Below are 57,671 nucleotides of genomic sequence, written 5' to 3' on the forward strand. Positions count from 1 at the left end.
GGAGAGAGCCGCCTCGATCCTGCCCACGCTTGTGAAGTTCGAGCTTGAGCTCGTTCAACTGTTCGGGCTAGGGACGAGGTCGATGTGCGGCGGCCCGGGCTCCTACACGTGCTTGGCAACACTGCGCCCCATCGGCCTGCCGCACATCGCTCTCCACCCAAACTCTAGACCTTCGCGCAGACACAAGCGCCTGCTGGGTGACTACCGCAGGCAGTTCCGGGAACATCTGGCGGTCCTGGCCGAGCCGGACACCGCGGACAGGATGCGCGAGTTCATGGACCGGCCCTGGGCATTGCAGCGACCGATCAGCGCGGGAGAGGATGATTGATCGGCCTGCGCTGGTCGTCCTGGCTGGCGTCAACGGTGCGGGCAAGAGTTCGCTGGGCGGTGCCGCCTTGAGGGAAGCCGGGCTTGCCTGGTACAACCCGGACACTTACTCCCGCGGCCTGCAGGAACGGCTGGGCTAGGCCAGGGAAGCGGCCGACGCCGAGGCCTGGAAGGAAGGCCTGGCGATGCTGGAGGAGGCCATCGCCCAAGGCCGATCCCACGCCTTCGAGACGACGCTGGGCGGGCGCACGATCACGCAACGGCTGATCGATGCGACCGCCACGCACGAGGTCATGGTCTGGTACTGCGGTCTTCGCTCGCCCGAGTTGCACATCGAGCGGGTGGCCCTGCGGGTGGCCGCCGGCGGGCATCACATCCGATCGGACAAGATTCGCCAGCGCTACCTGAGCGCACCGCTGAATCTCATCAGGCTGATGCCGCACCTGGCGGCCTTGCGGGTCTACGACAACAGCGCATCGGTGCCGCTCGGCATGCGGATCTCCCCTCCCAGGCTGGTGCTGCACACGAAGCATGGCCGGATCGTGTGGCCAGTCGGCCGGGAGGACCTCGCTTCGGTCCCTGAATGGGCACAGCCGATCGTCGGTGCTGCGCTGGCCCAGGCCACTGGCGCCGCTTAGCATCGGGGCAATGGCAGTGGCCAGAGTTGCCGGTGCTGTGCGCGGCCGGGCACGCAGGGGCCTTGATCAGGCGGTGAAGTCGAAGCTCATCTCCGGCGCCGCCTGGCCGACGAAGTGGCCTTCCACGTAGTCGATGCCCGCACCGAAGAGCAGCGACATGGTGGCCGGATCCTGGATGTGCTCGGCGATGGTGACCATGCCATCGCGCTGGGCGCGGGCGGTGATCTGGCGGATCTTGTCCTGGGCTTCGGTGGCGCGCGTCTGGTCCTGGCAGAAGCTGCGGTCCAGCTTGAGGAAGGCCGGAGTGAAGTGGGCCAGCAGCTGGAACGAATCCAGGCCGGTGCCGAACTGTTCCAGGCCGACCTTGCAGCCCAGCCCGGTGGCGGCGGTCAGCAAATCCTGGGCGCCGCGCAAGTGGGTGAACACCTTGGCCTCGGTGGTTTCCAGCCACAGCCGCTGGCCCGGCACGCCGTGGGCGGCCAGCTCGCGCGCGATCAGCTCGATCAGGCGCGGATCGCCGAACGAGGCCTGGCTGACCTTGACCAGCAGCCGCACCGGGCGGCCGGCGCGTTCGCGCTCGCCCAGCACCGCGATCGCACGGGCCACGACCCAGCGGTCGATCTCGCCCAGCAGTCCGGCTTGCTCGGCGATGGCCAGGAAGCTCACCGGCTTGATCCTTTCCCCGCCGGTGGTTTCCAGGCGCAAAAAGACCTCGTAGAAATCGCCCGGCTCGCCCAGCAGCGGGATGATCGGCTGGTAGTGCAGCACGAAGCCTTGCTCGGCCAGCGCATGGCGCACCAGGCCCAGGATCCGCTGCTCGCGTTCCTGTTCGGCGCGATCCACCGCGGCCGGGTCGAAGATCTGCACACCGTTGCCGCCCAGGTTGGCGGCCGACTGCAGGTTCTCGCTGGCGCGCGCCAGGACCTGGCCGACACTGGCGATCTTCTCGCCGATCTGCACCCCGCCGATGCTCAGGGTGACGGTCACCGCACGGTTGCCGATCTCGAACACATGCGAGGCGAAGCCCGCACGCAGCGCCTCGGCCAGCTCGGTGGTATGGGTGTGCGCGCCTTTGCACAGCACCGCAAAGCCGTGCTCGGTGAAGCGCGCGGCCACCATGTCCGGCTCCAGGGTGGCGGTGAAGTGCGCGGCCATCGCCGCGATCAGCGCGTCGGCCGAATCCAGGCCGATGTCCGGCAGCAGGCGCGCGTAGTGGTCTGGTTCGACCAGCAGCAGGCCGTACTGCACATCGCTCTGGGCAACCTCGGCCACGGCGTCTTCCAGTGCGTGCAGGAAGGCCGGGCGGTTGAGCAGGCCGGTCACCATGTCGCGCTGGCGCAGGTCCTGGACTTCGCGTGCCAGCTCGGTGTTGAGCTCGCGGCGGCGGAACACGACCTGCACGCACGGCTCGCCTTCGTAGCTGGCCGTGACAAATTCCATCACCGCCGGGAAACCCTCGCCGGCCTGGGTGCGGGCCTGGCATTCGTAGCGCGGCGGCGGGGCTTCGCCCTTGCCGATGCGCTTGAGCAGCTGCTTGAAGTCCTCCACGTCCTTGGGTGCGATCAGATCCAGCAGTGACAGGCCTTCGATGTCCTCGAAGGACTCGAAGCCGAACATCTCAAGGTAGGCATCGTTGGCGCGGATATGCATGCCTTCATGCACGTAGGCGATGGGATCGCGCGAGGAGGCGATCAGCGCATCGCAGCGGCGCTCGGTCTCGCGCAGCTGGGCCTCCAGGCGGCGCAGGCCGCGGCGCGATTCCAGATCTTCCCATTCGTTGCGCAATACGCTGAGCAGATGGTCCGGGCGGGTGCGCAGCGCCAGGGCGCGCGCGCCGTGGACCAGCTCATCGATCACCGAGGCATCGCCCGGTGCATCGATCATGATCACCACCGGGATGTCCTTGCCGCTGGCCAGGACCTGGGCCAGCACGTCGTGCACCGGAATGCCGCGCGCGCCCCTGGCCGCCAGGACCAGATCCACCGGCTGGCTGGCCAGCTGCCGGGCCAGTTCGTCCAGGTCCAGCGGGCGCAGGGCGCGCACCGCGATGCCTTCGTTGCGGAAGGTGCTGACCACCGCTTCGGCCGCATCGCCGCTGTCGTCGACGATGATCAGTCGCACGGGGGTGTCTTTACCGATCTGCATTGCCTGGGTTCTGCCGGGGGACGCCGTTTAATACAGCAGCCGAGCCGGAGCGTCCATCCTGGGCTGGATGCATGGCCGACAGCAATCCCCTGCCGATCCTGCGAGAGAACGGCCCTAGGAGTCTGTCGGGCTTTGGCGGTCGAGGCGAAAATTCGGCTGCGCGAGGACAGATTTTTGGCGATTCGCCGCCCCATAGTGGTGCTATGGGGCAAGAAGCGACGGAAATATGGACCGCACAGCCGGTTTTGCAGCCCGGCCGGCCAAAGTCCGACAGGCTCCTAGAGCGCGCGCTTGCCGGTATCGCCTGGAATCTCGCGCACCAGGCGCGGTACCAGATAGCCGGACAGCCGCGCGGCCAGCTGCGCGTGCAGGGCCAGCGCGGTGGCGTCGTCCACCTCGAAGTGGGCCACGCCCTGGACCCGGTCCAGCTGGTGCAGGTAGTAGGGCAGCACCCCGGCGGCCAGGCCGCGTGTGGACAGGTCGGCCAGTGCCTGGACGCTGTCATTGACCCCGCGCAGCAGCACGGCCTGGTTGAGCAGCAAGGCGCCGGCGCCGCGCAGCGCAGCCAGCGCAGCATCGACCCGGGCATCGAACTCGTTGGCATGGTTGGCATGCACGACCACGGTCACCGGCCAGGGCAGGGCCGACAGCCACTGCAGCAGCGCCGCATCGACGCGTTCGGGCAGGACCAGTGGCAGGCGGCTGTGGATGCGCAGGCGTTTGAGGTGCGGCACGGTGACCAGCGCGTCGGTCAGTTCGGCCAGCTTGGGCGTGGACAGCGACAAGGGATCGCCGCCGGAGAGGATCACTTCGTCGATGGTGTCGTCCGCGCCGATCCGGGCGATGGCCTGGGCCCAGTGATCGCGCGCGGCGGTTTCCTCGCCATAGGGGAAATGCCGGCGGAAGCAGTAGCGGCAATGGATCGCGCAGCTGCCGGTGGCCACCAGCAGTGCCCGGCCGTCGTATTTCTGGATCACGCCGGTGGCCGAACGCGCCGCGGCATCGCCGACCGCGTCCCGGCCGAAACCGGGCAGCACGCGCAGCTCCGCATCCAGCGGCAGCACCTGGCGCAGCAGCGGATCGTGCGCATCGCCGTGGCGCATGCGCGCGATGAACCCGCGCGGGACCCGCAACGGGAACTGCGCGGCGGCCTGGCTGGAGACCTGCAGCGCCACCGATTCCAGGCCCAGTAGCTGCAGCAGTTCGGCCGGTTCGCGCACGGCCTGGCGCAGCGCCTGCTGCCAGCCGCTGGGCTGCAGCGCAGCGGGGGGGCTGGGCGGATCGGCCGGGGCCGGCTGTCTGGAGGCGTGTGCTGCAGGTATCATGGCGGCTTCAGAAAACAAGCGCCCGCCGGTCGCGGCGGGCTTTCCCATTGTATCCGGCCGGTCGCCACAGGCGGCGGGTTTGCCTTACCCGAGGAGTTTTGCCCATGGCCAGTTACGGCATGAACGACGTCAAGAACGGGATGAAGATCCTGGTCAACAACGAGCCTGCGATCATCACCGACACCGAGTACGTCAAGCCAGGCAAAGGGCAGGCCTTCACCCGGGTGAAGTACCGCTTCATCAAGTCCGGCCGGGTGGTCGAGCTGACCATGAAGGCCACCGACTCGCTGGAAGCGGCCGACGTGGTCGATACCGACATGCAGTTCCTGTACACCGATGGCGAGTACTGGCACTTCATGCAGCAGGAGACCTTCGAGCAGGTCCAGGCCGACAGGACCGGCGTCGGCGACGCCGCCAAGTGGCTCAAGGGCGAGGAAGCCTGCGTGGTGACCCTGTGGAACGGCACCCCGATCGCGGTGCAGGCGCCGAACTTCGTCGAGCTCAAGATCACCGAGACCGACCCGGGCGTGCGCGGCGATACCTCCGGCGGCGGCGGCAAGCCGGCCACCCTGGAAACAGGCGCGGTGGTGCGCGTGCCGCTGTTCGTCGGCCAGGACGAAGTGATCAAGGTCGACACCCGCACCGGCGAATACGTCAGCCGCGTGAAGTGACGTAACGGCGCGTGCGCACAGCGCACGCCTTTGCCGTTACGTCATCCCCGCGCAGGCGGGGATCCAGGGACGTTGCACTTGCAGTCGCCCTTGCCGTTACGTCATCCCCGCACGCGAAGTCAAACGCAGAGTCCCTGGATCCCCGCCTGCGCGGGGATGACGTCCCGGGAATGACGACGATCTGGAAATCCTTCGCGTCCCGGTTGAACGGCTTTGCCGGGCGCGCCACACAACCAAGCGAGACAGCATGAGCCCAGCCACCATCACCCCCGAATCCTGTGACCTGTTGATCGAGGCCGGTTTCGTGGTTCCGGTGGAGCCGCATGCGGTGGTGTGGGAAGACCACGCGGTGGCGATCAGCGGCAGTGAGATCCTCGCGATCCTGCCCACGGCCCAGGCCCGCACGCGCTTTGTGCCCAAGCAGCTCGTGCAGCGGCCCGGATCGGCGTTGATCCCCGGGCTGGTCAACGCCCACACCCACAACCCGATGACCCTGCTGCGCGGCATTGCCGACGACCTGCCGCTCAAGGTCTGGCTGCAGCAGCACATCTGGCCGGTGGAAGGGGCGGTGATGGGGCCGCAGTTCGTCGCCGACGGCGTCACCCTGGCGATCGCCGAGATGCTGCGCGGCGGCACCACCTGCGTCAACGAGAACTACTTCTTCCCCGATGTGCAGGCGGCCACCTACAAGCACCACGGGTTCCGCGCGCGGATCGGCCTGCCGGTGATCGACTTTCCCACCGCCTGGGCCAGCAGCGATGACGAATACTTCGACCGCGCCGGCGAGGTCCACGACCAGTGGCGCGGCGATCCGCTGATCGCCACCGCGTTCGCGCCGCACGCGCCGTACACGGTCAGCGACGCCAGTTTCGAACGGGTGCGGATGTTGTCCGACCAGCTGGACGTGCCGGTCCACCTGCACCTGCACGAGACCGCGCAGGAAGTGCAGCAGTCGCTGGACCAGTATGGCCAGCGCCCGATCGCGCGCCTGCAGCGCCTGGGCCTGATCAATGACCGGTTGATCGCCGTGCACATGACCCAGCTGACCGAGGCGGAGATCCACCTGTGCGCCGAACGCGGCGTCTCGGTGGTCCATTGCCCGGAATCCAACCTCAAGCTCGCCTCCGGCTTCTGCCCGGCGTGCGCATTGGCCAGGGCTGGGGTGAACCTGGCCATCGGCACCGATGGCTGCGCCTCCAACAACGACCTGGACATGTTCAGCGAGACCCGCACCGCGGCGATCCTGTCCAAGGCCGTGGCCAACGATGCGGTCGCGCTGGATGCGTTCGCGGCGCTGCGTGCGGCCACCCTGGGCGGGGCCAGGGCGATCGGTTTCGATGCCCAGGTCGGCACCCTGGAGGTGGGCAAGCAGGCCGACATCGCCTGCGTGGACCTGTCGGCACTGGAAACCCAGCCGCTGCATCACGTGGTCTCGCAGCTGGTCTATGCCACCGGCCGCCACCAGGTCACCGATGTGTGGATCGCCGGGCGCCAGCGCCTGGTCGAGCGCCAGCCGGCCGGCATCGACATGGCCGCGGTGGTCGCCAACGCGCGCCAGTGGCGCCAGCGCATCGTCGGCCTGCATCCGGCCTGACCGGCTCACCCCACGAAAGCGGCACGACGGGCCATCATATCGACGGTTTCCCGCACCTGATGCCCTGTTACGGAGTTCCCCATGTCCACTGCACCCGACCGCGCCGCGTCGCCCAACTTCGATCAGGCCGAGCTGGACAAGTTCGGCGCGCTGGCCCATCGCTGGTGGGATCCCAACGGTCCGCAGAAGGCGCTGCATGCGCTCAACCCGGTACGCCTGCAGTACGTGGCCGCGCGCCTGCCGCTGGCCGGCAAGCGCGTGCTGGACGTGGGCTGCGGCGGCGGCCTGCTGAGCGAGGCACTGGCCGCGGCCGGCGCCCAGGTCACCGCCATCGATCTGGCGCCCGAACTGCTGAACGTGGCCCGCCTGCACATGCTCGAATCCGGCGTGGAGGTGGATTATCGCCAGATCGCGGTGGAGGCGCTGGCCGAGCAGGCGCCGGAAAGCTTCGATGCGATCACCTGCATGGAGATGCTCGAGCATGTGCCCGACCCGGGCGCGATCATCCAGGCCTGCGCGCGCCTGCTCAAGCCCGGCGGCCAGCTGTTCCTGTCCACGCTCAACCGCACCCCGGCCGCATTCGCCCTGGCGGTGGTGGGCGCCGAATACCTTGCCAGGCTGCTGCCCAAGGGCACCCACAGGTACGCCGACTTCATCAAGCCCTCCGAACTGGCGGCCTGGACGCGCCAGTGCGGCCTGCAACTGACCGATGTCAGCGGCCTGGTCTACGAGCCATGGCGCGGCGCGGCGCGGCTGAGCCGGCGCACCGAGGTCAATTACCTGGCCTGCGCGGTGAAGCCTTGAAGAGCCGGGACTCGGGACCCGGGACCCGGGACCCGGGAAAGGCGGTCGCGTCTGTTGCGGATGAAGCGATCGCGGGTCCTCTCGGCATGCAGGGGACGGTGCGTGATGATCCGACTTTCGAGCCCCGAGTCCCGAGTCCCGAGTCCCGGCCTGATCCGGGTCCCGGCTTTCCGACCGTCGCCCTGTTCGACCTGGACGGCACCTTGCTGGACAGCGCGCCGGACATGGTCGCCACCGTCAATCGCATGCTGGCCGCACGCGGGCGCGCGCCGCTGACGCTGGAGGCGGTGCGCCCGCACGTGTCCAAGGGTGCGCGTGCGATGTCCGGGGCGGCGTTTCCCGAGCTGTCCATCGCCGAGCGCGAGGCGCTGGTGCCCGAGTTCCTGCGCGTCTACGCCGGCGAGCTGGGCAGGCACGGCGCACCGTTCGATGGCATCGAGCAGATGCTGCGTGCGCTGGAAGCCGCCGGCGGCCGCTGGGGCATCGTCACCAACAAACCCGAGTCCCTGGCCCGCGACCTGATGCCGCTGCTGGGCTGGCAGGCGCGCTGCGCGGTGCTGATCGGCGGCGACACCCTGGCCCAGCGCAAGCCGCATCCGCTGCCGCTGCAGGAAGCCGCGCGCCGGCTCGGCGTGGCCATCGACGATTGCGTGTACGTGGGCGACGACGAACGCGACATCCAGTCCGCGCGTGCGGCCGGGATGGCTTCGATCGCCGCGCTGTGGGGCTACCGCCTGGACCACGACGATCCGCTCACCTGGCAGGCCGATGTGATGCTCGAGCGGGCGCTCGATCTGCTCGACCCAGGCAACTGGCCGCGGCGAGGTCAGGCGCGGTGAGCGAGTCCACCGCGCTGGACAACTTCCTGGAGAAGTGGCGCAGCCGCTGGCCGGAATGGCAGCTGGTGCAGGGCTTCGTCCCCGAGCCGCAGCGCCGCATCGCCGTGGCCTGGTTCGCGCTGCTGCAGGAACTGGCCGATGCAATGAACATCGCCGGCGATCCCCTGCCGGCCGATGCCAAGCTGGCCTGGTGGGGCGAGGAACTGCGCGACTGGGCGCGGCACCGTTCGCGCCATCCGCTGGGCCGGGTGCTCGAGCCGGGCCAGGCGCCATGGACGGCGCTGGCCGATGCCTTGCCGGCGCTGTCGCTGATGCGTGGCCTGCCGCAGGATACCGACGCCGCGCTGCCGCTGGTGGCACCCTTGGCCAACGCCATCGCCCAGGTCGAAGCCGGGCTGTTTCCCGGCGCGCGCCGCCGCAGCGCCCTGCCGGAACTGTCCGCGCAGCTGCTGTTCACCCGCTGGATGGAGGTCCCGCCGCACGCCGACGCGCCGCGCTGGCGCGAGGCCTTGCTGGCCCATTGGCCGGCCAGGGTGGGTGGCCCGCGCCCCCGCCGGGTGCTGGCCACCCTGATGCGCCTGCGCCTGCAGCACCTGCACGCCGACGGCCAGGGCAGCACGCCGAGCAAACCGTTGAAACTGGTATGGACCACCTGGCGCGCGGCCGCCGGCGGCAGCTGATCGGCAACGGCGTTGGCAGGTGTCCATTCGCGTGCAGGGGCGGACTGCCGGCGGCGCGCCCGCCCTCGGCCAGAGAAAGCATGCCGATTGTCGAGTAGCGCTACAGCGCCGGCGTAGCGCATGGCGGGCGCCACGGCGGCACGTGCGGACCCTCGGCGCGGCGCCAGGCGGGGTGGTCCGCGCAATCGCCGCAATCGGGTGCAATCGGATGCAACCGGCGGCGGGCGTGGCGCATCGAAACGTTCGCCGGTCCTTGATCTGGATCAATGGCAGCCGGCGGCTTGGCCTCTACCCTGCGTATCGTCTCAAGCCGCGGGGAGCAGCGCGCATGCAAGGTGCCGGAGAAACCTACAACGACAAGGTGGTGCGCCAGTTCGCGCTGATGACCGTGGTCTGGGGCATCGTCGGCATGCTGGTCGGGGTGCTGATCGCCGCCCAGCTGTACTGGCCGGCACTGAACTTCGACCTGCCATGGCTCAGCTACGGCCGGCTGCGCCCGCTGCACACCAACGCGGTGATCTTCGCCTTCGGCGGCAGCGCGCTGTTCGCCACCAGCCTGCACGTGGTCCAGCGCACCAGCCATGTGCGGCTGATCTCCGACCGGCTGGCGGCATTCGTGTTCTGGGGCTGGCAGGCGGTCATCGTCGCCGCCGCGGTGACCCTGCCGCTGGGCCTGACCCAGGGCAAGGAATACGCCGAACTGGAGTGGCCGATCGACATCCTGCTCGCGGTGGTCTGGGTCGCCTACGCGGTGCTGTTCTTCGGCACGATCGCCAGGCGCAAGGTCAAGCACATCTACGTGGCCAACTGGTTCTACGGCGCCTACATCATCACCGTGACCCTGCTGCACATCGTCAACAACATCGCGATCCCGGTGGGGCCGTTCAAGTCCTACCCGGTCTACAGCGGCGCGGTCGATGCGATGGTGCAGTGGTGGTACGGGCACAACGCGGTCGGCTTCTTCCTGACCGCCGGCTTCCTCGGGATGATGTACTACTTCGTGCCCAAGCAGGCACAGCGGCCGATCTACTCCTACCGCCTGTCGATCGTGCACTTCTGGGCGCTGATCGCGGTGTACATGTGGGCCGGCCCGCACCACCTGCACTACACCGCGCTGCCGGACTGGGCGCAGTCGCTGGGGATGGTGTTCTCGCTGATCCTGCTGGCACCGTCCTGGGGCGGGGCGATCAACGGCATCATGACCCTGTCGGGGGTCTGGCACAAACTGCGCACCGACCCGATCCTGAAGTTCCTGATCGTCTCGCTCTCGTTCTACATGATGAGCACCTTCGAGGGGCCGATGATGTCGATCAAGACGGTCAACTCGCTCAGCCACTACACCGACTGGACCGTGGGCCACGTGCACGCCGGGGCGCTGGGCTGGGTGGCGATGATCTCGATCGGCTCGATCTACGCGTTGCTGCCGCGCCTGCTGGGCCGCGAACAGATGTTTTCGATCAAGGCCATCGACACCCATTTCTGGCTGCACACCGCCGGGGTGGTGTTCTACATCGCCTCGATGTGGATCGCCGGGATGATGCAGGGCCTGATGTGGCGCGCGACCAACGCCGACGGCACGCTGACCTACAGCTTCGTCGAGGCACTCAACGCGACCTACCCGTACTACCTGATCCGCCTGGGCGGTGGCCTGCTGGTGCTCAGCGGCATGGGCCTGATGGCCTGGAACGTGTGGCGCACCTACCTTGCCGGCAGCCTGGCGGCGCAGCCGGTGCTGGTTCCCGCCGCTTCCGAAGCACGCGCCTGAGGAGCGGACATGAGCCAATCCAACAACTCCCACGAGAAGATCGAGCGCAACGTCGGGCTGATGGCGGTGCTGATCGCCGTGGCGGTCTCCTTCGGCGGACTGGCCGAAATCGTGCCGCTGATGTTCCAGGCCGAGGCGATAGAGCCGCTGCCCGGGGTCGAACCCTACCCGGCGCTGCAGCTGGCCGGGCGCGATGTGTACGTGCGCGAGGGCTGCTACAACTGCCATTCGCAGATGGTGCGTACGCTGCGCTTCGAGAGCGAGCGCTACGGCCATTACTCGCTGGCCGGCGAATCGGTATACGACCGCCCGTTCCAGTGGGGCAGCAAGCGCACCGGGCCGGACCTGGCCCGGGTCGGCGGGCGCTATTCCGACGACTGGCATCGGGTCCACCTCGACAATCCGCGCGACGTGGTGCCCGAGTCGAACATGCCCGGCTTCCCCTGGCTGGCCGGCACCCCGCTCGACGGCGCCACGGTGGCCAGGAGGATGCGCGGGCTGCAGGCACTGGGCGATCCGTACAGCGACGCGCAGATCCAGCAGGCGCCGGCCGACGTGCAGGGCAAGACCGAGCTGGATGCGGTGGTGGCCTACCTGCAGGGCCTGGGCAAGCACGCGCCGAAGGGGGGTTGAGCATGGTTTCCGGCATCGTCACTGCGATCCTGCTGGCGCTGTTCGTCGGCGGCTGGATCTGGGCGTGGAATCCGCGCCACAAGGCCGACTTCGACGCGACCGCGCGCCTGCCGCTGGATGATGAAAACGACACGGGGGAGCATCGGCCATGAGCACCGGCTGGACATGGTTCATCGTCGCACTGGTGGTGAGCAACCTGATCGGGTGCGCGGCCCTGCTGTGGTGGACATCGCGGCGGCGCCCGGGGGATCCGGCGCCGGAGGAGACCAGCCACGTCTGGGACGGCGACCTGACCGAATACAACAAGCCGCTGCCGCGCTGGTGGATCAACCTGTTCTACCTGACCCTTGTCTTTGGCGTGGGCTACCTGTTCTGGTTCGGAGGTCTGGGCGGCATCGCCGGCTACGGCAAGTGGTCCTCGGCGTCCGAGCACGCGGCGGACAAGGCGTTGGCCGCGCGGAAACTGGAGGCGACCTTCCGTCCCTATGCCGGCCAGCCGATCGACCGGCTGGCCCAGGACCCGAAGGCGCTGACCCTGGGCCGGCAGATCTTCGCCAACACCTGCGCCACCTGCCACGGCTCGACCGGGCAGGGCGCGATCGGCTACCCGAACCTGACCGATAACATCTGGCACTGGGGCGGCGATCCGGACACGATCCTGACCACGGTGCTCGACGGCCGCCAGGGCGTGATGCCCGAGTGGGGCCCGGCGCTGACCAGCATGGGCGGCCCGGACGCGGTCGAGTACGTCGTTGCCTACGTGCGCACCCTGCGCGACCCGTCGCTGCTGTACAACAACTACCCGGCCGCCCGCGGCAAGGATCTCTACGACGGCCTGTGCGTGGCCTGCCACGGCGCCGCCGGCAAGGGCAACCAGGCGCTCGGCGCGCCCGACCTGACCGACGATTACTGGCTGTACGGCAACAGCAAGGAAAGCCTGGTGCAGACCATCAGCAAGGGCCGCCAGGGCACGATGCCGGCGCACCGCGAACTGCTCGGTGAAACCCGCGCGCGGCTGGCCGCCGGCTACGTGTGGTCGCTGTCGCATCCGCCGGCCGCCAGGGCCGCGCAGGCTCCATGAACGTCACCGGCCAACCGCTGGACGACGCCGGTCCGCGTGTCCGCCGGATCGGCGCGATCCTGTGGCCGAGCTTCTTCAGCGCCGGCGTGTGCACCATGGTGTTCTTCGCCTTCATCGACCCGCTGGCACTGCGCGAGATCACTTTTCCGCAGTGGCCGATCACCCGCCAGCTCGGCTACACGCTGGGTTTTTTCATGTTCTGGCTGGCGACTGCCGCCTCGAGCCTGTTCACCTGGATCCTGCTGCGCGCGGGCGGCCGTGATCAGCGCCCGCCGCCGCAATGAACACACGTCCCCAAGACGACGCCGGCGCCGGCGGCTCGTTCTACGTCAGCGAACGCAAGGTCTACCCGCGCGAGGTGTCCGGCCCGCTGACAAGGCTGCGCACCGCGGCAGTGTTCTGGCTGCTGGGGATGTTCTACCTGTTCCCGTGGCTGCGCTGGGACGGGCATCAGGCGGTGCTGTTCGACCTGCCGGCGCGCAAGTTCCACGTGTTCGGCCTGACCTTCTGGCCGCAGGACTTCCTGTTCCTGGCGCTGCTGCTGATCATCGCCGCGCTGGCGCTGTTCTTCTTCACCGCGCTGGCCGGGCGCCTGTGGTGCGGCTACGCCTGCCCGCAGACGGTGTGGACCGAGGTGTTCCTGTGGATCGAGCGCTGGACCGAGGGCGACCGCAACCGGCGGATGAAGCTCGACGCCGGCCCGTGGACCGGCGAGAAGCTGCTGCGCAAGGGCGCCAAGCACGCGCTGTGGGCGCTGTTCGCGCTGTGGACCGGCTTCACCTTCGTCGGCTTCTTCACCCCGATCACCGAACTGGCGGCGCGCGCGCCGTTGTTGGGCAGCGCGCCGGGCTGGGGCGGCTGGGAAACCTTCTGGGTGCTGTTCTACGCGCTGGCCACCTGGGGCAACGCCGGTTTCCTGCGCGAGCAGGTGTGCAAGTACATGTGCCCGTACGCGCGCTTCCAGAGCGCGATGTTCGACCGCAACACGCTGCTGATCGCCTACGACCCGATGCGCGGCGAACCGCGCGGACCGCGCAAGCACATCCCCAGCGTGCTGCAGCGCGAGCGCGGCCTGCTGGACCCGGACACCGCCAACGACTACGTGCTGCGGGCGCACTACAACCCCAGCGCCGCCGACGCGCGCCTGCAGGCGCGCGGCACCATCACCTTCGCTGGCGCCGGCGCCACCTTTGCGCCACTGCCGAAGTTTGCGCCGGAGCAGCTGGGCGACTGCATCGACTGCACCATCTGCGTGCAGGTCTGCCCGACCGGCATCGACATCCGCAACGGCCTGCAGTACGAGTGCATCGCCTGCGGCGCCTGCATCGACGCCTGCAACGGGGTGATGCGCAAGCTGGGCTACCCGGACGGCCTGATCCGCTATTCGACCCAGAACGCGATCGACGGCAAGCGCACCCGCATCCTGCGCCCGCGCGTGCTGATCTACGGCGCGCTGCTGGTCGCGCTGCTGGCCGGCTGGGGCTGGGGCGTGACCCACCGCAGCACGCTGATCGTCGAAGTGCTGCGCGACCGCAATGCCCTGTTCCGCGAAAGCGCTGATGGCTCAATCGAGAACGACTACACGCTCAAGCTGGTGAACAAGACCGAACACGCCCGGCAGTACATCGTGGCCCTGCGAGAGGACCAGGCGGACGGTCATGACGACGACCATGGCGACGACGAGGGCCTACGCCTGCGCACGCCGTCCGCGATCACGGTGGCCGGCGGCGCCGTTGCATCCATACCGCTCACCGTGGTCGGCCCGCACGACGCGCACGGCCGGCGCGAAGTGCACTTCGACATCGCCGCTGCCGACGGCAGCGCGAAAATGAGCGTCGAAAGCAGCTTCTTCGGACCGGCCCGATGAGCCGCTCCGATTCGACGAACCGCGCCAGGCCCTTCTGGCGCGAACCGATGGTCTGGCTGGTGCTGGGCATCCCGCTGGTTTCGATCGTGGTCGGCGTCGGCCTGGTGGTGGTCGCCACCCGCAGCGGCGGCAACGACGCGGTGGGAGACCAGGTGCAACGCGTCTCGCAGATCCAGACCACCGACCTCGGGCCCGACCAGGCTGCACGCCAGCGCGGGCTGCTCGCGGTGCTGCGGGTCGTGGACGGCGCGGTCGAAGTGTTGCCGGCCAGCGCCGGCTTCGACCGTGCCGCGCCGCTGCGCGCGACCTTCGAACACCCGCTGCACGCCCGGGCCGACCTGCAACTGCAACTGCAACCCAGCGCGCTGGGCTGGCGCGCCCCGGCGCGGATCGACAACGGCCACCACTGGCGCGTGCAACTGGCGCCGGCCGACGGCAGCTGGCGGCTGCGCGGCCGCCTGCCGCGCCAGCAGCAGGCGGTGCGCTTGGCGCCGGCGCTGTCCAGCGGCGACTAGGCATCACGATGGGCAAGCTGGAACAGCCCGGTGCCGCGATCGCCTGCCACCATTGCGGCGAGCCGGTGCCGCAACCGCCGGTGTGGCGGCAGGTCGATGGCCAGGCGCAGCCCTTCTGCTGCCACGGCTGCGCCGCCGCCGCCGACTGGATCGGCGACAACGACCTGGGCGGCTACTACCGCCTGCGCAGCGCCGCCGCCGGCCGGGTCGGCGACGATGCCCCGGATCTGGCTGACTGGGATCGCACCGAGTTGCTCGACGAACACAGCCGCGCGGTGGACGGTGGCCGCCAGATCGTGGTGCTCACCGACGCGATGCGCTGCGCCGCCTGCGCCTGGCTGATCGACCGCGCGCTGCGCCGCGAGCCGGGCGTGATCGACTGCACTGCCAACGCGGTGACCGGGCGCATCCGCATCGCCTGGGACCCGGCCCGCACCGCGCTGTCGCCGTTGCTGCAGCGGCTGGCGATGCTCGGCTACCGGCCCTACCTGGCTGCAAGCGAGCAAGCCGAACGCGCGCGCCGCGGCGAGCGCCGGCGCTGGCTGCTGCGCCTGGGCGTAGCCGGACTCGGCGCGCTGCAGGCGATGATGTTCGCCGAGGCGCTGTACCTGGACACCGCCAACGCGATGCCGGTGCCGACCCGCGACTTCTTCCGCTGGCTGACCTTCCTGGTCTCCACGCCGGTGGTGTTCTACGCGGGCTGGCCGTTCCTGGCCGGCGCCTGGCACGAACTGCGCCGTCGCCGCGTCGGCATGGACGTGCTGATCGCCGGCTCGACCCTGCTCGCCTATTTCGCCAGCCTGGTCGAGACGCTCCGCGGCGGCGCGCACGTCTGGTACGACGCTGCGGTGATGTTCGTGTTCCTGCTGCTGGTCGCGCGCATGCTCGAGCAACGCGCGCGCAACATCGCCAGCGCCCAGGTCGATGCGCTGGCGCGGGCGCGGCCGGTGTTCGCCACCCGCGAGCGCGGCGACGGCAGCCGCGAATCGGTGCCGGTCTCGGCGCTGCGCGAAGGCGACCTGGTGCGCGTGGCCGCCGGCGACAACGCACCGGCCGACGGCGTGCTGCTCGACGACCAAGCCAGCTTCGAGGAAGCGCTGCTCACCGGCGAATCGCAGCCAATGGCCAAGGCGCCGGGCGATCCGGTCTACGCCGGTACCCAGTGCCGCGAACGCCCGGCGCGGCTGCGCGTGACCGGGGTCGGGCAGGCCACCCGGTTGTCGCAACTGGTCGCGCTGGTCGAGCGCGCGCAGTCGCACCGCCCGCCGGTGGCGCGCCTGGCCGACCGCATTGGCGCGCACTTCGTCGCCGGCCTGCTGCTGGTGGCGTTGGCGACCTGGCTGTTCTGGCGGCAATACATGCCCGAGCGCGCGTTCGAGGTGACCCTGGCGGTGCTGGTGATCAGCTGCCCGTGCGCGCTGTCGCTGTCGGTGCCGGCGGCGCTGGCCTGCGTGCACGGCGCGCTGGCCAGGATCGGCGTGCTCGCCACCCGTCCCGAGGCGCTGGATGCGCTGGCCCGCGCCAGCGATGTGGTCTTCGACAAGACCGGCACGCTCAGCGACGGCAAGCCGGCGCTGGAGGAGGTGGAGACCTTCGATGGTTTCGACGCGTCCCACGCGCTGGCGATCGCCGCGGCGCTGGAGCGCGACAGCGGCCATCCGCTGCGCATCGCGTTCGCGCCGTTCGACCAGGGTCTGCCCGCCACGGCGGTGGCCACGCACGCCGGACGCGGGGTGCAGGGCGTGGTGGAAGGGCGCAGCTGGCGGCTGGGCCGCGCCGACTTCGCCGCCGGCGGTGACGGCGATGACGAGCGGCTGTGGCTCGGCGACGGCCAGCGCGCGGTGGCCTGCTTGCAGCTGCGCGAGAACCCGCGCGCCGACGCGGCGCCGGCGCTGGCCGCATTGCGCCGGCAGGGCCTGCGCCTGCACCTGTCCAGCGGCGACGCGCAGGGCCCAGTGCGCCGCCTGGCCGCGGCGCTGGCGATCCCCGCGCCGCACGCGCGGCAGACGCCGGAAGACAAGCTGGCGATGGTGCGCCGGATGCAGGGCCAAGGCCGGATCGTGGCGATGGTCGGCGACGGCCTCAACGACGCGCCGGTGCTGGCCGGGGCCGACGTCTCGATCGCGCTGGGCGAAGGCGCGCCGTTGGCGCAGGCCGCCGCCGACCTGGTGACCACCGGCGCCGGGCTGTGGCGGATTCCCGCGGCGATCGAGCTGGCCCGGCGCACGCGCCTGGTCATTCGCCAGAACCTGGGCTGGGCGCTGGCCTACAATCTGCTGGCGTTGCCGCTGGCCGTCAGCGGACGGGCCACGCCGTGGCTGGCCGCGCTGGGCATGGCGGCCTCCTCGCTGCTGGTCACCGCCAACGCGCTGCGGCTGACCCGCGCCCGCACCCGCCCCGGAGACGCCGCACAATGAACATCCTGCTGTTGCTGGTGCCGATCAGCCTGGTGCTGCTGGGGGTGGCCATTGCCGCGTTCGTGTGGGCGGTCAGGCGCGGCCAGTTCGACGACCTGGACACCCCGGCGCTGGACATCCTCGAAGACGACGAGATGCCTTCCGATCAGCCCCGCGAACCGAGTGCGCGCGATGCCGGTTGACGGGCTGGTGCTGCTGGCGGCGCTGGCCGCCGGCACCCTGGGCAGCGCGCACTGCGCGGCGATGTGCGGCGGCATCGCCACCGGCTTCTCCGCGGTCGGGGCCGCGCGCGGCTGGCTGCCGGCGTTGCAGGTGAACCTGGGCCGGGTCGGCGGCTACGTCGCCGCCGGTGCACTGGTCGGCGGCCTCGGCGGCGGATTGCTGCAGGTGCTGCGCATCGAATGGCTGACCCTGGGCCTGCGCATGGCCGCCGGCCTGGTGCTGGTGCTGGTCGCGTTGCGCCTGTTCGATCGCAGCGGGCGCTTCGATGTCCTCGCCAGGCCCGGCGCGAAGCTGTGGTCGAAGCTGCAACCGCTGCAGCGCGCGCTGCTGCCGGCCGACCGCGGCTGGCGGCGCCTGGCGCTGGGCATGCTGTGGGGCTGGCTGCCGTGCGGGCTGAGCCTGAGCCTGCTGACCGCCGCCTGGCTGCAGGGCAACGCGCGCGACGCGGCGCTGACCATGGCCGCCTTTGGCCTGGGCACCCTGCCGATGATGCTGCCGCTGACCTGGTCCGGCGCGCGCCTGTCCGGCTGGCTGCAACGCCCCGGCTGGCGGCGCGCCGGCGCCGGCATGGTGCTGCTGGCCGGCCTGTTGACCCTGTCCGCGCCGTGGCTGATGCGGGTGCCGGTCCTGCACGGCGCGCTGTCGGCCCTGGGCTGCGGCAGCCTGCCGGGGTGATCGGGGCAGGGTCGTGGCCGGGCGGGCGCCGGGCGCGGTTCGAGCTGAAAATGGCGCGTGATCGGCCGTCGGCGGTCACTGCTGTCAGGCAGTCCTTCGAGGCCAGGGCCGTTACTTCTGGTCGACCACCAGAAAATTTCCAGGGCCCCGCGCCGAAGCATCCGGCAGCGCCTGCTGGGCTTCATCCTTGAGCTGCACGCCGGAGAGCTGGCGCCGCCGCGCCTGGTCCATCAGCCAGGCCAGCTTGTACATGGCCGCGTCATAGGACAGGCCGGCGGCGCGGATGTTGGAAATGCAGTTGCGGGCCGCATCGGTCAGGCCCACGCGCGGTGCCCAGGTCAGGTACGCGCCGAGGCTGTCGGGCGAGCTCAGGCCCGGGCGCTCGCCGATCAGGACCACGCACATCCGCGCGCCCAGCAGTTCGGCGATCTCATCGCCCACCGCCACGCGGCCCTGTTGGACCAGGCAGACCGGTGCCAGCGACCAGCCTTGCCCCTGTGCGTAAGCCTGCAGGCGCTGCAGCATCGGGCCGGCGTGCTGGTGCACGGCCAGTGCGGACAGGCCATCGGCCACCACGATGCACAGGTCGTGCTGGTGGCCGCGGGTGGCGGCATGGCCACGCAGCTCGATCGAGGACGCCTCATCCAGGCGACGCCCCAGATCGGGGCGCTGCAGGTAGACATGGCGGTCCTGCGCCGCGCTGTGCAGTACCCGTGCTTCCAGCCCCAGCGCCTCAAGCTTCTTTTTCAGCGGCTCCACGTCCAATGCCAGGTGCACCGCATCGCGGGCCTGTGCATGGGCGAACTGGAAATCCAGGTGCGCGGCCGTGGGCAGGCTGGTGCCGGCGCGACCCAACGCGATCCTTGCAGGTGTCAGGCCGCGCAGCTGCGTCCACGGATCCAGGCGGGCAGGGCGGTGGTCGTCGTGTTCGCTCATGACAACTGCGCCAGCGCCTTCCTGAAAGGTGCCGGCACGTCCTGGCCCAGCAGGAAGCGTCCATCGCGCTGCTTGAGGATGTCCATGCGCTCCAGCCACGCCTCGAATTCCGGCGCCGGGCGCAGGCCCAGCACCTGGCGCGCGTACAGCGCGTCGTGGAAGGAGGTGGTCTGGTAGTTGAGCATCACGTCATCACTGCCGGGGATGCCCATGATGAAGTTGACCCCGGCCACGCCCAGCAGGGTCAGCAGCACGTCCATGTCGTCCTGGTCGGCTTGGGCATGGTTGGTGTAGCAGATGTCGCAGCCCATCGGCACCCCGAGCAACTTGCCGCAGAAGTGGTCCTCCAGCCCGGCGCGGATGATCTGCTTGCCGTCGTACAGGTATTCCGGGCCGATGAAGCCGACCACCGTGTTCACCAGCAGCGGCTTGAACGCACGCGCCACCGCGTAGGCGCGCGCCTCGCAGGTCTGCTGGTCCACGCCATGGTGCGCATCGGCCGACAGCGCGCTGCCTTGCCCGGTCTCGAAGTACATGACGTTGTCGCCGACACTGCCGCGTCCCAGGGCCAGGCCGGCCTGGCGGCCTTCGCGCAGCAGCGCCAGGTTGACGCCGAAGCTGGCGTTGGCGCCTTCCGTGCCGGCGATGGACTGGAACACCAGGTCCACCGGCGCGCCGCGGTTGATCGCCTCGATGGTGGTGGTGAGGTGGGCCAGCACGCAGGACTGGGTCGGGATGTCGTAGCCGCCGATGACGCCGTCGAGCATCTTCAGCAGTTCGATGATGGCGCCGGTGCTGTCGCTGGCCGGGTTGATGCCGATCACCGCATCGCCATTGCCGTACAGCAGGCCGTCGAGCACGCTGGCGGCGATGCCGGCCGGATCGTCGGTGGGATGGTTGGGCTGCAGGCGCGTGGACAGCCGCCCGCGCAGGCCCAGCGTGTTGCGAAAGCGCGTGACCACCCGCGCCTTCTGCGCCACCAGCACCAGGTCCTGCACGCGCATCAGCTTGGACACCGCCGCCACCATCTCCGGGGTCAGTCCCGGTGCCAGGGCGGCCAGGCTGGCTTCGGTCGCCGCCTCGCCCAGCAGCCAGTTGCGGAAGTCGCCCACGCTCAGGTGCGCCACCGGTGCGAAGGCCTGCGCATCGTGGCTGTCCACGATCAGCCGGGTGACTTCGTCGTCTTCGTAGGCGATGACCGACTCGCTCAGGAAATGCCGCAGCGGCAGCTCGGCCAGCGCCATCTGCGCGGCCACCCGTTGCCGGTCGCTGTCGGCGGCCACGCCCGCCAGGCGATCCCCGGAACGGGCCGGGGTCGCCTTGGCCAGCAGGTCCCTGAGGTCGGTGAAGTGCCAGCGCTGGCCGCCGGCGGTGTGCTGGAAGCCACTCATCGTCGCGTCCGTCCCGCTGCCAGGCTCATGGGTGATCGATTGCCGCATCCGGTTGCGGGCCGCCGCCACGCAGGCTCAGCCAGCACATCCCCATGCCCAACACCATCAGCGCCACGAACGCCAGCGCCACCTGCGGGTTGAACCACAGCATCGCCAGCAGGCACACCAGCGCCAGGACCAGCGCGATCGCCGGCACCAGCGGATAACCGGGCGCGCGGAAGGTGCGTGCCAGGTCCGGCTCGCTGCGGCGCAACTTGAACAGGCTCAGCATGCTCATGATGTACATCACCACCGCGCCGAACACCGACATGGTGATCATCGCCGCGGTCAGGCTCATGCCCTGCACGCTGATCAGGCCATCGCTGTAGATCGCCGCCACGCCGATCACGCCACCGGCCAGGATTGCCCGGTGCGGGGTCTGGAAGCGCGAGAGCCTGGCCAGCCCGTGCGGCAGGAAGCCTGCCCGGGCCAGGGCGAAGAACTGCCGCGAGTAGCCCAGGATGATGCCGTGGAAGCTGGCCACCAGGCCGAACAGGCCGATCCATACCAGCATGTGCAGCCAGGTCGAACTGCTCCCGACCACCGCCTTCATCGCCTGCGGCAGCGGGTCGTTGATGTTGCTCAGCGCCTTCCAGTCGCCCACGCCGCCGGCAAAGATCATCGTGCCAAAGGCCAGCGCCACCAGGGTCAGGATGCCGGCGATATAGGCTTTGGGGATGGTGCGCCTGGGGTCCTTGGCTTCCTCGGCCGCCATCGCCGCCCCTTCGATGGCCAGGAAGAACCAGATCGCGAACGGGATCGCCGCGAAGATCCCGCCGATCGCCGCGGGGCTGAAGACATCGGCGCCGGCCCAGCCGCCGGCGGCAAACCTGGCCAAGCTGAAACCCGGCGCGACCACGCCCATGAACACCAGCAGCTCGGCCACCGCCAGCAGGGTGACCACCAGTTCAAAGGTGGCCGCGATGGTCACCCCGAGGATGTTCAAGGTCATGAACACGATGTACGCACCGACCGCGGCGGCCTTCGGGTCCAGGCCCGGGAACTGCACGTTGAGGTAGGCGCCGATGGCCATCGCGATCGAGGGCGGGGCGAACACGAACTCGATCAGGGTGGCGATGCCGGCGATCATCCCGCCGGTGGCGCCGAACGCGCGCCAGCTGTAGGCGAACGGCCCGCCCGCGTGCGGGATCGCCGTGGTCAGTTCGGTAAAGCTGAAGATGAAGCAGGTGTACATCGCCGCGATCACCAGTGTGGTGACCAGGAAGCCGAGCGTGCCGGCCACGCCCCAGCCGTAACTCCAGCCAAAGTACTCACCGGAAATCACCAGGCCCACGGCGATGCCCCACAGGTGCAGGGTGCCCAGGGTGGGTTTGAGTTTTTCGTTGGACATCACGCGCATCTCCGATCGCTGAAGGGGGGAGGAGATGGAGCGCGGCCTGCACGGCCGGCTCCGCAACGCTGCTGATTGCGACTGCAGGCCGATGGCACTGCGCGGTGGCAGCTGGGCATCGACGCAAATTGCCAGGGGCGGCGTCCTGCCGCAGTACGGGCGATGACGATGCGGTCAGCTGCATCGCCGTCGCCTTGAGGTTATACACAACAAAACGCCCCTGGCACAGGCGTCGGGCGCCGGATGTGGGCGGCGCGGTATGTGGCCCAACGCGGCACCCTCGGCGGTCGCGCGCCTGGCCGGCTCGGGTCAAGGGCGGGCCTTACCGGGCGCGGTCCAGCACCAGCAGCGGATCGATGCGCGTATCGAACCAGCTCATTCCCCAATGCAGATGCGGCCCGCTCGCGCGCCCGGTGGCACCGACTGCGCCGATCACCTGGCCCTGGGCGATGTGCTCGCCGACCTTCACCGCGATCTGCGACAGGTGCAGGAAATTGGAGCTGACCCCATGGCCATGGTCCAGCAGCACCGTGCCGCCGGTGAGGTACAGGTCCGGCGCGGCGAAGGTGACGATCCCGGCCGCCGGCGCCTTGACCGGTGTGCCGGTGGGCGCGGCGATGTCCATGCCCGAGTGCCCGGCCGGTGAGGGCTGGCCGTTGTAGACGCGCGCATTGCCAAAGCGGCCGCTGATGCGGCCCTGCACCGGCCAGAGGAAGGGTGCCACGAAATCGGTGCGGTCATCATCGCGATCGCGCGCCGCGCTCACCTGTGCCTGTTCGCGCTCGATCCGCGCGGCGATCTGCGGCGGCGGGTTGACGCTCGCCGGCGGCACGCCATTGACCCGCTCGGTCGGCCAGTCGCGCGGCGCCACCGCGATGGACACGGTCTGCATGGTCGCGCCCGGCGCGGTGACCTGCACCTGCAGCGGGCCGGTCTGGTTGCGGCCGACGCCGAACACAACCGTGCCGTAGGCCGTCACGCGCAGCGTGCGTCCGGCATAGCGCACCTGGCTGCCCGGCGCGACCTTGCCCAGCACCAGCGCGCCCTGCGACACCGAAGCCGGAAACAGCGCCTGTGTGGCCGCCTGCGCGTGCGCGGCCGGGATGGACCCGGCCGGACTCGCGCTGCCGGCCGCGGTCAGCAGCAGGGCCAGCAAGACCGGCCTCACCGATCCGATTCCAGCCGCGGGCCCTTTGGCATGCCGACCAGCTGCTCGCCGTTCCACCCCATGCGGCCGTTGACCCAGGTCGCGATCCGGCCGTTCTCCAAACGCAGGCCACCGGCGGTCTGGCGAGCTTCGTTGACCAGACGCGCGTTGACGATCACGGTGGCGGGCATTTACAGGCGCCTGGACGGGTAGATGAATGGGGGTCGTCTGGAACCGGGTCGTAGCCGCCCGGATGGAACGGATGGCAGCGGCCGACCCGGCGGGCCGCCATCCAGCCGCCGCGCAGCACGCCGAAGCGGCCGATGGCGTCCATCGCGTACACCGAGCAACTGGGCTCGAACCTGCAGCGCGGACCCAGCAGCGGGCTGATCAAGCGCTTGTAGCCGCGCAATAAGGCAATGAGTCCGCGCTGGAGCATGGCCCGATGATAAGCGATGGCTCGGCAACGTGGTTGCCCCCCCTGCGTGGGTGAGCTATAAAGGCCCGCTTTTCCCGGCCCGGGAATCATCAAGGACGCTGTTCGTGGCAGCCAAGAAACCCGTAGAACCGGCCGTCAAGGCCGTCAAGTCGCCCGCTGCTGGCAAGCACGCAGCGGCTGCCAAGGCGCCGGCCAAGAAGGCACCGGCGAAGAAAGCCGTGCCTGTCGCCAGCAGCAAGCCGGCGGCGACCAAGACCGCGCCGGCGAAGAAGGCCACGAACGCCCCCACGGCCGCCAAAGCCGCGACTGCGAAGAAACCGGCGCCCGCGCCGGCCAGGCAGGCCGCAGCGGCAAAGCCCGCACCCAAGCCCGCTCCGAAGCCGGTTGCCAAGACCGCTCCGGCCAAATCCGCTCCCGCCAAGGTTGCCGGCCCCAGTCAAGCTTCGGTGGCCAAGACCGCCGCCTCGCCCGCAGCCAAGGCCGTTCCTGCAAAGAATCCTGTGCCCGCCAAGACTCCCCCGAAAACCGAAAAACGCCCCATCCCGGCCAAGCCCGCAGCTTCGCGCGTCACCGGCAAGATCGCCGTGGCCGTGACTGCGCGCGCGCCCGAAACCTCGTCCAAGCCCAAGGTCCGCAAGGTCGAATACACCATCGACGAAGCCACCGGCCGCCCGGTGATCCCCCCAGGCTACAAGCCCCAGCCCGACGAGGAGTACATGAGCCCGTTGCAGCAGGAGTACTTCCGCCAGCGCCTGCTCGACTGGCGCGCCGACCTGGTGGAGGAATCCAAGCAGACCATCGAGAACCTCAAGGACGAAGTGCGCGACGTGGGCGATGAAGCCGAACGCGCGACCCGCGAGACCGAGAACTCGCTGGAACTGCGCACCCGCGACCGTTACCGCAAGCTGATCGGCAAGATCGACAGCACCCTCAAGCGTCTGGAAGCCGGCGACTATGGCTACTGCGTGGATACCGGCGAAGAAATCGGCCTGGAGCGCCTGGAAGCACGCCTGACTGCCGAACGTACCCTGGATGCCCAGGAACGTTGGGAGCATCTGCAGAAGCAGCAGGGCGACTGAAGTTTCATATGAAACTATGTGGGTTCATGAGGATGTGACCTCCCATGAAATCAATGAGTTGTAGCCTCACCAAGTCCCAAGCCTAATCAGGAAATCCCTCGCTTCGGAGGGTGTTTCCCGGGGTTGATTTTGCCTTCCCGCCACTAAGATCGAACGTCGTTGAGGACGTCCGAGGTGTGGTGAAGGGGCCATCGACAAGTTGAACGCAAACCAGATTCGCAACGCCAAGTGGCCTCGACGGAACTCAATGAGCGGGGATTCCATGCCGATGCCATCGAACGGCAATTGGCCCATGAGGAGGCGAACAAGCGTCGTCGAGCCCACAACCGGGCCTCGTATCTGGAGGAGCGCTGCAAGATGATGGACGCTTGGATCTGCTGGCCAGTGAGAAACGGGCGGCAGCGATGCTGCTCCGCTTCCGGGGCCGGGGATGAAATGCCAGGCAACTGATCGGCAAAGCTCTTCTCCGGACTCCTAGGTAAGTCTTTCATAATTGTTTTCGACTAATTTGTTGAAGTTACAATCGATTTTGTGCATCTCTAAGCGCCTGTGATGGCATTTCTCCCAAGTTTCGACGTTTTTGTGCGGACGGAACTGCCTTCCTTCCTATCGGGAGCGCGCAGATGAGTAACCTCCCCGCTGACCCCATGGGGGCTGCATGGTTGGCCCGAACCTACGGGGTGGAGCCGATGGGGCGATTGCCCGTCCTCAGCCAAGTGGGCGGGCGACGTGCGTCGGAGATCAATGAGGGTTTCCGGCTGGAAGCGTATCTGGAGATCATGCGGCCTGCGGCTACGCCGGCTGCGCATCTGCAATTCCACCTGCGCCATGAAGTCCCGCATCTGGAATTCCTGTCCCGTCTGTTTGCTCAGGCTGGCCCTGATTTCGTCCAGGCGTGGATTGCGGCCGAACCAACCGGGCAGTACGCCCGTCGGGCAGCGTTCCTGTACGAGTGGCTCACCGGCGACCTGTTGCAGGTGCCGGAGCGGTTGGGGGGCAACTACGTCGATGCGATCGACGCCGCCAAGATGGTGGCCGCCTCACCCGAGCGTGCGGTGAAGGTGCAGCGTTGGCGGGTAAACGACAACTTGCCGGGCACGCGGGACTTCTGCCCGACGGTGGTGAAGAACGAGGCCGTCGTACGGGCGGCCGAACTGGACGTATCGGTCCTGTTCGGTGAATTGACCGACGAGTTTGGCGAGGACCTGCTGATGCGGGCCGCTGCGTGGATGACGCTGCGGGAAAGCCGGGCCAGTTTTGCCATTGAAGGGGAGGCTGGTCAGGCGACCCGTGTCCAGCGTTTTGCAGACGTGATGGCACGACGTACCGGTCAGGGCGAATGGCCGCTGACCGATACGGTGCTGGCCGAATTGCAACGCGAGATCCTTGGTGAGCGAACCACACTTGTGCGTTTCGGGATACGGCAATCGCCGGTATTCGTGGGCGAGGTGGTGCGCTACCAGGAGGTGGTGCATTACGTGGCCCCGGTTGCCGAGGATGTTCCGGCGATGTTGGAGGGATTGCGGGTCTTTCTTGAAAGGACGCAAGGGCAATCGCCGGTGATGCGCAGCGCCGTGGCATCGTTCGGCTTTGTCTACATCCATCCTTTGGCCGACGGCAATGGGCGGGTGCACCGGTTCCTGATCAACGACGTATTGCGACGTGATGGGGTGATCCCTGATCCGGTAATCCTGCCAGTGTCCGCAGTCATCACCGACGATGTCGGCGAGCGGCGCGGTTACGAGCGCGTACTGGATCAAATGTCCACACCCTTGATGCAGGGAGTACGGGAGTACGTGACGTTCGAGCCTGTGCAGACCACCTACCCGGATGGGGTGGTGTCGAATTTCGCCTTCGGTGGCGCCGAGCAGGCCAGGCCGCTATGGCGTTACCCGGATCTCGGCCCGCACGTGGTGGTCTTGTCCAACATCCTGGGACGCACCCTGACGGAACAGATGCGCGAGGAATCGCGCTACCTGCGCCGTCATGGGTGGGCACGTGCGGCACTGAAAGAGATCGTCGAGATGCCGGATCAGCAGGCCGACCGGGTGTTGCGTTCGATCGAGCAGAATCGAGGGGAGCTCAGCAACGTGTTGGCCAAGGAAATGCCGGTGTTGCGAGAACCAGGCATCTGGTCCGATATCGTCGAGGTGGTCGAGCGGGCCTTCCGTGACTAACTACCTCCGATGGCAATCGCGATGGGTCGATGGAGTACGCGAGCGCGGGGCGCGAAAGACTCGACTGCGTTCGGCCTCGATCCCGGAGTGTCCTGGCGGAAGTGTCCTGGGTGAAGGCACCTCAGCGCCATGATGGACCAGGTGCCCTGCGGCGCCGAGGACGGGATCGGGCCAGCGACCTGGACGGTGTGCGCAACCCCCGTGTAGACGAGGGTTCGTACGTGCGCGTGGCGCTTGCGGCGGCGCCTTGATCGGCACGGTCATACAAGGGGTGTATACCGCGGGGCTGGTGATGGCATGACAGACCGATGGCCGTGTTGATCCAGATCAAGGCGCCCACCAGGCCGCAGATTCAGGATTCGCTTTTCGTTCCCTGGGCCCCGTGGTGAACCACCCTCCTTCCGACACTCCGGTTCCCCGGATGCACGCGCTCAGTCCGTTGGACGTCCAGGCGCGGGCCGCCCTGGCCGGTGTCACCGGGTCGCTGTCGCCGCAGTCGGCCCTGCTGGCCTGGGTGGACTGGGCGACCCATCTGGTCGCCTCGCCCGGCAAGCAATCCGATCTGGCCGCGCTGGGGCTGGAACAGGCCTCGACCCTGGCCGGCTACTTGCGTGAATGCATGATCGCCGGGCCGGGCCAGGCCCATGCCTGCATCGAACCGCCCGCCCGCGACCGCCGCTTCGCCGCGCCGGAATGGCGCAGCTGGCCGTTCAACCTGTGGCACCAGGCGTTCCTGTTGAACCAGCGCTGGTGGGAGGCCGCCACAGGCGGGGTGCCCGGGGTGGAGCGGCATCACGAAACCATGGTGGCCTTTGCGGCCCGCCAGTGGCTGGACGTGTTTTCCCCCGGAAACCAGCTGGCGACCAACCCGGTGGCCCTGCGCCGGACCTTCGAGGAAGGCGGCGCCAATCTGCGGCGCGGCCTGGGCTATCTGGTGGACAACATCGAGCGCCGGTTGGCCCAGCAGCCGCCGGCAGGCGTGGAGAATTTCCAGGTCGGGCGCGATGTGGCAGTGACGCCCGGCAAGGTGGTGTTGCGCAATCGGCTGATGGAGTTGATCCAGTACACGCCGACCACTGCGCAGGTTCATCCCGAGCCGGTCCTGGTGATCCCGGCCTGGATCATGAAGTACTACATCCTGGACCTGTCGCCGCACGATTCGCTGATCGGCTACCTGGTCGCTCAGGGATTCACCGTGTTCTGCATTTCCTGGAAGAATCCTGGCGTGGAGGAGCGCGAGCTGGGCATGGACGACTACCTGGCGCTGGGCTTCTGGGCCGGCCTGGATGCGATCAACGCGATCGCGCCCGGGGCCAAGGTCCACGCCACCGGCTATTGCCTGGGCGGCACCCTGCTGTCCATCGCGGCGGCGGCGATGGCCCGCGACGGTGACGACCGGCTGGCCTCGCTGAGCCTGTTCACCGCCCAGACCGATTTCAGCGAGCCGGGCGAACTGGGTCTTTTCATCGACGAAAGCCAGGTCACGCTGCTGGAAGCACAGATGCAGCAGCAAGGCTACCTGCGCGCCGATCAGATGGCCGGCGCGTTCCAGATGCTGCGCTCCTACGACCTGATCTGGTCGCGGCTGATCAGTGAGTACCTGCTCGGCGAGCGCCAGCCGATGAACGACCTCATGGCCTGGAACGCCGATACCACGCGGATGCCGGCCAAGATGCACGCGCAGTACCTGCGCCGGCTGTTCTTGAATGACGATCTCAGCGAAGGGCGTTACCCGGTACGGGGCCGCCCGGTGTCGCTGGGCGATATCACCCTGCCGGTGTTCAGCGTGGGCACCGAGAGCGACCATGTGGCACCGTGGCGGTCGGTCTACAAGCTGCACTATCTCTCGCCGGCCGAGCTCACCTTCGTCCTGACCACCGGTGGCCACAACGCCGGCATCGTCAGCGAGCCGGGGCATCCGCGCCGCAGCTACCGGGTGAAGACCCGGCACAAGGGTGAGGGCTACCTGGATGCCGATGCCTGGCTCGAGGCCGCCATGCGGAAGGAGGGTTCGTGGTGGCCGGAGTGGAGCCAGTGGCTGCGCGTGCGTTCCGGTACGCCCGTCGATCCGCCCGACACCGGCGCTGCGGCCAGCGGCTATCCGGTGATCGACGATGCCCCCGGGCGCTACGTCAGGGAGCCATGACCGCCGACATGGCGCGGTCGATCAACCAACGCAGCGCCCGCGGGATGGGCGGGGTGCTCACGCAGGTTGATGCTAGCCTCAAGTCATCAACCAGGTGTTGCATCCAGGCTCCATGCTCTGTTCCCGTCCTTCCTTCTTCGTGACCCTTGGCCGTTTGGCGAGCTGCGCGCTGGCCGTGGCGCTTGCCGGCTGCGCCTCGATGGCCCCTCCGGATTCAACGCCGCCGCTGCCGGTGGCCGACGCCTGGCCCGCCGACGCCACGCCCACCGCTGAAGGCCCGGTGCCGGCACCGGCACTGGGCTGGCCGGACTATTTCGCCGATCCGCAATTGCAGCGGCTGATCGGCACCGCCCTGGCCAACAACCGCGACCTGCGCCTGGCCGTGCTGCAGGTCGAGCAGGCACGCGCCGCCTACCGGATCCAGCGCGCCGACCAGTTTCCGGGCCTGGGCGTGGGCGTGGAGGGTGCCCGCTCGCGGGTGCCGGGTGACCTCAACGTCAGCGGCCGCCCTCAGGTCGGCAGCGACTACGAGGCCTATGTCGGCCTGAGCAACTGGGAGCTGGACCTGTGGGGGCGGATACGCTCGCTCAAGCAGGCGGCGCTGCAGGAGTTCCTGGCCACCAGCGCGGCCCGGCGCGGGGTCCGGGTATCGCTGATCGCCGCGGTCGCCAATGGCTACCTGTCGCTGCGTGAACTGGATGAACGGGTGGCCCTGGCCGAGCAGACCATCGCCACCCGCCAGGAATCGTTTCGCATCTTCAGCCGCCGCTACGAGGTCGGGGCGATTTCCAGGCTGGAACTGGCCCAGGTCCGGACCCTGCTGACCCAGGCCCAGGCGCTCGGCGCCCAGCTGCGGCAGGCGCGCGCGTTCCAGGCCCATGCGTTGGTCAGCCTGGTCGGTGTGCCGCTGGACCTGGCACCGCGCGTGACCGGCTTCGACGATGGGGCGATGTTCGCCGAATTGCAGGTGGGCCTGCCCTCGCAGTTGCTGGCCAGCCGCCCGGACATCATCGCCGCCGAGCATCGGCTGCGCGGCAGCAACGCCAATATCGGCGCGGCGCGCGCCGCGTTCTTCCCCAGCATCGCCCTGACCGGCAGCTGGGGCTCGGCCAGCAGCGAACTGGATGGCCTGTTCGACTCCGGCAGCCGGGCCTGGCGTTTCCTGCCGGTCCTGTCGCTGCCGATCTTCGACGGCGGCCGCCGCAGCGCCAACCTGGACCTGGCCCAGGTGCGCCGCGATGCGGCGGTGGCCGACTACGAAAGGACCGTGCAGGCGGCGTTCCGCGATGTTGCCGATGCCCTGTCCGCGCGCCAGTGGCTGGCCGAGCAGGTGCGTTTCCAGCGCGACACGCTGGACGCGCAGAGCGATCGGGCGCGCCTGGCCAAGCTGCGCTACGACAGCGGCGCGGCCACTTATCTGGAAGTGCTCGATGCCCAGCGCGACCTGCTGTCGGCCCAGCAGCAGCTGGTCCAGGTGCGACGCGCGCTGCTGTCCAGCCAGGTGTCGCTGTACGCCGCACTCGGCGGCGGCGCGGCCGACCCCGGCAGCCCCGTTTCCGCGATCGCTCCGACTTCCAGGGCACCACAACCGTGAAGGCAATCACTCCCTTGCTCAAGAAGAACCTGATCATCGTGGCGGTCGTGCTGGCCATCGCGGCCCTGGGCGGGCTGGCCTGGTGGATGCTGCGCCCGACCGGGCCTGGCGACGGTTTCGCCAGCGGCAATGGCCGCATCGAAGCCATCGAGGTCGACGTGGCCACCAAGCTGGCCGGCCGCATCGAGGACATCCTGGTCGACGAGGGCGACTTCGTCAAAGCCGGCCAGCCGTTGGCGTCGATGCAGATCGACGTGCTCAAGGCGCAGTACGACCAGGCCGTTGCCGGCCATCAGCAGGCGATCCACGCGGTGACCGCTGCCGAGGCGCAGGTCACCCTGCGCCAGAGCGAAGTGCTGGCGGCGCAGGCGCAGGTTCGCCAGCGCCTGAGCGAGCTGGACGCGGCCCAGCGCCGACTGAAGCGCTCGGAGACGCTGACCCTGGAAGGCGCTGCGTCCGCGCAGGAACTGGACGATGACCGCGCCAGAGTACGCAGCGCCGAAGCCGCTGTCGCTGCGGCCCGGGCCCAGACCGCGTCGGCGCAGGCCGCGGTCGCGGCGGCGCAAGCGCAGCTGGTCGGCGCCAGATCCGCCGTCACCGCAGCGCTGGCGACGGTGGCCAGGATCCAGGCCGACATCGACGACAGCGCGCTGAAGTCGCCGCGCGAGGGCCGCGTGCAGTTCCGCGTCGCCCAGCCTGGCGAGGTGCTGCCCGCCGGCGGCAAGGTGCTGAACCTGGTCGACCTGTCCGATGTGTACATGACCTTCTTCCTGCCCGAGACGCTGGCCGGCAGGGTCGCCCTGGGCAGCGAGGCGCGGATCGTGCTCGACGTGGCCCCGGACTACGTGATTCCGGCCAAGGTGTCGTTCGTGGCCAGCACCGCGCAGTTCACGCCCAAGACCGTGGAGACCGCCAGCGAGCGGCAGAAGCTGATGTTCCGGGTCAAGGCGCAGATCTCCCCGGAGCTGCTGCGTGAGCATCTGCGGCAGGTCAAGACCGGGCTGCCGGGCGTGGCCTGGGTCCGGTTGGACACCGACCAGCCCTGGCCGGCCGAGCTGGCGCTCAGGGTCCCGGAGTAGGTTGATGGCGACCGCCTCCCAGCCGGCGTCGGTCGCGACCCTGCGCGCGGTCGGCCTGCACTACGGCAAGACCGTGGCGCTGGACGGGGTGGACCTGGAGATCCCGGCCGGGATCATGGTCGGCCTGATCGGTCCGGACGGCGTGGGCAAGTCCAGCCTGCTGTCGCTGCTGGCCGGGGCGCGCGCGGTCCAGGACGGTACGGTGGAAGCACTCGGCGGCGACATGTCCAGCAAGCGGCACCGCGACCAGGTGTGCCCGCGCATCGCCTACATGCCGCAGGGCCTGGGCCGGAACCTGTACCCGACCCTGTCGGTGGAGGAAAACCTGCAGTTCTTCGGGCGCCTGTTCGGCCATGACGCCGGCGAGCGCCGCCGCCGCATCGACGAGCTGACCCGCAGCACCGGCCTGTATCCGTTCCTGTCGCGCCCGGTCGGCAAGCTCTCCGGGGGCATGAAGCAGAAGCTCGGCCTGTGCTGCGCACTGATCCACGACCCGGACCTGCTGATCCTGGATGAACCCACCACGGGCGTGGATCCGCTGGCGCGCTCGCAGTTCTGGGACCTGATCGAACGCCTGCGCCGGCAGCGGCCGTCGATGAGCGTGATCGTGGCCACCGCCTACATGGACGAGGCGCAGCGCTTCGGCTGGCTGGTGGCGATGGATGATGGCAAGGTGCTGGCCACCGGCACCCCGCAGGAATTGCTGTCGCAGACCGGTTCGGAGTCGCTGGAGACTGCCTTCATCGCGCTGCTGCCGGAGGAGAAGAAGCGCGGCTACCAGCCGGTGGAGATCCCGCCGCTGCCGGCCGACGGCAAGGACGACATCGCCATCGAGGCCAGGGACCTGACCATGCGCTTTGGCGACTTCACTGCTGTGGACCATGTCAGCCTGCGTATTCGCCGCGGTGAGATCTTCGGCTTCCTGGGCTCCAACGGCTGCGGCAAGTCGACCACGATGAAGATGCTGACCGGGCTGCTGCCGGCCAGCGAGGGACAGGCCTGGCTGTTCGGCAACCCGGTCGATCCACGCGACATCGACACCCGCCGGCGCGTGGGCTACATGTCGCAGTCGTTCTCGCTGTACAACGAGCTGAGCGTGCGCCAGAACCTGGTGCTGCACGCGCGCCTGTTCCACGTGCCGGAGGACCAGGTGCCGGGTCGGGTCGATGAAATGGTCGACCGCTTCGGTCTGCGCGAGGTGCTGGACAGCCTGCCCGAGAGCCTGCCGCTGGGCATGCGCCAGCGCCTGTCGCTGGCGGTGGCGATGGTCCACAAGCCGGAAATGCTGATCCTGGACGAGCCCACTTCCGGGGTGGACCCGATCGCGCGCGACAGTTTCTGGCGGTTGCTGATTCAGCTGTCGCGGCGCGACCAGGTGACCATTTTCATCTCCACCCACTTCATGAACGAGGCCGAGCGCTGCGACCGCATGTCGATGATGCATGCCGGCAAGGTGCTGGACAGCGATGCCCCGGCCGCGCTGGTGCGCAAGCGCGGGGCCAGGACCCTGGAGGAGGCCTTCATCGGCTATCTGGTGGAAGCCGGCGGTGGTGCAGAAAACGCGGACGGGCACGAGATGACCCCGACCATGGCGGCCGAGGCCGACACTGCAGCCAGACGCCGCCACAGGGGCTTCAGCCTGCAGCGCATGCTCAGCTACATGTGGCGCGAGGCACTGGAGCTGCGCCGCGATCCGGTCCGCGCGACCCTGGCCCTGGGCGGCTCGCTGATCCTGATGTTCGTGATGGGGTTCGGCATCACCATGGATGTGGAAAACCTGCGCTACGGCGTGCTTGACCGCGACCAGACCACCCAGAGCCAGGCCTACATGCTGAACCTGGCCGGCTCGCGCTATTTCATCGAGCGCCCGCCGATCACCGATTACGCCGACCTTGACCAGCGCATGCGCAGCGGTGAACTGTCGCTGGCGCTGGAGATCCCCTCGGGCTTCGGCCGCGACGTGATCCGCGGGGACCATGCCGAGATCGGCGCGTGGATCGACGGCGCCATGCCGACCCGCGCCGAAACCGTGCAGGGTTATGTCCAGGGCATCCACCAGCAGTGGCTGACCGACCAGGCCCGCCAGCGCGGCATCGCGGTGGCCAGCCGCGCCACGGTGCAGCCGCGCTATCGCTACAACCCCGACGTCAGGAGCCTGCCGGCGATGGTGCCGGCGGTGGTGCCGCTGCTGCTGCTGATGCTGCCGGCGATGCTGACCGCGCTGGCGGTGGTGCGCGAGAAGGAGATGGGGTCTATCATCAATCTGTACGTCACCCCGGTGACCCGCAGCGAATTCCTGCTCGGCAAGCAGCTGCCCTACGTGGTGCTGGCGATGGTCAACTTCCTGCTGATGAGCCTGCTGGCGGTGACCGTGTTCGGGGTGCCGGTGACCGGCAGCTACCCGACCCTGCTGCTGGCGGCGCTGATCTTCAGCTTCAGCGCCACCGGCATGGGCCTGCTGGCCTCGGCGGTCACCCGCAGCCAGATCGCGGCGATGTTCTTTGCGGTGATCGGCACGATGATCCCGGCCGCGCAGTTCTCCGGCCTGATCGATCCGGTCTCGGCGATGGAGGGCTTCGGCCGGGTCATCGGCAACATCTACCCGGCCACCTACATGTTCACCATCAGCCGCGGCGTGTTCAGCAAGGGCCTGGGACTGGCTGACCTGCAATCGGCGTTCGTGCCACTGCTGCTGTCGGTGCCGGTGATCCTGGGCCTGGCGATCGCGCTGCTGAAGAAGCAGGAACGCTGAAGGTGCTGCGCCATGCCGCCAACATCTATCGACTGGGCATCAAGGAGCTGTGGAGCCTGTGGCGCGACCCGATCATGCTGCTGCTGATCGTGTACACGTTCACCATCTCGGTCTACACCGCCGCCACGGCGATGCCCGAGACCCTGCACAACGCGCCGATCGCGATCGTCGACGAGGACGGCTCGCCCCTGTCGGCGCGGATCATCTCGGCGTTCTACCCGCCGCAGTTCGTGGCCCCGTCGCTGATCTCGCTGGACCAGATGGACGCCGGCATGGACCAGGGCCTGTACACCTTCGTGCTGGACATCCCGCCGGATTTCCAGCGCGACGTGCTGGCCGGACGCGCGCCGGAGATCCAGCTCAACATCGACGCCACCCGCATGAGCCAGGCCTTCACCGGCAACGGCTACGTGCAGCAGATCGTGCAGGGCGAGGTGAACGAGTTCGTGCAGCGCTACCGCGGCACCACGACCCTGCCAGTGGAGCTGGCCCTGCGCGCGCGCTTCAACCCGGCGCTGGAAAAGTCCTGGTTCGGCGGGCTGATGCAGATCATCAACAACGTCACCATGCTGTCGATCGTGCTGACCGGCGCGGCGCTGATCCGCGAGCGCGAGCATGGCACCATCGAACACCTGCTGGTCATGCCGGTGACGCGCACGGAGATCATGCTGGCCAAGGTCTGGTCGATGGGCGCGGTGGTACTGGCCGCTGCCGCCTTCTCGCTGACCTTCATCGTCCGCGGCCTGCTGCACGTGCCGGTGGAAGGCTCGGTGGCGCTGTTTCTGGTCGGCGCGACCCTGCACCTGTTCGCCACCACTTCGATGGGTATTTTCATGGCCACCCTGGCCCGCAGCATGCCGCAGTTCGGCCTGCTGCTGATCCTGACCCTGATGCCGCTGCAGATGCTGTCCGGCGGGGTCACCCCGCGCGAGAGCATGCCGCGGGTGGTGCGCGACCTGATGCAGCTGGCGCCCAATCCCCATTTCGTCGAGATCGGCCAGGCCATCCTTTACCGCGGCGCCGGCCTGGACGTGGTCTGGAAGCCGTTCCTGGCGCTGCTGGTGATTGGAAGCGTGCTGTTCTTCCTTTCCCTGCAGCGCTTCCGCAAGACCATCGGCCAGATGGCCTGATGCCTCCCCGCATGGATGCGATTTTCGACACCTTGATGAGGACACACAGATGAGCATCAATACCGATCTTCCGTTGAATCTGCACAAGGCCAATCTCGAACTTCAGCTGCGCCTGGGCCGGCTGCTGCAGGAAAACCAGAGGAAATGGCTGGAACTGGGCAGCCGCGCCCTTGGCGAGAGCATCGCAGAGTCCAGTGCCGAGCTTGAGCAGGTGCTCAAGACCCAGGACTGGCAGGCACTGGCGGCGCTGCCGGGCGAGACATTCTGGCGCCAGCTGCAGCAGCGCTTCGGCGACAGCCAGGCGGTCACCCAGATCGCGGTCAGCGCGCAGACCGCCTTTGCCGCCGGCCTGCAGGAGGCACTTCAGGCCTGGCAGAAGGAAACCGCCCAGGCGTTGGGTGGGGTGGCCGACGTCAACACCTTCACCAGCACGGTCAACGGGATGCTGCAGCAGTGGAACCAGTTCTGGCCGGGCGCGACCGGAGCGGGCCAGAACAGGGGTGCGAAGGGGGCGTCCAGTGCCGAGTGAGCGCACTGCGCTGGTGACCGGCGGCATGGGGGGCCTGGGCGAAGCGATTGCCCGGGTGCTCCATGACGCCGGGCACACGGTGCTGGTCACCCACTCGCGCAGCGATGAGGCCGCCGCCACCTGGCTGGCGGCGCAGGCGGCCGACGGTTACACCTTCAGCTCCTACGAGGTGGACGTGGCCGACTTCGACGCGTGCCAGCGCATGGCCGAGCGCATCCAGGCCGACGGTCGGGCGGTGGACATCCTGGTCAACAACGCCGGCATCACCCGCGATGCCACCTTTCGCAAGCTGACCAAGGACGACTGGGACCAGGTGTTGCGGGTCAACCTGGACTCGATGTTCAACGTCACCAAGCCGTTCATCGAGGGCATGCTCGGACGCGGCTGGGGCCGGATCATCAACATCTCCTCGATCAACGGCGACAAGGGTCAATTCGGGCAGACCAACTATTCGGCGGCCAAGGCCGGCATCCACGGCTTCACCAAGGCGCTGGCCCAGGAAGTGGCCCGCAAGGGCGTCACCGTGAACACGGTGTCGCCTGGCTATCTGGACACGCCCATGGTGACGGCGGTGCCCAAGGATGTGCTGGAGTCGCAGATCGTCGCCCACATTCCGGTCGGCCGGCTTGGCAAGCCGCGGGAAATCGCCGCGCTGATTGCCTTCATCGCCAGCGAGGACGGTGCGTTCATGACCGGCAGCAACGTGTCGATGAACGGCGGCCAGCACATGCGCTGAACCGAGCCTTGAACCCACAGCACAAGGACGGCGCCCGCGCCGTCCGCTTGCGGGGTCAAGGTCCGGACACGTTCATCCATGAACCTGCCCCATGCGGGCCTGCGCGGTTTTGCGGACCCTTGGGCTTGCGGACCGCACCGGCCACATCTGCAAACGAGAGATTCCCAGCATGAGCCACGTCGCAATCCCTGCCGCCACCGGCACCGAGATCGTCCCGGCGATCATGGGCATCGGCCCGGTGCCGGTCACCGGGCCGATGCTGCAGACGGCCGGCTGGCCGCTGGACGAGCTGGACCTGATGACCGGGACGATCGCGACCGACGGCGCGGGTGGGCACGCCGGTGACATGGCCGCCTCAACGCCGAACCGGTGCAGGCAGCTTCGTTTCCCAGCGGTGCCACGATGACCGCGCAGGAGCGTCCGCTGGATACGATCGTCAACCACACCTTCGACGAACTGGCCATTGGCGAGAGCGCCGGCATCGAGCGCACCCTCACCGGCGAGGATCTGCGTCTGTTCGCGCTGCTCGCCGGGCAGACTGACGCCGGTGCGCTGGATCCGGTGCCCGGGTCGGCGGCGCCAGCCCACGACCCGAGCATGGTCGCGCACGGCATGTGGGCCGGGGCGTTGATCGCGGCGACCCTGGGCACCCGCCTGCCGGGCTTTGGCACGGTCTACCGCAGCCAGGTCCTGCGCTTTCTGGCGCCGGTGGCGATCGGCGACCGGCTTTCGGTCCGGGTGACGGTGGTGGCCAAGGATCCGGCCACCGGCGAGGTGACCCTGGAGTGCCGCTGCACCAACCAGCACGGCCACACCATCATCGAAGGCCAGGCGCAGGTCGTGGCCCCGGACCGGCGGATCGTCCATGCCCGCGGCGCGCTTCCGGAGATCGGCCTGGACGTGGCCGGCAGCGGCGGCAGCGGGCTGCAGCGCCTGCTCGTCCATGTCGCGGCGCTGGAGCCGATCCGGGTCGCGGTGGTCCACCCCTGTGACACCCCGAGCCTGTCGGCGGCCCTGGAGGCGCGCACGGCCGGATTGATCGTGCCGATCCTGGTGGCGCCACGGGCCAAGCTGGAGGCGGTCGCCGCCGAAGCGGGACTGGACCTGGCCGGGGTGGCGATCGAGGACGTTGCACACAGCCATGCCGCCGCCGAGCGCGGCGCCGCGCTGGCGCGCGAGGGCAAGGTGGAGGCGCTGATGAAGGGCAGCCTGCATACCGACGAACTGATGGCCGCGGTGGTGTCTGCGGCCGCGGGCCTGCGCACCAAGCGCCGGGTCAGCCACTGCTTCGTGCTGCAGACCCCGTTCTACCCGCGTCCGTTCATCGTCACCGATGCGGCGATCAACATCACCCCGGACCTTGAGCAGAAGGCCGACATCATCCGCAATGCGATCGAACTGGCCCACGTGATCGGCGTGGCCGAGCCCAAGGTGGCGATCCTGGCGGCAGTGGAGACGGTCAGCCCGTCGATGCCGGCCACCCTGGACGCGGCGGCCCTGTGCAAGATGGCCGATCGCGGCCAGATCACCGGCGGCCGTCTGGACGGCCCGCTCGGCCTGGACAACGCGGTGTCGCTGGCTGCCGCGCGGATCAAGGGCATCGTCTCCGAAGTGGCCGGCCAGGCCGACATCCTGGTGGTGCCCGACCTGGAAAGCGGCAACATGCTGGCCAAGCAGCTGATGTACATGGGCGATGCCGCCAGTGCCGGAATCGTGCTCGGGGCCAAGGTGCCGGTGATCCTGACCAGCCGCGCCGATTCGCGCGAATCACGGATCGCGTCCTGCGCCATCGCGCTGATGCTCGCGCACCGCTATCGCAGCACGCCGCCATGAGGCGCCACCGCGAGGGCAGGGCCACCCCGTGCAGTTCGCGCGCTGCCGGCGCATGTCCACCTTTCCACCACGGGAGTCACAAGCCATGAAGTATTCGTTCAAGGGAAATGTTGCCCTGGTCAGCGGCGCAGGGTCGGGCATCGGCCAAGCCACCGCGCGGCTGCTGGCCGCCAATGGCCTCAAGGTGGTGGCCACCGACATCGATGCGGCCGCCAGCGGGCGGGTCGCCGAGGCCATCGTCGCCGCCGGCGGCACGGCGGTGGCACATGCCGGCGACGTTGCCAGGCCCGAGGACGCGCAGTCGGCAGTGGCCTGTGCAGTGGACCACTTCGGCGCCCTGCACCTTGCATTCAACAATGCCGGGATCGGCGGCACCCTGGCCCCTGCAGGCATGCTCGACGCGGCTGCCTGGCAGCGGGTCATCGACATCAACCTCAGCGGCGTATTCCACGGCCTGCATCACCAGATTCCGGCGATCCTGGCCGCCGGCGGCGGCGCCATCGTCAACATGTCCTCGATCCTGGGCCTGGTGGGCACACCGGACAGCACGGCCTATGTCGCGGCCAAGCACGGCGTGACCGGATTGACCCGTGCAGCGGCGCTGGCCTATGCCAGTCAGGGCATCCGCATCAACTCCATCCACCCCGGCTACATCGACACGCCGATCCTGTCCATGCTCGACGCCGACGCGCTGGGCCAGATCCAGGCGCTGCATCCCATCGGCCGGCTGGGAACGGCCGAGGAGGTCGCCCACGTGGTGGCCTTCCTGCTGTCCGACGCTGCCGGGTTCGTCACCGGCGCGCAGTGGACCGTCGATGGCGGCTACACCGCCCGATGACCGTGGAAACAAGCGCGCTGCCGGGGCCCGGATCTGGCAGCGGCGGGCTGATCCTGGTGCTGAACTGCGGCTCGTCGAGCATCAAGTTCGCGCTGTTCGACGGCATGGCCGATCCGTTGCCGCGCCAGCCGCTGTGGAACGGCAAGGTCCAGGGCATCGGCGGGCCCAACGCGGACTTTGGCCAGACGGGCGTGGCGGCGTTCCCGGTCACCCTCGATGCCACGCACCCGTACCGGGATGCGCTGCGGCTGATTCGCGAGCGCGTGGCCGCACGCCTGGATGGCCGCAATGTCGTGGCCGTCGCGCATCGAGTGGTGCACGGCGGCAGCAAGTATTTCCAGCCGGTGCGGGTGGATGCGGCGGTGCTGGCCGACCTGAAGGGCTACATCCCGCTGGCGCCACTGCACCAGCCGTTCGCGCTGGAGGCCATCGAGATCCTGCTCGAGCAGCGCCCGGACATCGCCCAGGTGGCGTGCTTCGATACCGGCTTCCATCACACCCTTGCCAAGGTCGAACAGCTCCTGCCGCTGCCCTACGAGGCCTGGCGGCAGGGGTTGCGCCGGTACGGCTTCCACGGCCTGTCCTACGCCTACATGGCCACCGCCCTGGCCGAGCGCCACGGCGACGCTGCGCGTGGTCGCACGGTGGTTGCGCACCTGGGCAGCGGCGCCAGCCTGTGCGCGATGCAGGACCTGCAAAGCGTGGCGACCACGATGGGCTTCTCGGCCCTGGATGGCCTGATGATGGGCACCCGCACCGGTGCGATCGACCCGGGCGCGGTGATCTACCTGATGGAAATCAGAAAGCTGACCCTGGAACAGGTGGGCCATGTGCTCTACCACGAGTCGGGCCTGCTTGGCGTGTCCGGCATTTCCTCCGAACCGCGGGTGATCGTCCAGCACGAGGCCGACGAAGGCGAAGCGGGCGAACGCGCGCGCCTGGCGCTGGAGCTTTACGTGCGCCGGATCGTGCGTGAAACCGCGTCACTGGCCGCCGTGCTGGGCGGCCTGGACATGCTGGTGTTCACCGCCGGGGTGGGCGAGCACAGCGCGTTCGTGCGCGAACGCATCTGCAAGGGCCTGGCCTTCCTCGGCGCGCAACTGGATGACCAGGCCAACCAGGATGATGCCCCGATCATCTCCCGGCGCGAGAGCCGGGTGCGGATCTGCGTGGAACCGACCAACGAGGAATGGGTGGCCGCACGTGAGACCCTTGCATGCCTGGCATCGAGCCAGGTGGCATGAGCCGGCGGCGCGACCGTCGGCACTGCAAAAGAATTTCGACGATCACGGAGAAACACGATGTTGCTTGGGCTGGATGTCACGATCTGGAAAATCATGCTGGTGTTGATGCTGGTGCCGACCCTCTCGGTCGCCATTCTGAATGTGATCTTCCGCAAGCGCGGCGGTATCGGGGTGGGCTGGGGAGGGGTGATCTTCGTGCTGATGGCGGGGATCGTGGCGCTGGTCATCATCCTGGCCAGGTTGCACCCGTGACCTGCCGGCCCGGACAGGGCCGGCTCATTCCGGATCGTAGTCCAGGTTGGAGGCCAGCCAGCGCTCGGCCTGCGCCAGGGTGACGCCCTTGCGCCTGGCGTAGTCGGCGGCCTGTTCCTTGGACACGCGCCCGACCACGAAGTACTGCGCACCGGGGTGGCTGAAGTAGTAGCCGGACACCGCCGCGGTGGGCAGCATCGCAAAGCTCTCGGTCAGTAACATGCCGGCGTTGCCCGGCGCGTCCAGCAGCTGGAACAGCATGGCCTTCTCGCTATGGTCGGGGCAGGCCGGATAGCCAGGGGCGGGGCGGATGCCGCGGTACTGCTCGGCGATCAGGGCCTGGTTGTCGAGCGTCTCGCCGCCAGCGTAGCCCCAGAACTCGGTGCGGACGCGCTGGTGCAGGCGTTCGGCCAGGGCCTCGGCCAGACGATCGGCCAGGGCCTTGAGCAGGATCGCGTTGTAGTCGTCGTGCGCGGCCTCGAAACCGGCCACGTGCGCCTCGATGCCGATCCCGGCGGTGACCGCAAACGCCCCGATCCAGTCCTGCCTGCCGCTGTCCTTGGGCGCGATGAAATCGGCCAGGCACAAGTCCGGCCGATCGGCCGGCTTGTCGGCCTGCTGGCGCAGGAAATGCAGCGTGGCTTTTAGTCCCTCTCCCTCCGGGAGAGGGGTTGGGGTGAGGGTTCGGCCGTTCCGCAATGGTTCGATTGCCGCTGGCTCCGTCGTACCCGCATCCGCCCCCGGATCAAGTCCGGGGCTGGCTCTTCGGGCACCTTCTCCCACAGGGAGAAGGCAAACCTCCACGTCATCGCCCACACTGTTGGCCGGCCACAGCCCGAACACGGCCTTCGCGGTCAGCCACTTCTCCGCGACGATCCGCCCGAGCATGGCCTGGGCATCGGCGAACAGTTCGCTGGCGTGGGTGCCGACCACCTCGTCGGTGAGGATCGCCGGATACCTGCCGGCCAGTTCCCAGGCCTGGAAGAACGGAGTCCAGTCGATCAGTTCGATCAATTCGGTCAGCGGGTAATCGTTGAACACGGTGATGCCCGGCCTGGCCGGCGTCGGTGGGGTGTAGTGGTCCCAGCCACCGTCGAACTTCTGCGCGCGCGCCTTGCTCAAGGGCACCAGCCGCTTGGCATCGCCGCGATTGGCATGGCGCTGGCGGATCTGGGCATAGTCGGCCTCGTTGGCGGCCACGAACGCGGCGCGCATGTCGCGCGAGATCAGCGACTGGGCCACGCCGACCGCGCGCGAGGCGTCCTTCACCCATACCGTGGGCGCCGCATAGTGCGGGTCGATCTTCAGCGCGGTATGCGCGCGCGAGGTGGTGGCCCCGCCGATCATCAGCGGCATCTGGAAGCCCTGGCGCTGCATTTCGCGGGCCACGTGGGTCATCTCTTCCAGCGACGGGGTGATCAGGCCGGACAGGCCGATGATGTCGGCGTTCTCGGCCCTGGCCCGGTCCAGGATGGTCTGGGTGGGGACCATCACCCCCAGGTCGACCACCTCGAAGTTGTTGCAGGCCAGGACCACCCCGACGATGTTCTTGCCGATGTCGTGCACGTCGCCCTTGACCGTGGCCATGATGATCTTGCCGTTGGAGGTGGCCGTATCGCCGGTGCGCAGCTTTTCGGCCTCGATGAAGGGCAGCAGGTAGGCCACCGCCTTCTTCATCACCCGCGCGGACTTGACCACCTGGGGCAGGAACATCTTGCCGGCGCCGAACAGGTCGCCGACCACGTTCATCCCCTCCATCAACGGGCCTTCGATCACATCCAGCGGACGGGTCGACTCGGCGCGGGCCTGCTCGGTGTCGGTCTCGACGAAGGCGTCGATGCCATGCACCAGCGCATGGGTCAGGCGCTCGCGCACGCTGCGGGAGCGCCACTCCAGGTCTTCGACCTTCTTCTCACCCTTCTTGCCCTTGTAGCGTTCGGCGATTTCCAGCAGGCGCTCGGTGCCGTCCTTGCGCCGGTTGAGGATCACATCCTCCACCCGCTCGCGCAGTTCCGGGTCCAGGTCATCGTAGATCGGCAGCGCGCCGGCGTTGACGATGCCCATGTCCATGCCCGCGGCGATGGCGTGGTACAGGAACACCGAGTGGATCGCCGCGCGCACGGTCTCGTTGCCGCGGAAGGAGAACGACACGTTCGACACCCCCCCGGACACGTGGCAGTGCGGCAGGGTCTGCTTGATGATGCGCGTGGCCTGGATGAAGTCCACCGCGTAGTTGTCGTGTTGCTCGATGCCGGTGGCCACGGCGAAGATGTTGGGGTCGAAGATGATGTCTTCGGGCGGAAAGCCGACCTGTTCGGTCAGGATCCTGTAGGCGCGCGTGCAGATCTCGACCTTGCGCGCGCAGGTGTCGGCCTGGCCGATTTCGTCGAAGGCCATGACCACCGCGGCCGCGCCATAGCGGCGGACCTTCAACGCATGTTCGATGAAGGCCGCTTCGCCTTCCTTGAGCGAGATCGAATTGACCACGCCCTTGCCCTGCAGGCATTGCAGGCCGGCCTCGATCACGCTCCACCTGGAACTGTCCACCATCACCGGGATGCGGGCGATATCCGGCTCGGACATGATCAGGTTGAGAAAGCGCACCATCGCCTTCTCCGAATCGATCATGCCCTCGTCCATGTTGACGTCCAGGATCTGGGCGCCGTTGTCGACCTGCTGGCGCGCCACTTCGACGGCTTCCTCGTAGCGCTCTTCCTTGATCAGCTTGCGGAACTGGGCGCTGCCGGTGACGTTGGTGCGCTCGCCGATGTTGACGAACAGCAGCTGCGGGGTGATGACCAGCGGCTCCAGGCCGGACAGGCGGGTGTAGCGGGGGGTGTCGTTCATGAGGCTTGGATGGATTGCTCCCTCTCCCCCGCGTCCTGCGCGGGCGAGAGGGTCGGGGTGAGGGGGCGCTTTTCGCCGAAGCGACGAGGAAGGCAGCCTGCGGCGCAAGCCCGCCCCCTCACCCCAACCCTCTCCCCCATGTCATGGGAGAGAGGGAGCAAAAGCGTCTTGGCGTCGGTCGTGCCGTGGACGATCAGGGTCATGCGGCGCGCGCCAGGTCCTGCGGCAAGCGGCGCGGCGCGATGCCGGCCACCGCTTCGGCAATCGCGCGGATGTGCTCGGGCGAGGTGCCGCAGCAGCCGCCGACCAGGTTGAGCAGGCCGGCAGTGGCGAACTCGCGCAGCGTTTCGGCCATTTCCCCAGGGGTCTCGTCGTATTCGCCAAACGCGTTGGGCAGGCCGGCATTGGGATGCGCGCTGACGTAGCAGTCGGCGACTTGGGCCAGGGTCTCGATGTGCGGGCGCAGGTCCTTGGCCCCCAGCGCGCAGTTGAGCCCGATCGACAGCGGCCTGGCGTGCATCAGCGAGATGTAGAAAGCCTCGGCGGTCTGGCCGGACAGGGTGCGGCCGGAGGCGTCGGTGATGGTGCCGGAAATCATCACCGGCAGGCGCGCGCCGCGTGTGTCGAACGCCTCTTCCACGGCGAACAGCGCGGCCTTGGCGTTGAGCGTGTCGAAGATGGTCTCGACCATGACGATGTCGGCGCCGCCATCGATCAGGCCGTCCACCGCCTCGCGATAGGTGATGCGCAACGCGTCGAAGCTGGTATTGCGGTAGCCCGGGTCGTTGACGTCCGGGCTGATCGAGGCAGTGCGGCTGGTCGGACCGAGCACGCCGATGACGAAGCGCGGTTTTTCCGGAATTTTTGCCTCGATGGCGTCGCAGCATTGGCGGGCGATGCGCGCGCCTTCCTTGTTGAGCTCGTAGACCAGGTGCTCCAGGTGATAGTCGGCCTGGCTGACCGAGGTGGCGTTGAAGGTGTTGGTCTCGACCAGGTCGGCGCCGGCTTCCAGGTAGGCCGTATGCACGCCGGCGATCACCTGCGGGTTGCTCAGCAGCAGCAGGTCGTTGTTGCCCTTCAGGTCATGGCCGTGGTCGCAGTCCGCGCCGTGCACGTGATCGCCGGGCGCATGGGTGCTGTCGAAGCCGCCGGCGAAGCGCTCGCCGCGGTAATCGGCCTCTTGCAGCCGGTGGCGCTGGATCATGGTGCCCATTGCCCCGTCGATGATCAGGATGCGGCGGGCCAGCGCGTCCAGCAGCAGCTGGGCGCGTTCGGGGTTGAGCCAGGGCAGGGTCTGGGTTGGCAGGGTCATGTGCAAGTCCTTACGGCTTGACGCCAGTGAGCGAGAGCACTTCGAAGTGCGGTGGACGGCGTTCGCGGGTGACGGTGTGCAGGTTGGTGGCGCGCAGGCCGGCGCGTTCGGCGAAGGCGGCCAGCTCGGCGTCGGTGAAGCCCAGGTTGACGTGACCGTAGGCCTGCACCACCGGCTGGTGTTCGTGCCGGGCCAGCGAGCTGATCAGCGCCTTGCCGCCCGGGCGCAGCACGCGCGCGGCCTCGGCCACGGCGCGGGCCGGATCGGTTGAATAGGTCAGCGCGTGCATCAGCACGACCAGGTCGAAGCTGGCATCGGCGAAGGGCAGGGCATGCATGTCGCCCTCGCGCACTTCCACATTGGGGAAGCGACGCAGGCGCTCGCCGGCCGCGGCGACCACCCGCGCGCTGGTGTCCACGCACACGTAGCGGCCCGAATGCGGCGACAGCAGTTCGGCCAGCACGCCGTCGCCGGAGGCGATGTCCAGCACCTCGCCGGTTTCCAGCAGCGGCAGCGCGGTGCGCGCCAGCGCTTCCCAGGTGCGACCCGGAGAGTAGTGGCGCTCCATGTCGCCGGCCACGGTATCGGCCCAGTTCTGGGTCGCCGCGCGCGCGGCCAGCACCTCGGCCACGCGCTCGGCGTCCTGGCGCAGCAGCGGATCGTCGCTGCCCGCGCGCAGGCTGTGCCACAGGTCGCGCTGGGCGGGGTCCAGGTTGTCCTCGTCGAACCGGTAATAGGCCGACACGCCCGCGCGGCGATCGCGCACCAGCCCGGCATCCTTGAGCTTGGCCAGGTGGGTGGAGACGCGCGGCTGGGCCAGGCGGGTGATCGCCGAAAGCTCGGCCACGGTCAACTCCTCGCCGGCCAGCAGGGCGAGCAGGCGGACACGGGTGGCGTCGGCAAAGACCTTCAGCCGCGCCGACCAGGCTTCCAGATCCATTATTCATCTCTATATCGCGATGGGGAGATATTTTGCCGTCGAAGCCGCTTGCGGTCAATTCCATACCTCACCGCATGGGCGCTACAATTGGCGTCACCGCAGCTTCTGCAAGGGCAAGACCGTGGATTTCGGATACACCGAAGAGCAGCTGATGATCCAGGACGTGGCCCGCCGGATCGCCCAGGAAAGGATCGCGCCCAGCGCCGAGCATTTCGACAGGACCGGCGAATTCCCGCTGGAAAACATCCAGCTGCTGGGCCAGAACGGCCTGATGGGCATCGAGGTGCCCGAGCAATACGGCGGCGCCGGCATGGACCCGATCAGCTACGTGCTGGCGATGATCGAGGTCGCCGCCGGCGACGCCGCGCATTCGACCATCATGTCGGTCAACAACTCGTTGTACTGCACCGGCCTGCTCAAGTTCGCCACCGAGGAGCAGAAGCAGCGCTACGTGCGCGCCATCGCCGATGGCAGCCAGATCGGCGCCTTCGCCCTGACCGAACCGCAGTCCGGGTCCGATGCCACGGCCATGCGCTGCCGCGCGGTCAGGCAGGCCGACGGCAGCTTCGTCATCAACGGCAAGAAGAGTTGGATCACCTCTGGACCTGTGGCCAAGTACATCGTGCTGTTCGCGATGACCGCGCCGGACAAGCGCGCCAGGGGCGTCACCGCCTTTGTCATCGACACCGATCGCGACGGCTTTCACCGTGGCAAGACCGAGCCCAAGCTGGGCATCCGCGCCTCGGCTACCTGCGAAATCGAGTTTGCCGACTATGTGGCCCAACCGGCCGAGGTGATCGGCGCCGAAGGCGAAGGTTTCAAGATCGCCATGGGTGTGCTGGACGCCGGGCGCATCGGCATTGCCTCCCAGGCCATCGGCATCGCCCGCGCCGCCTACGAAAGGACCATCGAGTACGTCAAGGAGCGCAAGGCCTTCGGCGCGCCGATCGGCAGCTTCCAGATGACCCAGGCCAAGATCGCCGACATGAAGTGCAAGCTGGATGCCTCGCTCATGCTGACCCTGCGCGCGGCATGGCTGAAGGGGCAGGGCAGCAAGTTCAGCACCGAGGCGTCCATCGCCAAGCTCACCGCCTCCGAGGCGGCGATGTGGATCACCCACCAGGCCGTGCAGATCCACGGCGGCATGGGCTATTCCAAGGAAATGCCGCTGGAGCGGTACTTCCGCGACGCCAAGATCACCGAGATCTACGAGGGCACCAGCGAAATCCAGCGCCTGGTGATCGCGCGCGGCGAGACCGGCCTGCGCTGAGCGAGCGCCAGGCACCGGCCTGCTCGCCGGCGGCGAGGTTGGCCCGGTGCGTTCAACGCGATGCCAGGACGAGGGCGATCTTGGCAAGGCGACTCGGACATCCAGCCCGGTGATCGCACCCGGAAAATCCGCCCTGCGCTGAAATACCCATGTCACGCATCTGTGCGGGCGGCGCCGCGCGGCGCCGTCTGCGTGATTGGCGCGCTCATTCCGTGCTGCATTCGAGGGTTTTGTGTCGGTGGTGACATCCAGAATCGCCGATCCCCCCGAAAGCACAAGGAGTTGTCATGGCCTCACGCACAAGGTTGTCGCTGTTCCTCGGCCTGGGCCTTGCCTGCTGTACGCAGGCGCAGGCGGCGGTCTTCATCAACGAACTGCATTACGACAATGCCGGCACCGATGCCGGCGAGGCGATCGAAGTGGTCGCCACGGCCGGCGAAAGTCTGGCCGGCTACCAGCTGGTGCTCTACAACGGCAGCAGCACCTACGGCACCCGCACGCTGGGCGCCGGCAACGCGGTCAGCTGCGGCGGCAGCGCCACCATCGCCTCGGTCACCTATCCGCGCGATGGCCTGCAGAATGGCAGTGCCGATGGCGTGGCGCTGGCCAATGCCGCAGGCCAGCTGGTCCAGTTCATCAGCTACGAAGGCCAGATCACGGCGAGCAACGGCCCGGCCGCCGGCCGCACCAGCACCAATCTGCCGGTGAGCGAAACCAGCAGTACGCCGGTCGGCACCTCGCTGCAGCTGGGCGGCAGCGGCGCGGCCGCCAGCGACTTCAGCTGGAAGGCTTCGGCGACCCAGACCTTCGGGGCGTGCAACGCCGGACAGACCTTCAGTGGCAGTGGTGGCGGTGGCAACACCGCGCCGAGCGTGGTGTCGACCACGCCAACCAATGGCGCCACCGGCTTCCCGGCCGCGGGCGATCTGGAAGTGACCTTCAGCGAGCCGGTGACGCTGGCCAGCGGTGCCTTGACGCTGACCTGCGCCAGCAGTGGCAGCGTGCCACTGAGCTACGCCAGCAGCGGCACCGGCTTTGCCGCGTCCACCGATACCGCACTGGTTGCCGGCGAAAGCTGCAGCTTCACCGTGGCCGCTGCAAAGGTCAGCGATGCCGGTGGCGCCCATCCGGCCGCCGATACCGTGGTGGGATTCAGCGTGGGCGCGGCCGGCGGCGGGACCGGCGACTACTACAGCAAGGTCAACACCGGCAGCTCCAGCCAGCTGCGCTGCTCGCTGCACGAGACCATCAAGGGCCACACCGCCTATCCCTACAGCGGCAGTGGCACCAGCGTGTGGTCGATCCTGGAGATCGCCGACGAGGATCCGTCCAACAGCGGCAAGATCCTGGACATCTACAAGAACCACAGCTACACCAAGGTCAGCGACCGCGCCGGCACCGGATCGGGCAGCACCTACAACCGCGAGCACACCTGGCCCAATTCACTGGGCTTCGGCACCACCACCGGCGACATGGGCCTTCCGTATGCGCCCTACACCGATACCCACATGCTGTTCCTCACCGACACGACCTACAACGCCGATCGTGGCAACAAGCCCTACGCCGACTGCGCCAGCAGCTGCGGCGAACGGACGACCGAGGCCAACAACGGCAGCGGTGGCGGCAGCGGCACCTATCCGGGCAATTCCAACTGGGTGCAGTCACCCGACGGCAACCAGGGTTCGTTCCAGGTGTGGAGCGCGCGCAAGGGTGACGTGGCGCGCGCGGTGATGTACATGGCCATCCGCTACGAGGGCGATGACGATCCCAACACCGGGCAGGGCGAGCCGGACCTGGAGTTGACCGACGACCGCAGCAGGATCGTGATCACCTCCGCATCGCCGGCGTACATGGGCCTGCTGTCCACGCTGCTGGCCTGGAGCGCGGCCGATCCGCCTGACCAGGCCGAACGCGCCCGCAATGAGGTGATTTACAGCTTCCAGGGCAACCGCAATCCCTTCGTCGATCATCCCGAATGGGCCACCCAGGCCTTGTTCACCTCGGCCAAACCGACGACCTGCCAGCTGGCCAACTGATCGGGTTTACCTCGGTAACAGCGACAAGAAAAAGCCCCGGCATTGCCGGGGCTTTCTTTGCGGTTGGCCGCTGACTCAGTGCCCGCCCTGTGCCTGTGGCGTGCCTTGGCCGTCCTGGTCCTTGTGGCTTTCCAGGTATTCGCGCGACGGTTCGTCCATCTTGTCGCCCAGCAGCCGGCGGACCACGATGAAGAAGATCGGGATCAGCAGCAGGCCCAGGAGGGTGGCGAACAACATGCCGCCGATCACGCCGGTGGAGATGGCGTGGCGCGCGTTGGCGCCGGCACCGGTGGAGAGGGCCATCGGCACCACGCCCATGATGAAGGCAAAGGAGGTCATCAGGATCGGGCGCAACCGCAGATGCGAGGCGTTGACGATCGCATCGTGCAGGGTCTTGCCCTGGCTGCGTTCCATGACCGCGAACTCGACGATCAGGATCGCGTTCTTGGCCGCCAGGCCGATCACCGTGATCAGGCCGATCTGGAAGAAGATGTCGTTGGACAGGCCGCGCAGCATGGCGAACACCACCGCGCCCAGTCCACCCAGTGGCACCACCAGCAGCACCGACACCGGGATCGACCAGCTCTCGTACAGCGCAGCCAGGCACAGGAACACCACCACCAGGGACAGCACCAGCAGCAGCAGCTGGCTGTTGCCGGCCAGGATTTCCTGGTAGCTCATGCCGGCCCAGTCGTAGCCGAAGCCATCCGGCAGCTGGTCGCTGACGATATTTTCCATGGTGTTCATGGCCTGGCCCGAGGAGCTTCCGGGAACAGGGGCGCCGTTGATGTTCACCGCCGAATAGCCGTTGTAGCGGGACAGCGCCGGTGGCAGCGAAGCCCAGCTGGTGGCGACCACGTTGCTCAGCGGGATCATCGCGGGGTTGCCGTTGGCGTCGGTCTCGGTGGTGCTGGGCGTGTAGAACTGTTCCAGGGCTTCCGGGCCGGCGCGGAACGGCGCGTCGGCGCGCATGTTCACGCGCTTGATGCGGCCGCCGTAGAAGAAGTCATTGACGTACACCGGCGCCAGCATCAGCTGGATCGAACTGTAGATGTCGCTGACCGACAGGCCCATCGACTGCGCCTGCACCCGGTCGACCTTCAGCTGCAGCTGCGGAGAGTTTTCCAGGGTATTGGGGCGCACCTGCATCAGGGTCTTGTCCTGCGAGGCGATCCCCAGCAGCTGGTTGCGCGCGGCCATGAGGGCATCGGCGCCGGCACCGGTCCGGTCCTGCAGCCACATGTCAAAGCCGCCGAACTGGCCCAGGCCCTGGATGGTGGGCAGGTTGAGCACGAAGATCCGTGCGCCCTTGACCTGCTGCAGCGCGCCGTTGGCCTGGCCGAGGAAGGCGTTGATGTCGCCCTCCCGCTCTTCCCACGGCTTGAGCTTGATGAAGGCCATGCCGACATTCTCGCCCTGGCCCAGGAAGCTGAAACCGGTGATCTGCAGCACGCCCTGGAAGCCATCGATCTTGTTGAGGATCGTGCGGATCTGGTCGAAGACCTCGTTGGTCTTCTGCATCGGCGTGCCCGGCGGGGCCTGCACGATCGCCAGGGCATAGCCCTGGTCTTCCTCCGGGATGAAGCTGGTCGGCAGGCGGGTGAACAGGAAGCCGGTCAGGACCACCAGCACGGCGAACACCATCATCCAGCGCGGCGCATGCCGGACCTGGCGGCCGACCATGCCCACGTAGCTCTTCTCCAGCTTGCCGTAGTACTTCTCGAACGTGCGGAAGACGATGTTCTTCTTTTGCTCGTGGCTGTCGTGGGCGTGCTGCTTGAGGAAACTCGCGCACAGAGACGGGGTGAAGCCCAGCGCCAGGAACGCCGAGAAGCCCATGGAGATGGCGATGGTCAGGGCGAACTGCTTGTAGATCTCGCCCGAGGCGCCGCCCTGCAGCGCAGAGGGAACGAACACCGCCGCCAGCACCACGGTGATGGCGATCACCGCGCCGGTGATCTGTTCCATCGCCTTGATCGTGGCCTCCCGCGGCGGGAGTTTCTCCTCGGCCATGATGCGCTCGACGTTCTCGATCACCACGATCGCATCGTCCACCACGATGCCGATCGCCAGCACCAGCGCGAACATGGTCAGCTGGTTGATGGTGAAGCCGATCGCGTACAGGCCGGCGAAGGTGCCCAGCAGCGCCACCGGAATGACCAGGGTCGGGATGATCGTCGCGCGGAAGTTCTGCAGGAAGATCAGCATCACCAGGAACACCAGGATGATGGCCTCGATCAGCGTGCTGACCACTTCCTCGATCGAAATCGTGACGAAGGTGGTGGTCTCGTAGGGCTTGAACCAGGACACCCCGGCCGGGAAGCTGGCGGCCAGGTCATCCATCTTCGCGGTCACCGCATCGGCCACCGACAGCGCGTTGGCGCCCGGCAGCAACTGGATCGCGAAGGCGCCCATCGGCTTGCCGTCGTACTTGGTGTCGAAGCCGTAGTTCTGCGCGCCGAAGCTCACCCGGGCCACGTCCTTCAGGCGCACGGTGGCGCCGTCGGGGTCGGCACGCAGGATGATCTCCTCGAACTGCTCAGGCTGGGTGAAGCGGCCCTCGGCCACCACGGTGGCCTGGAACGCCTGTCCCTGCGGCGCCGGGTCCGAGCCCAGCGAACCGGCGGCGAACTGCACGTTCTGTTCCCGGACCGCCGCCAGCGCCTGGCTGGCCGACATGTTGTAGCCCTGCAGCTTGCCCGGGTCCAGCCAGAGGTTCATGGCGTATTCGGAGCCGAAGTGGCGGGTACTGCCCACACCCGGCACGCGCGAGATCTGATCCAGCACGCGCGAAGCGATGATGTCGTTGAGGTGGTTGCGGTCGATCGACGGATTGTCCGAGCGCACCCCGACCACCATCAGGAAGCCGGCATTGGCCTTGGCCACCACCACGCCCTGGTCGACCACTTCAGCCGGCAGGCGCGGCTGCGCCAGCGAGACCTTGTTCTGGACCTGCACCTGGGCGATGTCCGGGTCGGTACCGGTCTCGAAGGTCAGGGTGATCTCGCTGCGGCCGGACGAGTTGGACGTGGAGCTGAAGTACAGCAGGTTGTCGATGCCGGTCAGCTGCTGCTCGATCACCTGGGTGACCGAGCGCTCGGCCGTGTCGGCACTGGCGCCGGGATAGGTGGCGCTCACCGTGATCTGCGGCGGGGCGACATTGGGATAGGACTCGATGCCCAGGTTGAGGATCGAGATCACGCCGGCGAGCGAGATCAGGATCGCCACAACCCAGGAAAAGACCGGGTGGTTGATGAAGAACTTGGGCATGGAGGATGTTCCTTACTGGGCCTGGCCCGAGGCCGGTTGCTGGGCGTCGTCGCCCTTGGCGTCGGGGGCCGGGGCGGGCTTGTCGCCCTGGGCCGCGTCGGCAGCGGCAGGCGGCTGCCCACCGGCACCACCCTGTTGTTGCTGGGCCTGGGCGGCCTGGGCCTTGGCCTGCTCGTAAGGGATGGGCTTGACCTGGCCGCCCTCCCTGGCCTGCTGCAGGCCCAGTGCGATGACCTGGTCGCCGGCCTTCAGGCCGTCGGTGACGATCCAGTGGTTGTCGATGGCGTTGTCTTCGATCTGCACGTCCTTGCGCGCGACCTTGCCGTCCTGGCCCACCACCATGGCGTAGGCGCCCTGGGTGTCGCGCTGGATGGCCGCCTGCGGCACCAGGAACACGTTGCTGCGCGTGCCCATGTTCACCATGACCGTGACGAAGCTGCCCGGCAGCAGCGCGCGCTGCGGGTTGGGCAGGGTGGCGCGCAGCGACACCGCGCCGGTGGCCGGGTCAACCACCACGTCGGAGAAGTCCAGCGTGCCCGGCTGGTCATAGGTCTGGCCGTTGCTGAGCAGTACCTTGAGCGTGGTGTCCTCGGTGTCGGACAGACTGACGTTGCCCTGGCCCTGGGCCTGGCGCAGCGACTGCAATTCCGACGAGCTCATGGTGAAGTTGACGTACAGCGGGTCGATCTGGTCCACCGTGGTCAGCAGGGTCACATCGCCGGCACCCACCAACGCGCCTTCGGTGACCTGCTGCTTGCCGGCGCGGCCGGAGATCGGCGCCTCCACGTTGGCATAGCCGAGCCGGATCTGTGCATTGGTGACCGCCGCGCGGGCCTGTTGCAGCGCAGCCCGGGCGCTGCGTTCGGTGGCCTCGGCATTGTCCAGGTCCGACTGCGACACGTACTGCTGCGGCGCCAGCCGGCGCGCGCGTTCGGCTGCGACATGGGCGTTGGTATAGCTGGCCTGGGCCGAGGCCAGCTGGCCCTGGGCCGAACTGAGATCGGCCTGCAATGGCGCCGGATCGATCTTGAACAGCACCTGGCCCTCCTTGACGTCGGTGCCTTCCTCGTAGACGCGCTCGAGCAGCACGCCGGGGACGCGGGCGCGCACGTCGGCGCGGCGCACCGGCGCCAGGCGGCCACTGAGCTCGCGGGTCAGCGGGGTGCTGGTGGGCTGGACGTTGATCACGCCCACCTCCGGCGGCGGCGGCGCCTGCTGTTCTTCCTTCTTGCAGGCGGCCATGGCCAGCACGATGGCGGAGCCGAGCAGGAGCGAGCGGGTCGAGGGGGTCATGGGGAGGGGGCTCCGGAGAACGTGGGTGGTGAAGGAAAAGAGACGGGCAGAATCGAGTTGGATCAGCATTGGACCGCCGGCGAAGCCGGCGCGTAGGCGCGCAGGAAGGCGTCCACCGCCAGTTCGGCCCAGGCCCGTCGTGCCTGTGGCGTGCGCTGGGCGACAGAAAAGCGCTGCCGTTCCAGTTCCAGGCCGACCAGCATGCTCAGCAGCATTTCGGCTGCCACGTGCGGTTGGTCATGCCTGAGACACCCGGCTTCCATGGCCAGGGACAACCAGGACGCCAGCCGTGCCAGCAGCGCCTGGCCGCCATCGCGCCAGATCGCGCGCGCCTCTTCTGGGAACTGCGGCGATTCGGCGCTGAACAACCTGCAGCTGGCCGCCACGTCCGGTGCGGAGAGACGCTCGAGATGTTCGATCGCGAATGCCAGCAGTGGCTCGCGCGCCTGGCCGTTGAAGGCCTCCAGGCGCGAGGTGGTGATGTCCAGGTGTTCCTGCATCAGATCGTGCAGCAGCGCATGCTTGCTGCCGAACTGCGCATACAGGGTCTGCTTGGAACAGCCCGCGCGGTGGGCCACCGCCTCCATGCTCACCCGGAATCCCTGTTCGGCCATCAGCGCACGCGCGGCGTCCAGCACTCGCTGGCGGCGCTCTGCGGTGCTGGAATTGTGGTCGGGACAGGCCATCGCGGCTGGACTATACCGTCCAGTTTAGAATTTTAACAGCGTGGAAATCGCGTGCGCACACGCTTCGTGGGCGTGTGTAAAAGGCGTGTGATAAAGGCATGACGTGTTGGTCAGCGACCCCCGTCAGCGACCACGATCCCGCCGGCGTCCTTGCCTTCTCGGCACCTCCCGGCCAGGCGCGCGCCGACGCCGTCTCCAGTTGCGCCGGCGGCATGTACCCGCTGTCCGGTGATGCCGCGCAGCAAGGCCGTCATCGGCTGCAGGCATACAATGGTCAATTATTTTCAACCGTGTGACCGCGACTGTATGAGCACCCCTGGCAACAGCAGGCTTGGCGACAAATCCGCTTCCACCACCAGGGCCGGCAAGCCGGCCGCGACGGACAGGAAAGGTCCCGCGGGAGAGGTGGCCAGCGCTGCCGTTACCGGCGTCGGGCAGGCCATCGCCAGCGCTGCGTCCAGGGTCGGTGCAGCGGCGGCATTCTCGCTGCAGCCGATCCAGGACGCGCTCAAGGCGCGGGTTCCCGCGGCCAGGCGCGAGCAGGTGCGGGTGTTCATCGAGGCCTTCTACCGGCGCATGGAGCAGGACGAATACCCGCACCACAGTCCCGAGGCCTGGGCGGCCATGGCGGCCGACATGCTGGAGTTCGCCCGGGTGCGCAAGCCCGGTACGGCCAAGGTGCGCGTGTTCAATGCCACCCACAAGGACAACGGCTGGGAAGCGCCGCACTCGGTGCTGCAGATCGTCAACGACGACATGCCGTTCCTGGTCGATTCGGTCAGCATGGCGCTGGCGGCGATGGGGGTGGGCGTGCACGTGCTGGGCCACCCGGTGGTGCGTTTCGAACGCGACAAGGCCGGCAAGGTCACTGCGGTGGGGGAGGGCAAGGCCGAGTCGCTGATGCTGCTGGAGATCGACCGACAGCCGGCGCAGGCCATGGCGCGCATCGAGGCCCGGATCGGCCAGGTGCTGGATGAAGTACGCCAGATCGTGGACGACTGGGGCGCGATGCGCGAGAAGATGCTGGCCGTCTCCGAAGACCTGGCCACCCGGCCGATGCCGGTTTCCGACCTCATGCGCCGCGAGACCCGGGAATTCCTGCGCTGGGCCGCGACCGACCACTTCACCTTCTTCGGCTATCGCCAATACCGGGTCACCAAGCAGGGCGGAGAAGAGGTGCTGGTGGCGCAGGAGGACACCGGCCTGGGGATGCTGCGCAACCGCGCCCCCGGCAAGCCGCGCCCGGTGCGTTCGCTGGCGGCCAACCTGCTCAACGAAGCGGGCGAGGCCGAGGCGATGATCCTGACCAAGACCAACGCGCGCGCCAGCGCGCACCGCAAGGGCTACATGGACTACATCGGGGTGCTGTCCTTCGACGCCCATGGCCGCATCAGCGGCGAGCAGCGCTTCCTCGGCCTGTTCACCTCCAGCGCGTACAACCGGCGCCCGTGGGAAATCCCGCTGGTGCGCGAGCGCTACGAGCATGTCATGCGCCAGTCCGGCCTGTCGCGCAACAGCCACAGCGGCAAGGCCCTGCGCCACATCCTGGAGACGCTGCCGCGCGAGGAACTGTTCCAGTCCAGTCAGGATGAACTGGCGCGCACCGCGATGGGCGTGCTGGGCCTGCAGGAGCGCGTGCGCAGCAAGCTGTTCCTGCGCCGTGACCGCTATGGCCGGTTCTGGTCGGCGCTGATCTATATCCCGCGCGACCGCTTCAACACCGAGCTGCGCCTGCGCATCGAGTCGCTGATGAAGCAGGCGCTGCATGGCGAGGCAGTGGACACCACGGTGCAGCTGGGCGAGTCGCCGCTGGCGCAGCTGCACCTGACGGTGCGCCCGCATCCCGGCGAGGAGGTCAGCGTCGATGCGGCCGAGCTTGAAGCCCGCCTGGCGCATCTGCTGCGCAACTGGCAGGACGATCTGCGCGAGGTGCTGATCCAGCGTCACGGAGAAGCACGCGGACTCGCCCTGGCGTCCCGCTTCGGCCGGGCCCTGCCGCAGAACTACATCGAGAACGTCTCGGTGCAGCTGGCCGCCGACGATGTCGAGCGCCTGGCCGCGCTGGAAGGGCCATCGGACCTGCGCCTGAGCCTGTACCGCTCCATCCACCACCGTGCCGGCGAAGGCGCGCTGCGGCTCAATCTCTATCGCCGGGACCAGGACATCGCGCTGTCCGATGCGCTGCCGCTGATGGAAAACATGGGCCTGCGCGTGATCTCCGAGCATCCATTCCGGTTGGAGGTGGAAGGCGCGGTCTTCTACATCCAGGAATTCGAGGTCGAACCGGCGCTGGGCCCGATCGATGTGGCCGCGCGCGCGGCGGATTTCGATGAAGCCTTTGCCCGGGTCTGGCGCGGCGATGCCGAGAACGACCGCTTCAACCGCCTGGTGCTGCGCGCCGGACTCAACTGGCGCCAGGTCGCGGTGCTGCGCGGTTACACCAAGTACCTGCTGCAGACCGGGGTGCCGTTCTCGCAGGGTTCGGTGGAAGACACGCTCAGCCGCTATCCACTGCTGGCCGCGCTGCTGGTGCAGATGTTCCAGGCACGCTTCGATCCGGCGCTGGAGCTGCCGGCCAGGGCCCGCAACAGCGCCCGCGCCGAAGCGCTGGTCAGCCGGCTGCAGGCGTTGGCCGGCGACGCCGACCAGGACACGACCAAGACCCTGCAGCGGCTGGTCGATGCGGCCGCCCAGCCGCGCCAGACCCAGTGCGATGCGGTGCACGCCACCCTGGTGAAGCTGCTCGATGGCGTGTCCAGCCTGGATGACGACCGCATCCTGCGCAGCCTCATGGGCTGCATCGAAGCCACCGTGCGCACCAGCTATTACCAGAGCGGTGCCAATGGCGCGCCGGCGCACACGATCAGCTTCAAGTTCGATTCGGCCAAGGTGCCCGATCTGCCCAAGCCGCGTCCGTATCGGGAGATCTTCGTGTATGGCCCGCGCGTGGAAGGGGTGCACCTGCGCTTTGGTGCGGTGGCCCGCGGCGGCCTGCGCTGGTCGGACCGTCGCGAGGATTTCCGCACCGAGGTGCTGGGCCTGGCCAAGGCGCAGATGGTCAAGAACACGGTGATCGTGCCGGTCGGCGCCAAGGGCGGCTTCTATGTGAAGCAGCCGCCGGCCGGCG

General features: G+C 68.3%; 47 protein-coding genes and 1 pseudogene (1 of these 48 running past the window's edge). 34 read left to right on the forward strand and 14 right to left on the reverse strand.

All coding sequences use genetic code 11. The annotated features are described in order from the left end of the window. Together D9R12_RS15935 and D9R12_RS13895 are read left to right on the forward strand one after the other, a co-directional pair. The coding region (locus D9R12_RS15935) for a hypothetical protein (protein ID WP_211327658.1) at window positions 1–328 on the forward strand (328 nt) is incomplete at its 5' end. Continuing rightward, window positions 321–965, forward strand: a pseudogene (locus D9R12_RS13895) (ATPase). The gene D9R12_RS15935 and the pseudogene D9R12_RS13895, both read left to right, overlap by 8 nt. Window positions 966–1,031: 66 nt before the next feature. Here the strand turns inward: D9R12_RS13895 and D9R12_RS13900 are convergent. Both D9R12_RS13900 and epmB read right to left on the reverse strand, forming a co-directional pair. Next, on the reverse strand, window positions 1,032–3,110 hold the full coding sequence (locus D9R12_RS13900; RefSeq protein ID WP_122231308.1) for an EAL domain-containing response regulator: 2,079 nt from the start codon (window positions 3,108–3,110) through the stop codon (window positions 1,032–1,034). A gap of 278 nt (window positions 3,111–3,388) precedes the next feature. Further along, window positions 3,389–4,435 carry an EF-P beta-lysylation protein EpmB gene (gene epmB / locus D9R12_RS13905; protein ID WP_122231310.1) on the reverse strand — a complete coding sequence of 349 codons (1,047 nt, stop codon included), beginning with the start codon at window positions 4,433–4,435 and terminating at the stop codon, window positions 3,389–3,391. Window positions 4,436–4,539: 104 nt separating this feature from the next. Between epmB and efp the strand changes: the two genes are divergently transcribed. The 15 genes from efp (at window position 4,540) to D9R12_RS13980 (ending at window position 18,198) form a co-directional block, all read left to right on the forward strand. After that, a complete protein-coding gene (gene efp / locus D9R12_RS13910) occupies window positions 4,540–5,106 on the forward strand; it encodes an elongation factor P (RefSeq protein ID WP_122231312.1) in 567 nt (188 codons plus the stop codon). 247 nt (window positions 5,107–5,353) lie between these two features. After that, entirely contained in the window at window positions 5,354–6,700 is a 1,347-nt protein-coding gene (locus D9R12_RS13915) for a TRZ/ATZ family hydrolase (RefSeq protein ID WP_122231314.1), read from the forward strand. Between the two features lie 81 nt (window positions 6,701–6,781). Beyond that, window positions 6,782–7,504, forward strand: a complete 723-nt coding sequence (gene ubiG, locus D9R12_RS13920) for a bifunctional 2-polyprenyl-6-hydroxyphenol methylase/3-demethylubiquinol 3-O-methyltransferase UbiG (protein ID WP_122231316.1) — start codon at window positions 6,782–6,784, stop codon at window positions 7,502–7,504. 182 nt (window positions 7,505–7,686) lie between these two features. Then, a complete protein-coding gene (locus D9R12_RS13925) occupies window positions 7,687–8,343 on the forward strand; it encodes a phosphoglycolate phosphatase (protein WP_122231368.1) in 657 nt (218 codons plus the stop codon). After that, window positions 8,340–9,023, forward strand: coding sequence for an isoprenoid biosynthesis enzyme family protein (locus D9R12_RS13930; RefSeq protein WP_122231318.1), 684 nt, complete (start codon window positions 8,340–8,342; stop codon window positions 9,021–9,023). Before D9R12_RS13925 ends, D9R12_RS13930 begins: the two co-directional genes overlap by 4 nt. 328 nt (window positions 9,024–9,351) lie before the next feature. Continuing rightward, complete coding sequence (ccoN, locus tag D9R12_RS13935; RefSeq protein WP_014160473.1) at window positions 9,352–10,788, forward strand: cytochrome-c oxidase, cbb3-type subunit I; 1,437 nt, start codon at window positions 9,352–9,354, stop codon at window positions 10,786–10,788. A 9-nt stretch (window positions 10,789–10,797) separates the two neighbouring features. Continuing rightward, on the forward strand, window positions 10,798–11,421 hold the full coding sequence (ccoO, locus tag D9R12_RS13940; protein WP_014160474.1) for a cytochrome-c oxidase, cbb3-type subunit II: 624 nt from the start codon (window positions 10,798–10,800) through the stop codon (window positions 11,419–11,421). A gap of 2 nt (window positions 11,422–11,423) precedes the next feature. Further along, entirely contained in the window at window positions 11,424–11,573 is a 150-nt protein-coding gene (locus tag D9R12_RS13945) for a cbb3-type cytochrome oxidase subunit 3 (protein WP_014160475.1), read from the forward strand. Beyond that, window positions 11,570–12,502: a cytochrome-c oxidase, cbb3-type subunit III gene (ccoP, locus tag D9R12_RS13950; protein WP_122231320.1), complete on the forward strand. Its 933-nt coding sequence runs from the start codon at window positions 11,570–11,572 to the stop codon at window positions 12,500–12,502. Before D9R12_RS13945 ends, ccoP begins: the two co-directional genes overlap by 4 nt. Continuing rightward, window positions 12,499–12,786: a hypothetical protein gene (locus D9R12_RS13955; RefSeq protein WP_122231322.1), complete on the forward strand. Its 288-nt coding sequence runs from the start codon at window positions 12,499–12,501 to the stop codon at window positions 12,784–12,786. The genes ccoP and D9R12_RS13955 overlap by 4 nt, the downstream gene beginning before the upstream one ends. Continuing rightward, the gene (locus D9R12_RS13960) at window positions 12,783–14,369 is read left to right on the forward strand and encodes a 4Fe-4S dicluster domain-containing protein (protein WP_014160478.1); all 1,587 of its coding nucleotides are present in this window, start codon (window positions 12,783–12,785) and stop codon (window positions 14,367–14,369) included. Before D9R12_RS13955 ends, D9R12_RS13960 begins: the two co-directional genes overlap by 4 nt. Continuing rightward, a complete protein-coding gene (locus D9R12_RS13965; RefSeq protein ID WP_122231324.1) occupies window positions 14,366–14,884 on the forward strand; it encodes a FixH family protein in 519 nt (172 codons plus the stop codon). The genes D9R12_RS13960 and D9R12_RS13965 overlap by 4 nt, the downstream gene beginning before the upstream one ends. A gap of 8 nt (window positions 14,885–14,892) precedes the next feature. After that, the gene (locus D9R12_RS13970; protein ID WP_122231326.1) at window positions 14,893–17,301 is read left to right on the forward strand and encodes a heavy metal translocating P-type ATPase; all 2,409 of its coding nucleotides are present in this window, start codon (window positions 14,893–14,895) and stop codon (window positions 17,299–17,301) included. Beyond that, on the forward strand, window positions 17,298–17,483 hold the full coding sequence (ccoS, locus tag D9R12_RS13975; protein ID WP_014160481.1) for a cbb3-type cytochrome oxidase assembly protein CcoS: 186 nt from the start codon (window positions 17,298–17,300) through the stop codon (window positions 17,481–17,483). The genes D9R12_RS13970 and ccoS overlap by 4 nt, the downstream gene beginning before the upstream one ends. Beyond that, window positions 17,473–18,198 (forward strand): sulfite exporter TauE/SafE family protein, encoded by a 726-nt coding sequence (locus D9R12_RS13980; protein ID WP_122231328.1) that lies wholly within the window; start codon window positions 17,473–17,475, stop codon window positions 18,196–18,198. Before ccoS ends, D9R12_RS13980 begins: the two co-directional genes overlap by 11 nt. Window positions 18,199–18,309: 111 nt before the next feature. Here the strand turns inward: D9R12_RS13980 and eutC are convergent, their stop codons facing one another. From eutC to yidD, 6 genes are all read right to left on the reverse strand, one after another. Continuing rightward, entirely contained in the window at window positions 18,310–19,134 is an 825-nt protein-coding gene (gene eutC / locus D9R12_RS13985) for an ethanolamine ammonia-lyase subunit EutC (RefSeq protein ID WP_122231330.1), read from the reverse strand. Next, window positions 19,131–20,525, reverse strand: coding sequence for an ethanolamine ammonia-lyase subunit EutB (locus tag D9R12_RS13990; RefSeq protein WP_122231332.1), 1,395 nt, complete (start codon window positions 20,523–20,525; stop codon window positions 19,131–19,133). Before D9R12_RS13990 ends, eutC begins: the two co-directional genes overlap by 4 nt. A 25-nt stretch (window positions 20,526–20,550) precedes the next feature. After that, window positions 20,551–21,924, reverse strand: a complete 1,374-nt coding sequence (gene eat / locus D9R12_RS13995) for an ethanolamine permease (RefSeq protein ID WP_122231334.1) — start codon at window positions 21,922–21,924, stop codon at window positions 20,551–20,553. Between the two features lie 313 nt (window positions 21,925–22,237). Then, complete coding sequence (locus tag D9R12_RS14000) at window positions 22,238–23,068, reverse strand: M23 family metallopeptidase (RefSeq protein WP_425479113.1); 831 nt, start codon at window positions 23,066–23,068, stop codon at window positions 22,238–22,240. Window positions 23,069–23,079: 11 nt separating this feature from the next. Next, window positions 23,080–23,253: a hypothetical protein gene (locus D9R12_RS15840; RefSeq protein ID WP_170159271.1), complete on the reverse strand. Its 174-nt coding sequence runs from the start codon at window positions 23,251–23,253 to the stop codon at window positions 23,080–23,082. Next, entirely contained in the window at window positions 23,238–23,519 is a 282-nt protein-coding gene (gene yidD, locus D9R12_RS14005) for a membrane protein insertion efficiency factor YidD (RefSeq protein WP_122231372.1), read from the reverse strand. The genes D9R12_RS15840 and yidD overlap by 16 nt, the downstream gene beginning before the upstream one ends. An 86-nt stretch (window positions 23,520–23,605) precedes the next feature. Here yidD and dksA point away from each other — a divergent pair, with 86 nt between their 5' ends. The 14 genes from dksA (at window position 23,606) to D9R12_RS14085 (ending at window position 40,890) form a co-directional block, all read left to right on the forward strand. After that, the gene (gene dksA / locus D9R12_RS15845) at window positions 23,606–24,580 is read left to right on the forward strand and encodes an RNA polymerase-binding protein DksA (RefSeq protein ID WP_170159273.1); all 975 of its coding nucleotides are present in this window, start codon (window positions 23,606–23,608) and stop codon (window positions 24,578–24,580) included. A 623-nt stretch (window positions 24,581–25,203) separates the two neighbouring features. Further along, a complete protein-coding gene (locus D9R12_RS16155; protein WP_014160492.1) occupies window positions 25,204–26,757 on the forward strand; it encodes a Fic family protein in 1,554 nt (517 codons plus the stop codon). A 421-nt stretch (window positions 26,758–27,178) separates the two neighbouring features. Further along, window positions 27,179–28,903, forward strand: coding sequence for a PHA/PHB synthase family protein (locus D9R12_RS14030; protein WP_122231336.1), 1,725 nt, complete (start codon window positions 27,179–27,181; stop codon window positions 28,901–28,903). 112 nt (window positions 28,904–29,015) lie between these two features. Then, window positions 29,016–30,497, forward strand: coding sequence for an efflux transporter outer membrane subunit (locus D9R12_RS14035; protein ID WP_122231338.1), 1,482 nt, complete (start codon window positions 29,016–29,018; stop codon window positions 30,495–30,497). Beyond that, window positions 30,494–31,576: an HlyD family secretion protein gene (locus D9R12_RS14040; RefSeq protein WP_244919646.1), complete on the forward strand. Its 1,083-nt coding sequence runs from the start codon at window positions 30,494–30,496 to the stop codon at window positions 31,574–31,576. Before D9R12_RS14035 ends, D9R12_RS14040 begins: the two co-directional genes overlap by 4 nt. Window positions 31,577–31,580: 4 nt before the next feature. Continuing rightward, window positions 31,581–34,328, forward strand: coding sequence for a ribosome-associated ATPase/putative transporter RbbA (rbbA, locus tag D9R12_RS14045; protein WP_122231378.1), 2,748 nt, complete (start codon window positions 31,581–31,583; stop codon window positions 34,326–34,328). 2 nt (window positions 34,329–34,330) lie between these two features. Next, on the forward strand, window positions 34,331–35,458 hold the full coding sequence (locus D9R12_RS14050) for an ABC transporter permease (protein ID WP_210538994.1): 1,128 nt from the start codon (window positions 34,331–34,333) through the stop codon (window positions 35,456–35,458). Between the two features lie 49 nt (window positions 35,459–35,507). Continuing rightward, a complete protein-coding gene (locus D9R12_RS14055; RefSeq protein ID WP_014160498.1) occupies window positions 35,508–35,987 on the forward strand; it encodes a phasin family protein in 480 nt (159 codons plus the stop codon). Next, the gene (gene phbB, locus D9R12_RS14060; protein WP_014160499.1) at window positions 35,977–36,723 is read left to right on the forward strand and encodes an acetoacetyl-CoA reductase; all 747 of its coding nucleotides are present in this window, start codon (window positions 35,977–35,979) and stop codon (window positions 36,721–36,723) included. Before D9R12_RS14055 ends, phbB begins: the two co-directional genes overlap by 11 nt. 169 nt (window positions 36,724–36,892) lie before the next feature. Further along, entirely contained in the window at window positions 36,893–37,129 is a 237-nt protein-coding gene (locus D9R12_RS14065) for a hypothetical protein (protein WP_147475106.1), read from the forward strand. Next, window positions 37,126–38,556, forward strand: coding sequence for a bifunctional enoyl-CoA hydratase/phosphate acetyltransferase (locus tag D9R12_RS14070; protein WP_122231344.1), 1,431 nt, complete (start codon window positions 37,126–37,128; stop codon window positions 38,554–38,556). The genes D9R12_RS14065 and D9R12_RS14070 overlap by 4 nt, the downstream gene beginning before the upstream one ends. 85 nt (window positions 38,557–38,641) lie before the next feature. Further along, window positions 38,642–39,394 carry an SDR family NAD(P)-dependent oxidoreductase gene (locus tag D9R12_RS14075; protein ID WP_122231346.1) on the forward strand — a complete coding sequence of 251 codons (753 nt, stop codon included), beginning with the start codon at window positions 38,642–38,644 and terminating at the stop codon, window positions 39,392–39,394. Next, the gene (locus D9R12_RS14080) at window positions 39,391–40,638 is read left to right on the forward strand and encodes an acetate/propionate family kinase (RefSeq protein ID WP_122231348.1); all 1,248 of its coding nucleotides are present in this window, start codon (window positions 39,391–39,393) and stop codon (window positions 40,636–40,638) included. Before D9R12_RS14075 ends, D9R12_RS14080 begins: the two co-directional genes overlap by 4 nt. 57 nt (window positions 40,639–40,695) lie before the next feature. Continuing rightward, the gene (locus D9R12_RS14085) at window positions 40,696–40,890 is read left to right on the forward strand and encodes a hypothetical protein (protein WP_014160504.1); all 195 of its coding nucleotides are present in this window, start codon (window positions 40,696–40,698) and stop codon (window positions 40,888–40,890) included. Between the two features lie 24 nt (window positions 40,891–40,914). On the opposite strand, the gene metH is transcribed toward D9R12_RS14085, so the two are convergent. The 3 genes from metH to D9R12_RS14105 all read right to left on the reverse strand — a co-directional run bounded on the left by metH (window position 40,915) and on the right by D9R12_RS14105 (window position 45,989). After that, the gene (gene metH, locus D9R12_RS14090; RefSeq protein WP_122231350.1) at window positions 40,915–43,737 is read right to left on the reverse strand and encodes a methionine synthase; all 2,823 of its coding nucleotides are present in this window, start codon (window positions 43,735–43,737) and stop codon (window positions 40,915–40,917) included. Window positions 43,738–43,936: 199 nt separating this feature from the next. Continuing rightward, on the reverse strand, window positions 43,937–45,049 hold the full coding sequence (locus D9R12_RS14100; protein WP_122231354.1) for a homocysteine S-methyltransferase family protein: 1,113 nt from the start codon (window positions 45,047–45,049) through the stop codon (window positions 43,937–43,939). Window positions 45,050–45,059: 10 nt separating this feature from the next. Next, the gene (locus D9R12_RS14105) at window positions 45,060–45,989 is read right to left on the reverse strand and encodes an ArsR/SmtB family transcription factor (RefSeq protein WP_014160507.1); all 930 of its coding nucleotides are present in this window, start codon (window positions 45,987–45,989) and stop codon (window positions 45,060–45,062) included. A gap of 121 nt (window positions 45,990–46,110) precedes the next feature. On the opposite strand from D9R12_RS14105, the gene D9R12_RS14110 reads away from it, so the two are divergent. Both D9R12_RS14110 and D9R12_RS14115 read left to right on the forward strand, forming a co-directional pair. After that, the gene (locus D9R12_RS14110; RefSeq protein WP_122231380.1) at window positions 46,111–47,259 is read left to right on the forward strand and encodes an acyl-CoA dehydrogenase family protein; all 1,149 of its coding nucleotides are present in this window, start codon (window positions 46,111–46,113) and stop codon (window positions 47,257–47,259) included. Between the two features lie 287 nt (window positions 47,260–47,546). Then, window positions 47,547–49,295: an endonuclease gene (locus tag D9R12_RS14115; protein ID WP_122231356.1), complete on the forward strand. Its 1,749-nt coding sequence runs from the start codon at window positions 47,547–47,549 to the stop codon at window positions 49,293–49,295. A gap of 75 nt (window positions 49,296–49,370) precedes the next feature. Here D9R12_RS14115 and D9R12_RS14120 read toward each other — a convergent pair whose 3' ends face one another. From D9R12_RS14120 to D9R12_RS14130, 3 genes are all read right to left on the reverse strand, one after another. After that, a complete protein-coding gene (locus D9R12_RS14120) occupies window positions 49,371–52,565 on the reverse strand; it encodes a multidrug efflux RND transporter permease subunit (protein ID WP_122231358.1) in 3,195 nt (1,064 codons plus the stop codon). Window positions 52,566–52,577: 12 nt separating this feature from the next. After that, the gene (locus D9R12_RS14125) at window positions 52,578–53,858 is read right to left on the reverse strand and encodes an efflux RND transporter periplasmic adaptor subunit (RefSeq protein WP_014160511.1); all 1,281 of its coding nucleotides are present in this window, start codon (window positions 53,856–53,858) and stop codon (window positions 52,578–52,580) included. Between the two features lie 62 nt (window positions 53,859–53,920). Continuing rightward, entirely contained in the window at window positions 53,921–54,544 is a 624-nt protein-coding gene (locus tag D9R12_RS14130) for a TetR/AcrR family transcriptional regulator (protein WP_014160512.1), read from the reverse strand. A 405-nt stretch (window positions 54,545–54,949) separates the two neighbouring features. Between D9R12_RS14130 and D9R12_RS14135 the strand changes: the two genes are divergently transcribed. Then, window positions 54,950–57,671 carry the 5' portion of an NAD-glutamate dehydrogenase gene (locus D9R12_RS14135; protein WP_122231382.1) on the forward strand. It continues 2,258 nt past the right edge of the window, so 2,722 of the gene's 4,980 nt are visible here — the first part of the coding sequence; it begins with the start codon at window positions 54,950–54,952; its stop codon lies beyond the right edge, outside the window.

This window comes from Pseudoxanthomonas spadix (assembly GCF_003703395.1).
Lineage (GTDB): Bacteria > Pseudomonadota > Gammaproteobacteria > Xanthomonadales > Xanthomonadaceae > Pseudoxanthomonas_A > Pseudoxanthomonas_A spadix.

Bases quoted from the DNA above. Each gene is read 5' to 3' on its own strand.
- D9R12_RS13900 (WP_122231308.1), bottom strand. From the start codon at position 3,110: ATGCAGATCGGTAAAGACACCCCCGTGCGACTGATCATCGTCGACGAC.
- epmB (WP_122231310.1), bottom strand. From the start codon at position 4,435: ATGATACCTGCAGCACACGCCTCCAGACAGCCGGCCCCGGCCGATCCG.
- efp (WP_122231312.1), top strand. From the start codon at position 4,540: ATGGCCAGTTACGGCATGAACGACGTCAAGAACGGGATGAAGATCCTG.
- D9R12_RS13915 (WP_122231314.1), top strand. From the start codon at position 5,354: ATGAGCCCAGCCACCATCACCCCCGAATCCTGTGACCTGTTGATCGAG.
- ubiG (WP_122231316.1), top strand. From the start codon at position 6,782: ATGTCCACTGCACCCGACCGCGCCGCGTCGCCCAACTTCGATCAGGCC.
- ccoN (WP_014160473.1), top strand. From the start codon at position 9,352: ATGCAAGGTGCCGGAGAAACCTACAACGACAAGGTGGTGCGCCAGTTC.
- ccoO (WP_014160474.1), top strand. From the start codon at position 10,798: ATGAGCCAATCCAACAACTCCCACGAGAAGATCGAGCGCAACGTCGGG.
- D9R12_RS13945 (WP_014160475.1), top strand. From the start codon at position 11,424: ATGGTTTCCGGCATCGTCACTGCGATCCTGCTGGCGCTGTTCGTCGGC.
- ccoP (WP_122231320.1), top strand. From the start codon at position 11,570: ATGAGCACCGGCTGGACATGGTTCATCGTCGCACTGGTGGTGAGCAAC.
- D9R12_RS13955 (WP_122231322.1), top strand. From the start codon at position 12,499: ATGAACGTCACCGGCCAACCGCTGGACGACGCCGGTCCGCGTGTCCGC.
- D9R12_RS13960 (WP_014160478.1), top strand. From the start codon at position 12,783: ATGAACACACGTCCCCAAGACGACGCCGGCGCCGGCGGCTCGTTCTAC.
- D9R12_RS13965 (WP_122231324.1), top strand. From the start codon at position 14,366: ATGAGCCGCTCCGATTCGACGAACCGCGCCAGGCCCTTCTGGCGCGAA.
- D9R12_RS13970 (WP_122231326.1), top strand. From the start codon at position 14,893: ATGGGCAAGCTGGAACAGCCCGGTGCCGCGATCGCCTGCCACCATTGC.
- ccoS (WP_014160481.1), top strand. From the start codon at position 17,298: ATGAACATCCTGCTGTTGCTGGTGCCGATCAGCCTGGTGCTGCTGGGG.
- D9R12_RS13980 (WP_122231328.1), top strand. From the start codon at position 17,473: ATGCCGGTTGACGGGCTGGTGCTGCTGGCGGCGCTGGCCGCCGGCACC.
- eutC (WP_122231330.1), bottom strand. From the start codon at position 19,134: ATGAGCGAACACGACGACCACCGCCCTGCCCGCCTGGATCCGTGGACG.
- D9R12_RS13990 (WP_122231332.1), bottom strand. From the start codon at position 20,525: ATGAGTGGCTTCCAGCACACCGCCGGCGGCCAGCGCTGGCACTTCACC.
- eat (WP_122231334.1), bottom strand. From the start codon at position 21,924: ATGCGCGTGATGTCCAACGAAAAACTCAAACCCACCCTGGGCACCCTG.
- D9R12_RS15840 (WP_170159271.1), bottom strand. From the start codon at position 23,253: ATGCCCGCCACCGTGATCGTCAACGCGCGTCTGGTCAACGAAGCTCGC.
- D9R12_RS16155 (WP_014160492.1), top strand. From the start codon at position 25,204: ATGAGTAACCTCCCCGCTGACCCCATGGGGGCTGCATGGTTGGCCCGA.
- D9R12_RS14030 (WP_122231336.1), top strand. From the start codon at position 27,179: ATGCACGCGCTCAGTCCGTTGGACGTCCAGGCGCGGGCCGCCCTGGCC.
- D9R12_RS14035 (WP_122231338.1), top strand. From the start codon at position 29,016: ATGCTCTGTTCCCGTCCTTCCTTCTTCGTGACCCTTGGCCGTTTGGCG.
- rbbA (WP_122231378.1), top strand. From the start codon at position 31,581: ATGGCGACCGCCTCCCAGCCGGCGTCGGTCGCGACCCTGCGCGCGGTC.
- D9R12_RS14055 (WP_014160498.1), top strand. From the start codon at position 35,508: ATGAGCATCAATACCGATCTTCCGTTGAATCTGCACAAGGCCAATCTC.
- D9R12_RS14065 (WP_147475106.1), top strand. From the start codon at position 36,893: ATGAGCCACGTCGCAATCCCTGCCGCCACCGGCACCGAGATCGTCCCG.
- D9R12_RS14070 (WP_122231344.1), top strand. From the start codon at position 37,126: ATGACCGCGCAGGAGCGTCCGCTGGATACGATCGTCAACCACACCTTC.
- D9R12_RS14075 (WP_122231346.1), top strand. From the start codon at position 38,642: ATGAAGTATTCGTTCAAGGGAAATGTTGCCCTGGTCAGCGGCGCAGGG.
- D9R12_RS14080 (WP_122231348.1), top strand. From the start codon at position 39,391: ATGACCGTGGAAACAAGCGCGCTGCCGGGGCCCGGATCTGGCAGCGGC.
- D9R12_RS14085 (WP_014160504.1), top strand. From the start codon at position 40,696: ATGTTGCTTGGGCTGGATGTCACGATCTGGAAAATCATGCTGGTGTTG.
- metH (WP_122231350.1), bottom strand. From the start codon at position 43,737: ATGAACGACACCCCCCGCTACACCCGCCTGTCCGGCCTGGAGCCGCTG.
- D9R12_RS14100 (WP_122231354.1), bottom strand. From the start codon at position 45,049: ATGACCCTGCCAACCCAGACCCTGCCCTGGCTCAACCCCGAACGCGCC.
- D9R12_RS14105 (WP_014160507.1), bottom strand. From the start codon at position 45,989: ATGGATCTGGAAGCCTGGTCGGCGCGGCTGAAGGTCTTTGCCGACGCC.
- D9R12_RS14115 (WP_122231356.1), top strand. From the start codon at position 47,547: ATGGCCTCACGCACAAGGTTGTCGCTGTTCCTCGGCCTGGGCCTTGCC.
- D9R12_RS14120 (WP_122231358.1), bottom strand. From the start codon at position 52,565: ATGCCCAAGTTCTTCATCAACCACCCGGTCTTTTCCTGGGTTGTGGCG.
- D9R12_RS14125 (WP_014160511.1), bottom strand. From the start codon at position 53,858: ATGACCCCCTCGACCCGCTCGCTCCTGCTCGGCTCCGCCATCGTGCTG.
- D9R12_RS14130 (WP_014160512.1), bottom strand. From the start codon at position 54,544: ATGGCCTGTCCCGACCACAATTCCAGCACCGCAGAGCGCCGCCAGCGA.